Origin of the sequence: Micromonospora mirobrigensis, assembly GCF_900091555.1 — a bacterium.
GTDB lineage: Bacteria > Actinomycetota > Actinomycetes > Mycobacteriales > Micromonosporaceae > Micromonospora > Micromonospora mirobrigensis.
In genome coordinates this window covers 1-54989 of sequence record NZ_FMCX01000011.1, presented here as the reverse complement: position 1 = coordinate 54989, position 54989 = coordinate 1, and the positions used below count along the sequence as shown (strand labels likewise).

The window sequence follows — 54989 nt, the reverse complement described above, 5'->3', positions numbered from 1 at the left end:
CTGGCGGACCGGGCCGGCCGTCGGGGTGGCCCCCCGGTCGACCAGCGGCAGCGAGCGTAGCGCGCGTTCCAGGTGCCACTGCAGGTGCGCCGCGACCAGGCCGCTGCACTCCCGGCGTACGCCGGTCTCGGTGGCGTCGGCGAGCACCCAGTCGCCGCTGGTCAGCGCGGACATCAGGTCGATGGTGGCCGGCGCGGGGTGGGCCGCGCCGGGTGGCCGGCAGTCCGGGCAGACCGCGCCGCCGGCCGGCACGGAGAACGCCCGGTGCCGCCCGGGCGTGCCGCAGACCGCGCACGCGATCAGCGCCGGCGCCCACCCGGCCAGGGCCATCCCGCGCAGCAGGTACGCGTCGAGCACCAGCGTGGTGGCGTGCTCGCCGCGGGCCAGCGACTTCAACGCGCCGAGGGTGAGCTGGAACAGCCGCAGCGACGGCTCCCGCTCGACCGGGGTGAGCCGCTCGGCGGTCTCGGCGATCGCGCTGGCCGCCGTGTAGCGGGGATAGTCGCCGAGGAACCGCTTGCCGTAGAGGTCGATCCCCTCGACCTGGCTGACGCTGTGCAGCGCGCTGCCGGTGTTGCCCTTCGGGTCGCCGGCGAGCTGCACGTCCACGTGCCCGAACGGCTCCAGCCGGGCGCCGAACTTGCTGGTGGTGCGGCGTACCCCACGGGCCACCGCGCGCAGCCGGCCGTGCCGGCGGGTGAGCAGCGTGATGATCCGGTCGGACTCGCCGAGTTTCTGCACGCGCAGCACCACCGCGTCGTCGCGGTAGAGCTGACGGCGGTATCCGGCCATCCGGTCATTCTCCCTCAGGGTACGGAATCAGGGTCCGTTCGGGGTGCGCCGGCGGCGGAACCCGGATGTGCCCCCGGGCCTGGCGGTCGTAGCGTGCTGCCATGTCCTCTCCCCGCACCCGCCACGCGGCCGGCGCCGTCGCCCTGCTGATCCTCCTCGCCGGGTGTGACACCATCGCCTCCCGCCGGCTCGACTTCGACACCACCGAGTCCGCCCGCGTCGACCGGGTCACCGTGCTGCCTGGCGCGGGCGACGTGGTGCTGCACGGCACCGGCCCGGCCGGGCAGGTACGGGTGAAGCGCACCCTGCGCTACCAGGGCGACCAGCCGGGGCAGACCTGGCGGGTCGACGGCGCCGCACTGGTGCTGGACACCGACTGCGGTCCGCGCTGCTCGGTCTCCTACGACGTCACGCTCCCCAAGGGCGTCGAGGTACGCGGCGAGACCGCCTCGGGCAACGTCGAGCTGGCCGGCACCGGCCCGGTTCAGTTCACCGCCCGCTCCGGCGACGTGCGGGTGGCCGGCGCCACCGGAGCGGTCCGGATCGAGGCCAACTCGGGCAACGTCGAGGTGTCCGACGTGACCGGACCGACCCGGCTGCGGGCCAACTCCGGCAACGTCACCGGCACCCGGCTCGCCGGCCCGGTCGACGCCGACGCCGACTCGGGCAACATCACCCTCGACGTGAGCACCCCGGCCGGGGTCCGCGCCCACGCCGCCAGCGGAGACGTGTCGGTGCTGGTGCCGCCGGGCGCCTACCGGGTCCAGGCGCGGGCGGACTCCGGTGACAAGCAGGTCGGGTTCACCGACGACCCGAAGGCCACCGTGCTGCTGGACGTCAGCGCCGACAGCGGCAACGTGACGCTCACCGCCCGCTGAGGTGTCCGACGACGGCGGCCTCGGCGTTGCGCTGGGCGGGCGGCCGGGCCCCCACGAGCACCGGCGCGACCGGTCCGGCCGGCGCGGGGCTGGTCGGCGCGGCCGCGGGGGCGCGCCCGGCCCGACCGCCGGGCACCAGCTCCGGACGGCGTCGGGCCGCGACGTCCTCCACCCAGCCGACCAGCAGGGTGACCACCCCGACCAGGGCGAACACCAGCAGCACCCGGATCGCCAGGCCCACCGGGTCGGTGCGGGACATCCCCACCACGTCGACCAGCGGGGTGAGGGCGATCACGAACGGCATGTGCCAGAGGTAGATGGTCAGCGCACGCCGGTTGACCGCCGTGACCGCCCGGCTGAACAGCGCGTTGCGGTCGACCCAGGCCGCGGCGGCCGGTGCCCGGCCCAGCATCACGAGGATGAACGCGGTGGACCAGAGCGCGTTGCCCAGGTCGATGTCGTTGAGGTCGTAGCCGCGCACGCCCCGGTGGGTGAGGATCCACGCCCCGCCCGCACCGCCCACCAGCAGGACCACCGGCACCAGCACCCGGCTGGCCAGCCGGCGCAGCAGCCCGTCGTGGTGGGCGAAGCCCAGCATCCAGGCGCCGAAGTAGAGCCCGAACTCGCGCAGCACCAGCGGCGCCCCGGGGCGGAGGCCGAACTCGATCGCGGCGAGCAGCGCGTACGGGGCGGCGAGGGTGAGCACCGGCGCTCGGCGGAACAGCCACAGCGCGACCGGCGAGGCCAGCACGAACCAGAGGTAGTCCCGTAGGTACCAGATGACGCTCAGCGCGAGCGCCCCCCAGTGGTTGGCCGGCGGGTCGGCCACCGGGAAAAGCCACAGCAGCACCCGACTGGTGAACGGCAGGCCGGTGAGCAGCATCGCCGGCACGAAGACGGCCGCGACCACCCAGAGCGACGGCAGCAGGCGGCGCAGCCGGCGCCCCACCGCGCGTACGCCGGACCGGTCCAGCGACGCCGCCATCAGCGACCCGGCCAGCGCGAACATGACCGACATGGCCGGGAAGACCAGGGTCAGCACGGCGTAGCCGGTCACGTGGTAGACGACCACTCGGATGATCGCCAGGAAGCGCAGCAGGTCCAAGTATCGGTTTCGCATCGGCCTGGATCTGTCTCCGGGGCAGGGGGCGAGGCGTTCCCTACCCTCCGGCGCGGCGACGACAAACGGCCAACCGAGCCGCCGCACAGTGAACCATCCCATATGCCAGATCGGCCGGATCGTCGGTCGGAGCGCCACGGCGGGCAACCAGCCGGGGAGGCCGTTCCGGCGCCTACAGACTTGAGAGCGTCAACGACTCAGCGGAGCCGGGGGCCCAGGGATCGGCGGCGAGCACCAAGCGTGGGGGTGGGACGCGGGACCAGGGCGCGACGACGCAGGCAGGGCCAGGGACGCAACGATGCGGCGGGACGGCCCTGAGCGCGGCAGACAAGCACCGACCTGCCGCAACTCGCGCCGGTCCAGGCCGCGCCGGCCGTGACCGGCGCGGCCCGGTCCGCGCCGGTCAGAAGCCGAGCTTGCGCAGCTGCTTCGGGTCGCGCTGCCAGTCCTTGGCCACCCGGACGTGCAGGTCCAGGTAGACCCGGCTGCCCAGCAGCTCCTCGATCTGCTTGCGGGCGGTCGTGCCCACGTGCTTGAGCCGGCTCGCCTTGTGACCGAGCACGATCGCCTTCTGGCTGGGCCGCTCGACGTACACGTCAGCGTAGATCTTGATGATCTGGCCCTCGGGGATCATCTCCTCGACCACCACCGCGATGGAGTGCGGCAGCTCGTCCCGGACCCCCTCCAGGGCGGCCTCCCGGATCAGCTCGGCGACCAGCACCTGCTCGGGGTCGTCGGTGAGCATGTCGTCCGGATAGAGCTGCGGCGACGGCGGCAGGTAACCGGTCATCACCTCGACCAGGGTCTCCACCTGGTGGCCGGAGACCGCGCTCACCGGCACCACGTCCGCGAACTCGCCCAGCTCGCTGACCGCCAGCAACTGCTCGGCCAGCCGCTTCTTGTCCACCAGGTCGGTCTTGGTCACCACCGCGATGACGGTCGCCTTCAGCTCCGCCAGCTCGCCGGTGATGAACCGGTCGCCGCGGCCGATCGGCTCGTCGGCCGGGATGCAGAGCCCGATCACGTCGACCTCGCTCCAGGTGGAGCGGACCAGGTCGTTCAGCCGCTCGCCGAGCAGCGTACGGGGGCGGTGCAGTCCGGGGGTGTCGACCAGCACCAGCTGCGACTCGGGACGGTGCAGCACCGCCCGGATCACGTGCCGGGTGGTCTGCGGCTTGTTCGAGGTGATGGCGATCTTCTGCCCGACGATGGCGTTGGTCAACGTCGACTTGCCGGCGTTCGGCCGACCGACGAAACAGGCGAAACCCGCCCGGTACGGGCGTTCCTGGGGCTGAGCTGCGCCGGTCACTCGACCACCGTGCCGAGGACCGTGCCGTCCGGCGCCGCCACGTGGATCGGCGCGTCGGCGGCCAGGTCACGGACCGCCGCGTGCCCCGCCCCGTCCAGCGTCGAAGCCTCGGTGACCACCACGGCCGCCTCCAGCCGGCTCGCCCCGGCGGCGACCGCCGAGGCCACGGCGAGCTGCAACGCGGTCAGCGTCAGCGACGGCAGCGAGACGCTGGCCGCCGCGTACGTCCGGCCGTCCTGGTCACGGACGGCCGCGCCCTCCACGGCGGCCACCCGGCCGCGCGCACCCCGGGCCAGGACGACCAGCTTGCCGTCCTCGGCGCTCAGCTCGGCCGGGTCGGACGGGGTGGGCCGGGCGGCAGGTACGGCAGCGGACTCAGGCATCGGCGGGCAGCCTCTCCTCGGATCGGTTCGGGTGGTTGCGGGACTCGGCGTGCTCGCCGCGCCCCGGGGCGTCCTGCCCCTCGGTCGACTCGGCCCGGCTGACCAGCACCGAGTCGATCCGGTTGCGCCGGCCGGTGGTGCCCTCGGCGATCAGCCGGAGCCCCGCCACCTCGGCCTCGGCCCCGGGGATCGGGACCCGACCGAGCGACTGGGCCAGCAGGCCACCGACCGTCTCCACCTCGTCGGTGGGCAGCTCGGTGTCGAACAGCTCGCCGAGGTTCTCCACCGGCAGGCGCGCGGTGACCCGGACGGAGCCGTCGGGCAGGTGCTCCACCGGCGGGCGTTCGACATCGTACTCGTCGGTGATCTCCCCGACGATCTCCTCCAGGATGTCCTCGATGGTGACCAGGCCACCGGTGCCGCCGTACTCGTCGACGACGATCACCAGGTGGTTGCGGGCGGCCTGCATCTCCGACAGCAGGTCGTCGACCGGCTTCGACTCGGGCACGAAGGTCGCCGGACGCATCAGCTCCGACACCGGCGTCTGGTGGGCGCGCGGATCGCCGCCCCGGGTACGCCGGATCAGGTCCTTGAGATAGAGCACGCCCAGCACGTCGTCGACGCTCTCGCCGATCACCGGGATCCGGGAGAACCCGGAGCGCAGGAAGAGCGCCAACGCCTGGGAGAGGGTCTTGCCCTCCTCTATCCACACCATCTCGGTACGCGGCACCATCACCTCACGGGCGATGGTGTCGCCCAGCGCGAAGACCGAGTGGATCATCTGCCGCTCGCCGTGCTCGACCACGCCGCGCTGCTCGGCCAGGTCGACCAGCTCCCGCAGCTCGATCTGGCTGGCGAACGGCCCCTCCCGGAACCCCTTGCCCGGGGTGACCGCGTTGCCGATCAGGATCAACAGCGAGGCCAGCGGGTTGAGTGCCCGGCCCAGCCAGCGCACCAGCGGCGCCACCGCCCGGCCCACCGCGTACGCGTGCTGCCGGCCGATGGTGCGCGGCGCCACACCGACCACGACGAAGCTGACCACGGTCATCGCGCCGGCGGTGACCAGCGCGGCCCGCCAGCCGGCGCCGAAGCTGTCCACCGCGACCAGCGCGACCAGCGTGGTCGCGGTCAGCTCGGCCAGCAGCCGCAACAGCAGCAGCAGGTTGAGGTGGCGGACCACGTCACCGGCGACCACCTGGAGGGCGCGCGCGCCGCGCGCGCCGTCCCGGGTCAGCTCGGCGGCCCGGGCCGGGGAGACCGCGGCCAGCGCCGCCTCGGTCATCGCGAGCAGGCCGGCGAGGACCACCAGGCCGGCCGCGAAGAAGATCAGTTGCAGGTCGGGAAGGCCGGCGGCCGCGCCGGCCGCGAGTGTCGGGGAGGACATCACCGGGACCGGGTCGACCGCCAACTGGCCAGCAGTTTGGCCTGGAGCCCGAACATCTCGCGCTCCTCCTCCGGCTCGGCGTGGTCGTAGCCGAGCAGGTGCAGCACCCCGTGCACGGTGAGCAGGTGCAGCTCGTCCGCGGCGGAGTGACCGGCGGTGGCCGCCTGCCTGGCCGCCACCTCCGGGCAGAGCACGATGTCGCCGAGCAGGGCCGGCTCGCCACCGGCGGAGGCGGCCTCACCCGGCCCGTGGTCGACGCTGCCCTCGTCCATGGGGAAGGCGAGCACGTCGGTCGGGCCGTCACCACCCATCCAGCGGTGGTTCAGCTCGGTCATGTAGCCGACGTCGACCAGCAGCACGGAGAGCTCGGCGAGGGGGTTGACCCCCATCTCGTCGAGCGCGTGCCGGGCCACGGCGAGCACGGCGTCGGTGTCGACCTCGACACCGGACTCGTTGGCGATCTCGATGGACAACTGTCTTCCTCTGGTGGAATTAACGGCGCCGGCCGGCCCGGCCGCCCTGGGCGGTCCGCCCGGGCACGGCGTGCACGCCCTGCGCCTGCTGGTTCTCCCGCTCGTCCCAGCGGGCGTACGCGTCGACGATCTCGCCGACCAGCCGGTGGCGGACCACGTCCGAGCTGGAGAGCTGGGCGAAGTGCACGTCCTCGACGTTGCCCAGGATCTCCCGAACGACCCGCAGGCCGCTGCTGGTCCCGCCGGGAAGGTCCACCTGGGTGACGTCACCGGTCACCACGATCTTGGAACCGAAGCCCAGCCGGGTGAGGAACATCTTCATCTGCTCGGGCGTGGTGTTCTGCGCCTCGTCCAGAATGATGAACGCGTCGTTCAGGGTCCTGCCCCGCATGTACGCCAGCGGCGCCACCTCGATGGTGCCGGCGGCCATCAGCTTGGGGATGGTCTCCGGGTCGAGCATGTCGTGCAGCGCGTCGTAGAGCGGCCGCAGGTAGGGGTCGATCTTCTCGTTGAGGGTGCCCGGCAGGAAGCCCAGCCGCTCCCCCGCCTCGACCGCCGGCCGGGTCAGGATGATCCGGTTGACCTGCTTGGCCTGGAGCGCCTGGACGGCCTTCGCCATGGCCAGGTAGGTCTTGCCGGTGCCGGCGGGGCCGATGCCGAAGACGATGGTGTTCGCGTCGATCGAGTCGACGTACTTCTTCTGCCCGAGGGTCTTGGGACGGATGGTGCGCCCGCGCCGGGAGAGGATGTTGAGCGTCAGGACCTCGGCGGGCCGCTCGGCGGTGCCCTGTTCGAGCATGCCGACGGTGCGCCGCACCGCGTCAGTGGTCAGGGTCTCGCCTTTCTCGATGAGTTCGATCAGCTCACTGAAGAGCCGCTCGGCGAGGGCGTTGTCCGCGGGCGCACCGGTGATGGTGATCTCGTTGCCGCGGACGTGGACGTCACTGACGACCGAGCGTTCGACGAGTCGCAGGATCTCGTCACCCGCGCCGAGGAGGTTGACCATGATCTTCGGGTCGGGGACCGTGATCCTGGTCTGCACGCGGGGCGGGCCGGGAGGTGGGGTGCCGGTCATAGTTCGGGCCCGTCGGGCCCTGCGCCACCTGCTCTCGATCTCGGTGCCGGGCCCAGCTGGCGCGGCGGACGGACGTTGCTCCCATCGTATCGGGTCAACACCGGACGCACCTTCTCCAATTCCCCCGCCCGCGGGTCAGCCACCGGCACGGAAGTCGTACCCGTCGAAGGTCTCCTGGGCCCGGGTGAACCGGTAGGTCGCCCAGTGCATCCGGACCACCACGCCCCGCTCGTCGCGGGTGAGCCGGAGCAGCTCGCCGACCTCGCGCCCGGAGACGGTGCGGAACACGTCGGGCCGCTCCGGCAGCGGGGCAAAGACCGCCGGCGGCTTGCCGACCGGGTCGTCCGCGCCGCGGGCCCGCAGGGTGCCGTCGTGCCAGGAGAAGACGTACTCGAAACCCTCGCCCCACCAGCGGCCCAGCATGCCGCGCAGCTGCTCCGGCGCGGGCGGACCCGGCCGCCAGGGGGTGATCTCCGCCGGGTCGTGCTCGGCCGCCGCGGCGAGCAGCCGGTGCGGCAGGTCGAAGATCTCCGCGGCGGTGCCGGAGGAGGCGAGCACCGCGGCGCCCATCGCCCCGGCCGTGCCGTCGCCGCCCCGCCGGCCGTAGACGGCGGCCAGGAAGCCCGGCATCGCCCCGTCGTGGCCGACGTGGGTCACCCGGGCGCCCTGCGGCACCAGGATCAACCCGAGGCCGAAGCCGGTGCCCCAGGCCGTCTCGTCGGTCACCGTGAGCGGCCAGCGCATCTCGTCGACGGTGGCCGGGGCCAGCACCGCGCCGGCCGGGTCCAGCCCCGCCGGGTCGGCCAGGAACGCCGCCCACCGGGCCATGTCCGGGGCGGTGCTCCAGAGCTGCGCGGCGGGCCCGACCGCGCCGAAGTCGGTGGGTGGCTCCGGGTGGGCCTCGTCGGAGTACGCGTCGACCAGGAACCCGGTCGCGGCCCGCTCCCCCGGCCGGGCGGCGGTGCCGGTGAGCCCGAGCGGGCGGAGCACCCGGTCGGTCAGCACCTCCGCCCAGGTCCCGCCGCGCAGCCGGCCGACCAGCGCCCCGAGCAGCGCCATGCCCAGGTTGGAGTAGTGGTAGCGGCGGGCCGGCGGCAGCACCCGCTCCACCCGGGCCAGGTCGGCGAGGAGCTGGTCGGCGTCCGGGGCGCGCAGGCTGTCCCAGACGTCGCCGTGCGGCTCGCGCTGCAGGCCGGAGGTGTGCGACAACAGCCGGCGCACCGGCAGCTCGCCGTGCCCGGGCAGGTCCAGGTGCCGGCCGATCGGGTCGTCCAGGTCGAGCAGCCCGTCGTCGCGGCACTGGAGCACGAGCACCGCCGTGAAGGTCTTGGTGACCGAGCCGATCCGGAACACGGTGTCGGCGTCCAGCGGGGTGCCGTTGCCGGTGTCGCCCACCGCGCAGCTCCAGAGCGGGCGGTCGGCCCGGTGCAGGGCCGCCGCGAGGGCGGGCACCCGGGCGTCGGCCTGGACCCGGTGCACCATCCGGTCCAGTCGTTCGTTCACCTCGATCACGACTGCAGTGTAAGGAGGGCCCCCTTGTTGACACACGCCCGTTAATAGGGGGCCCCTGCTATACCGGAGGCGTTAAGAAGGGGCCCCTGCTTACGCCTCAGCGGCAGACCATCGGTCCCAGCGGGGCGCCACCGAGCAGGTGGGCGTGGACGTGGAAGACCTCCTGGCCGCCGTGCGCCCCGGTGTTGAACATCAGCCGGAAGCCGTCGGCGTCCAGCCCCTCCTCCTCGGCGACCATCGCGGCGGTGGCCAGCAGCTCACCGGCCAGCCCCGGGTCGTCCAGGGCGAGCGTCGCCACGTCGGCGTAGTGCTCCTTGGGGATCACCAGCAGGTGGACGGGCGCCTTCGGGTCGACGTCCCGGAAGGCGAGGGTGCGGTCGGTCTCCCGCACGACGGTGGCCGGGATCTCCCCGGCGACGATCCGGCAGAACAGGCAGTCGGTTCCCATCCGGGCAGTGTAAGGAAGGGCCCCCTTTTAACGCCTGGTGTATAGGAAGGGCCCCCTGTTAACACCAGTGACGCCTCCGGCAGGATGGCGGCCATGGCGGGACGGGCGGTACTGGTGACGGGGGCCTCGCGCGGCATCGGCGCGGCAGTGGCGCGGGCGTTCGCGGCGGGCGGGGACCGGGTGGCGATCCACCACCGGGACTCGGCGGAGCTGGCCGAGAAGCTGCGGGCCGAACTGCCCGGCGAGGGGCACGTCGTGGTCCGCGCCGACCTGGCCGACGCCGACGGCGTACGGGCCATGGTGGACGCGGCGGCGCAGGCGCTGGGCGGACTGGACGTGCTGGTCAACAACGCCGGCGTGTACGGCCCGCGGGAACTGCCGCACCCGGTCTTCGGCAACACCTACGAGCAGTGGCGGGAGCAGTGGCGGCTGGTCGTGGAGACCAACCTGACCGGCGCCGCGAACGTCACCTGGTGCGCCGCCCAGCACATGCGGGAGCGGGGCGGCCGGATCGTCAACGTGTCGTCCCGGGGCGCCTTCCGGGGCGAGCCGGAGCAGCCCGCGTACGGGGCGAGCAAGGCCGGCCTGAACGCGCTCGGCCAGTCGCTGGCGCTGGCGCTGGCGCCGTACGGGATCGCGGTGGCGACCGTCGCGCCCGGCTTCGTCGAGACGGACATGACCACGACCCACCTGGCCGGTGAGCGGGGCGCCGCGATCCGGGCGCAGTCGCCGTTCAACCGGGTGGCCCGCCCGGACGAGATCGCCGCGGCCGTGCACTGGCTGGCCAGCCCGCAGGCGGAGTGGGCGTCCGGGACCATCGTGGACCTCAACGGCGCCTCCTACCTGCGCAGCTGAACGCTCGGCGAACTGTCAGGGCCGTCGCCGGGAGGGACGCCCGATCGGGGGTAAGGGTCACCGGCATGACGGAGACCGCGCCGCTGGACCTCACCGCCGACTACCGGGTCGACGACGGGCACGACGACGACCCGGTGCTGTTGCGCCCCGACGGCAGCCCGGTCGACACCTGGCGCGAGGACTACCCGTACGACCGCCGGCTGACCCGGGAGGAGTACGACCAGACCAAGCGGCTGCTCCAGATCGAGCTGCTCAAGCTTCAGGACTGGGTGAAGGAGTCCGGCGAGCGGCTGGTGATCATCTTCGAGGGGCGGGACGCGGCCGGCAAGGGCGGCACGATCAAGCGCTTCATGGAGCACCTGAACCCGCGCGGCGCGAAGGTCGTCGCCCTGGTCAAGCCGAACGAGCGGGAGTCGACCCAGTGGTACTTCCAGCGGTGGCTGGCGCACCTGCCGGCGGCCGGTGAGATCGTGCTCTTCGACCGGTCCTGGTACAACCGGGCCGGCGTGGAGCGGGTGATGGGCTTCTGCTCGCGTACCGAATATCTGGAGTTCCTGCGGCAGGCCCCGGACCTGGAGCGGATGCTGGTCCGCTCCGGTGTCCGGCTGGTCAAGTTCTGGTTCTCGGTGTCCCGCAACGAGCAGCGCACCCGGTTCGCCGTCCGGCAGGTCGACCCGGTACGCCAGTGGAAGCTCTCCCCGATGGACCTGGCCTCGCTGGACCGGTGGGACGACTACACCGAGGCGAAGGAGGCGATGTTCTTCTGGACCGACACGGCCGACGCGCCGTGGACGGTGGTGAAGAGCAACGACAAGAAGCGGGCCCGGCTGGAGGCGATGCGGCACGTGCTGCACCGCTTCCCGTACGCCGGCAAGGACCCGGAGGTGGTCGGCGCCCCGGACCCGCTGATCGTCGGCCCCGCCGGCCTGGACCTGGACCCCGAGGAGCGACCCGTCCCCGTCTTCCCCCGCCCCTGAGGCCGGGTGGGCAGGTCACCAGCGGCGCAGGCGGGTGGCCAGCACGCTGAGGGCGGCGACGCCGGCGGTGGAGGTGCGCAGCACCGACGGGCCGAGCCGGACGGGCCGGGCGCCGGCCTCGCGGAAGGCCGAGAGTTCGGCCGGCGCGATGCCGCCCTCCGGGCCGACCACCAGCGTGATCTCCCCGGCGTCGGGCAGCTCGACGGCGGTCAGCCGCTCCTCGGCCTCCTCGTGCAGCACGAACGCCGCGGCGGACCCGGCCAGCCGGCGTACCACCGTGGTGGTGGACTCGTCGGGCGTCCCGGCCACCACCGGCAGCCACGCCCGGCGGGCCTGCTTGGCAGCCTCCCGGGCGGTCGCGGCCCACTTGTCCCGGGCCCGTACGCCCCGCTCGCCGCGCCACTGCACCACCGAGCGGGACGCCGCCCAGGGCACGATCTCGTCCACCCCGACCTCGGTCATCGCCTGCACGGCCAGCTCGCCCCGGTCCCCCTTGGCGATGCCCTGCACCACCACGACCCGGGGGACGGACGCGTCGACGTACCCCCGGGAGGTGACCCGCAGGTCGAGGGCGCCCCGGCCGACGGCGGTGACCTCGGCGGCGGCCGTGCCGCCCCGCCCGTCGGCGAGCAGCAGCTCCTCGCCGACCCGCAGTCGCGCGACGGTGGCCGCGTGGTGCCCCTCCGGGCCGTCCAGGGTCAGCGTGTCGGCGGTGGGCAGCGCCTCGACCAGGAACAGCGGCGCCGACACCTCAGGCGTGCCCGTTGAAGGCGTCGCGCATCCGGGAGAAGAAGCCGCCCTGCTTGGTCAGCTCGGCGACCTCCTCGCCGCGGGTCTTGGCGAAGTCGCGGAGCATCTTCTCCTGGTCGGCGTCGAGCTTGGTGGGGGTGCGCACGTCCAGGTGGACGTAGAGGTCACCCCGGCCGGTGCCGCGCAGGTGCGGCACGCCCCGCGCGCGCAGCCGCAGCGTGCTGCCCGGCTGGGTGCCGGGCTTGACGTCGACCGGCTCCTCGCTGTCCAGGGTCTTGATGGTCAGCCGGGTGCCGAGCGCCGCGGCCGTCATCGGCACGGTCACCCGGCAGTGCAGGTCGTCGCCCTTGCGGGAGTAGACGTCGTGCGGGCGCTCGTGGATCTCGACGTAGAGGTCACCGGCGGTGCCGCCGCCCGGGCCCACCTCGCCCTGCTGGGCCAGCCGGATCCGCATGCCGTCCTCGACCCCGGCCGGGATCTTGACGGTCAGCGACCGGCGGGTCCGGACCCGGCCGTCCCCGGCGCAGGTCGGGCAGGGGTGCGGGATGGTGGTGCCGTAGCCCTGGCAGACGGTGCACGGGCGGGCCGAGACCACCTGGCCGAGGAAGGTGCGCTGCACCGACTGGACCTCGCCCCGGCCGCCGCACGCCTCGCAGGTGGCCAGGTGCGTGCCGGCCGCCGTGCCGGCGCCGGAGCAGGTGGTGCAGAGCACCGCCGTGTCGACGGTGATCGGCGCCTCGACGCCGAACGCCGTCTCGTGCAGGTCCAGCTCCAGCCGCAGGATCGCGTCGGCCCCCGGCCGGGTACGCGGACGCGGCCCCCGGGCGCCGCCGGCGGCGCCGCCGAAGAAGGCGTCCATGATGTCCTGGAAGCCGACGAACGGGCCGGCTCCGCCCGGGCCACCCGGACCGCCGGCGCCCCCGCCGCCCGGGGCGAGCGGGTCGCCACCGAGGTCGACGATCTGCCGTTTCCGGTCGTCCGAGAGGACCTCGTACGCGGCGTTGATGTCCTTGAACTTCTCCTGTGCCTCCGGGTCCGGATTGACGTCCGGGTGGAACTGCCGCGCCAGCTTGCGGTAGGCGCGCTTGATCTCGTCGTCGGAGGCTTCCCGGCTCACGCCGAGAATGCCGTAGTAGTCCCTGGCCACTGGGTTCGGTGTCCTCATGTTCGTGTCGCGTTGCGCGGTCGTCGGCCGGAGCCGCCCACCGGCCCGGCGTCGGTGATCAGTTCTGGGCCAGCAGCTCGCCCACGTAGCGTGCCACGGCCCTCACCGTGGCGATGGTGCCGGGGTAGTCCATCCGGGTCGGCCCCAACACGCCGAGCCCGCCGAGCGCGGTCGCCCCCGGGCCGTATCCGGTGCTGACCACCGAGGCGGCCCGCAGGTTGTCGATCTCGTTCTCGTCGCCGATCAGCACCCGGGTGGTGGTCGACTCGGCCTCGCCGATGAGCTTGAGCATCACCACCTCCTCCTCCAGCGCCTCGAGGATGGGTCGCAGCGAGCCCTGGAAGTCGAGCAGGCCGCCCCGGGTGAGGTTGGCGGTGCCGGCCAGCGCGATGCGCTCCTCGTGCCGTTCGACGAGGGTCTCCAGCAGCACCGTGGAGAGGGTGGTCATGGCGCCGCGCAGCTGCGGGGTGGCCTCGTCGACCAGCGCCTGCACCAGCGGCGGGGTGTCGGTCAGCGGGCTGCCGACCAGCTTCTCGTTTACCAGCCGGCGCAGGTCGGTGACGTCCTCGGCGGGGATCGGGCCAGGCAGCTCGACCAATCGCTGCTCGACCCGGCCGGTGTCGGCGATCATGACCACCATCAGCCGGGTGGTGGAGATCGGCACCAGCTCCAGGTGGCGCACCTTGGAGCGGGCCAGCGACGGGTACTGCACCACGGCCACCTGGCGGGTGAGCTGGGCCAGCAGCCGGACCGTGCGGTGCACCACGTCGTCCAGGTCGACCGCGCCGACCAGGAACCGCTCGATGGCCCGGCGTTCGGCCGGGCTGAGCGGCTTGACCCGGGAGAGCCGGTCGACGAAGAGCCGGTAGCCGCGGTCGGTGGGCACCCGGCCGGCGCTGGTGTGCGGCTGCCGGATGTAGCCCTCCTCCTCCAGCACCGCCATGTCGTTGCGCACGGTGGCCGGCGAGACGCCCAGTTGGTGCCGCTCGACCAGCGCCTTGCTGCCGACCGGCTCCTGCGTGGCGACGTAGTCCTCGACGATCGCGCGCAGCACGGCGAGCTTGCGGTCGTCGAGACCCATCTCCCCACCTCCTCGCGCGCCCGCCCGGGGCCTGCGGCGCGACCGGGGCGAGCATCCTGGCACTCGACTGTAGCGAGTGCCAGTCTACGTCGGCACCCCCGCCGACGCGATGATCACGACGGGCCGGCGTCCGCCCGCCGCGGGTCGACGGCTGGCCGATCGGCGCGCCGACGCCGACCAGTGTCCCCTGGTGCCCCCTTGTCGACAGCACCTACCGTGACGTCCATGACTGAGCCACCTCGCCCACCGGGATCGGGGGAACCCGGCCCGTACCAGCCGGAACCGATCCCGCCCTCGGCCCCGTTCGGCCCGCCGGCCGGCGACGAGCCCACCGCACCGCTGTCCGGGGCCCCCGGGCAGCCCACGGCCGGCGGCTATCCCCCGCCCGCCGGTGGCTACCCGCCGCCGGGCGGTCACCCCCCGCCGGGCGTCGGCTATCCGACCGGTGGGGCGTACGGGCCGCCGACCGGCTACGCCAACGCCGAGGACAAGACCTGGGCGCTGGTCGCCCACTGGGGCGGCGCCGCCGCGACCTTCTTCACCGCCTGGCTGGGTTTCCTACCGCCGCTGATCGCCATGATGGGCCGTGGGGCGCAGTCCCCGACCGTCCGGGCGCACGCCGTGGAGGCGCTCAACTTCCAGCTCACCTGGCTGGGCGCGTCGGTCGCCCTGTCGATCGTGCTGTGCTGCGGCACGGTGGTCACCCTCGGCCTGGGCAGCGTGCTGTTCTTCCTGCTCGGCGGCCCCTGGCTGGTCGGGGTGATCTTCGGCGTGATCGCCGGGATCAAGGCCGGGGAGGGGCAGCTCTACCGCTACCCGATGTCGATCCGCCTGGTGAAGTGAGTCGACGGCGGGCGCCCCGGCGGTGACCGGGGCCCCGCCGGCTCAGGGCAGCAGGTCGCGGACCACCGCGTCGGCCAGCAGCCGGCCGCGCAGGGTGAGCACGGCCTGCCCGCCGGCGTACCGGTCGGCGTCCAGCAGGCCGGCCGCCCGGGCCCGTTCGGCGCCGGCCCGGCCCGCGTCGTCCAGCGCGGCAAGCGGCAGGCCGGAGGCCAACCGCAGGCGCAGCATCACGTCCTCCATGTGCGCCTCGTCCGGGGTCAGCACCTCGCGGGCCAGGCCGGGCGACTCGCCGGCGGCGAGCCGCTTCGCGTACGCGGTGGGGTGCTTGACGTTCCACCAGCGCACCCCGCCGACGTGGCTGTGCGCCCCCGGGCCGAGGCCCCACCAGTGCGCCCCGGTCCAGTAGAGCAGGTTGTGCCGGCACCGGGCCGCCTCCGAGCGGGCCCAGTTGGAGACCTCGTACCAGGAGAAACCGGCCGCGTGCAGCGCCGCCTCCGCGGCCAGGTAACGGTCCGCCGCCACGTCGTCCGAGGGGTACGGCAGCTCGCCACGGCGCATCCGGGCGGCCAGCCGGGTCCCGTCCTCCACGATCAGGGCGTACGCGCTGACGTGGTCCACCCCGGCCGCGACCACCTGGTCCAGGGAGGTGGCGAAGTCGTCGGCGCTCTCCCCCGGCGTGCCGTAAATCAGGTCCAGGTTCACGTGGTCGAAGCCGGCGTCCCGGGCCTCCAGGGCGGCGGCGGTGGCCCGGCCGGCGCTGTGCCTGCGGTCGAGGATCGCCAGCACACCGGGGGCGGCGGACTGCATGCCCAGCGAGATCCGGGTGTAGCCGGCCGCCCGCAGGGTCTTCAGCGACTCACGCGTGACCGACTCGGGGTTGGCCTCGGTGGTCACCTCGGCGTCGGCGGCCAGCCCCCAGGTGCGGTCGATGCCGTCGAGGATCCGGGCCAGGTCGTCGGCGGGGAGCAGGGTCGGCGTGCCGCCGCCGACGAAGACGGTGTCCACCCGCGGCGGCGGGGTGTCGCCCAGCACCCGGGCGGCCAGCGCCAGCTCGGCGAGCACGGTGTCGGCGTACGACTCGCGGTCGGCGCCACCGCCCAGCTCCGCCGAGGTGTACGTGTTGAAGTCGCAGTAGCCGCAGCGACTGGCGCAGAAGGGCACGTGGACGTAGACGCCGAAACCACGCGCGCCGACGGCACGGGTGGCGGTGGCGGGCAGCGACCCGTCCACGGGGACGGATTCGCCTTCTGGAAGAGCGCCGGGCATGGCCACTAGTGTGCCCGGCATGACCTCCTCCGACGCGCTCGTGCGGGTCTCCACGGCCCGCGGGGTGACCACCCTCACCCTGGACAGCCCGCACAACCGCAACGCGCTCTCCACCCCGCTGATGACCCAGCTGCTGGACGGGCTGACCGCCGCGGTGGCCGACGACACGGTCCGGGTGATCGTGCTGGACCACACCGGGCCGGTCTTCTGCTCCGGCGCGGACCTCAGGGAGACCGCCGCCGCGTACGCCTCGGGCACCGTCCCGGCCGGGAAGCTGGGCGACGTGCTCGCCGCGGTCCGGGAGTGCCCGAAGCCGGTGCTGGCCCGGGTGGCCGGCCCGGCGCGGGCCGGCGGGCTGGGCCTGATCGCGGCGGCCGACCTGGCGGTCTGCGCGCAGGAGGCCACCTTCGCCTTCACCGAGGTCCGGATCGGGGTGATCCCGGCGGTCATCTCCGCCACCGTGCTGCCCCGGCTGCACCCGCGCGCCGCCGCCGAGCTCTATCTGACCGGGGACACCTTCGACGGCCGGCGGGCCGCCGAGGTCGGCCTGGTCACCGCCGCCGTGCCGGCCGCCGAACTGGACGAGGCGGTGGCGCGGTACTGCGCGTCGCTGGTCCGGGGCGCCCCGAGGGCGCTGGCCGGGGCGAAGGAGCTGCTGCGCCGGCCGGCCGCCACCGACCTGCGGGCCGAGATCGCCGACCTGGCCGCCCGCTCCACCGGCTACTTCCTGTCCGAGGAGGGCATGGAGGGGGTGCTGGCCTTCCGGGAGAAGCGCCCCGCGGCCTGGGTGCCCGCCGAGTGAGTTTCTCCGCCGTCGGCCGGGGGAACTCCCCAGCCCGACGGCGCGGACACACAGTGCGACCGGTCGGTCACGGCGAGCGGCTCGGCCGGTCGGACGACCCGAACGGTGGTTTTGGAGACGTACTCTTGTCGAACTGGTGAACGGGAGGTGCGGGTGCGAACTCGGGCAATCGTGGCGGCCGGCGTGGCTCTGGTCGTCGTCGCCGTCGTCGGGGTCTGGGTCGTCGCCCGTCACGTGGTCGACAACCTGCGCCTTCCCGTCGCGGACCGGTCGTGCACCGTACAGGCCGACGGTCGGGTCGTGCTGGACGGCGACCAGATGGCCAACGCGGCGACGATCGCGGCGATCGGCACCCAGCAGCGGCTGCCCGAGCGGGCGGTGGTGGTCGCGCTGGCCGCCGCGTACCAGGAGTCCGGGCTGCGCAACCTCGCCGGCGGCGACCGGGACTCGGTCGGCCTGTTCCAGCAGCGACCCAGCCAGGGCTGGGGCACCCCGACGCAGATCCGCGACCCGAGGTACGCCGCCAAGCGGTTCTACACGGCGCTGGGCAGGGTGCGCGGCTGGGAGCGGATGCGGGTCACCGACGCCGCGCAGGCGGTGCAGCGCTCGGCCTTCCCCGAGGCGTACGAGAAGTGGTCCGACGAGTCGCAGGTGCTGACCCGGGCCCTGCTCGGCGAGGCGACCGGCGCGGTGGCCTGCGCGGTCGGGCCGTACCCGACGATGCGCGGCCAGGCCGCGGCCGTGGCGCTGACCCAGGGGCTCACCCTGGACTGGGGGCTCGGCCTGGGCAGCTCCGCCGCCGCCACCGACCTGACCGGCCTCGCCGTCCCCGCCCCCGACCTGCGTGACGGCTGGCGGTACGCGCACTGGCTGGTCTCGCACGCCCACGACCACGGGGTGAAGCGGGTGCGCTTCGGCGACCTGGAGTGGACCGCGACCGCCGGCAAGTGGAACAAGATCACCGACGACCGGCCGGACGACGCGCGGGTGCTCGCCGAGGTCTTCGCCGACGCCTGACCCGACCGCGGCGCGGTGACGTCAGGGGCGGGTGCCGGCGAGCCGGCGGCGGACCTTGTCCAGCAGCGGTGCGGGCAGCTCGGTCACCTCGGCGAGCCGGGGCAGCAGTTCCGGCTCCAGGCTCGTCGCCCGGAACACCTCGCCGATGGTGACGCTGTGCGCCGGCCGCTCCACCACCTCGACCGGGTCACCGGGGCCGACCTCGCCCTCCCGGAGCACCCGCAGGTACGCCCCCGGCAGGGCCCGCACGGTGAACCGCTTGATCAGGTCCGGCACCCCCCAGAAGCCGGCGAAGGTCGTGCACGGGGTACGCGGCTTGGTCACCTGGAGCAGCGCCGTGCCGACCGCCCACTGCTCGCCGATCACCGCGCCGGTGACGTCCACCGCGTACGTGGTGAGGTTCTCGCCGAACGCGCCGGCCGGGACCGCCCGGCCCAGCTCGGCCGCCCACCAGCCGGCGTCCTCCTCGGCGTAGACGTAGACCGCCTGGTCGGCGCCGCCGTGGTGGGCCCGCTCGGCGATGAAGTCGCCGACCAGCCCGTCGAGGCGGACCATCACCGGCCCGTCGACCGGCCGCTTGTCGATGCCGCTGCGACCGCTGGCGTCGCCCGCCCACTCCGCCTCGGTCACCGTGCCGAGGTTCACCGCTGCCACCCTGCCCGTCATGCCGGTGAGCCTAGTGCGGCGGGTCAGCGGCGGGGAATGCGTCATCTCAGCCCTTGACGGCGCCGGCGACCAGCCCGGAGACCATCCGGCGCTGCACCAGCAGGAAGAACACGATCACCGGCAGGGTGAACAGGGTGGACGCGGCCATCACCGAGCCCCAGGCCGTGTCGTCCCGGCCGAAGAAGAAGGTCATCGCCACCGGCAGGGTGTAGCGGCTCTGGTCGTTGACGAAGGTCAACGCGAAGATCAGCTCGTTCCAGGCGGTGATGAAGGAGAAGATGCTGGTCGCGACCAGGCCGGGCGCCACCAGCGGGAAGAGGATCCGGCGGAAGGTCTGCATCCGGCTGGCGCCGTCGATCGCCGCCGCCTCCTCCAGTTCCTTGGGCACGGCCGCGACGAAGCCACGCAGCATCCAGACCGCGAACGGCAGCGAGAAGCCGAGGTACGTCAGGATCAGGCTGGGCAGCGTGTTGTAGAGGCCGAGCCGCTGGATCATCAGGAACAGCGGGATGACCAGCGCCTCCAGCGGGATCATCTGCACCACCAGCAGCATGATCAGGAAACTGGTCCGCAGCTTGAACCGGAACCTGGCCACCGCCGTCGCGGCGAACAGCGCCACCAGCCCGCTGAGCAGCACGGTGGCCACCGCGACCAGCACGCTGTTGAGAAAGAAGTCGAGGAACGTCACGCCCGGGATCAGGTTGCCGGTGAGGATCTCCCGGTAGTGCTCCAGGGTCGGCTGGGCCGGCACCGGTCGCGGCGTCGACGCGAAGATCTCCCGGTTCGGCTTGAGCGAGGTGGCGACCATCCAGTAGACCGGGAAGGCGGCGAAGAGCGCGACCAGCAGGCCGGCCCCGTTGAGCGCGATCCGCTTCACGCGTCCTCCTCCTGCCGGAGCACCATCCGGACGTAGATGCCGGTGACCAGGAGCAGGATCAGGGTCAGGATGACCGCGATCGCCGCGCCCAGGCCGTACTTGGGCGGGGGCGAGAACGCCTCCGCGTAGGAGTAGATGGAGAGCATGAAGGTCGTCCGGTCCTGGGTGCCGCCGGCCAGCACGAACTGCTGGGTGAAGACCTTGAAGTCCCAGATGGTGGAGAGCACCACCAGGATCCCGAAGACCGGCCGGAGCATCGGGAAGGTCACCGACCAGAAGACCCGCCACGGGCCGGCGCCGTCGACCCGGGCCGCCTCGTGCAGCTCGCTCGGCACGCTCTTCAACCCGGCCAGCACGCTGACCGCGATGAACGGGAACGAGTGCCAGACCACCACCAGGGTGAGGATGGCGAAGAAGAGCAGCGGCGAGTTGAACCAGCCGTACCCGGTCCAGTCGCTGCGCCCGAACAGGGCGGTGGAGAGCCCGTCGGGCAGCTTGTTGAACAACCAGGTCACCAGGCCGCTGGTGTCGTCGAAGATCCACTTCCAGACGATGGTGCCGGTCAACGCCGGGGTCGCCCAGGCCAGCATCACGCAGCTGGCGACGAAGGTGGCCATCCTCTTGCCCAGCCGGTTGAGCAGCAGCCCGACCAGGGTGCCGAGGATCATCGTCAGCACCACGTTCGCGGCGGCGAAGAGCACCGTGTTGCGCAGCACCCTGAGGAAGAACGGGTCACCGAGGATCTGGACGTAGTTGTCCAGCCCGACCCACGGCCACTCGCGCGTACCGCGCAGCTGCCGGACGTTGTTCAGCTTGTAGAACGACATCGCCACCACCTGGCCGAGCGGCCAGAGCAGCAGCACCGCGATGATCGCCAGGCAGGGCAGGAGCAGCAGGTACGGCAGGCGGTCGACGCGGGGCCGCCGCCGCGCGGGGGTCTCCCGCGCGGCGGCCGCCTCCGGAGCCTCGGTCAGGGTGCTCACTTGGCGTTGAGGATGCTTTCCATCTCGGTGGCCGCGTCGGCGGTGGCCTGCTCGACCGTCTTCTGCCCCTTGATGACCGAGCTGTTCATCGCCTGGGTGACCGTCTTGGTCCGGCTGACCTCGACCCACTTCGGGGTGAGCGGGGTCAGCTTGGTCTTCTGCATCGCGGTGGCGAACGAGGCCATCACCTTGTCGTTGGTGTACTCACTGCCGCCGACCAGGTCGCTGTAGACCGGGAAGAAGCCCAGGCTGCTGGCGAACTCCTTGTCCTTCTGCTTGCTCAGCAGCGCGGTGGTGTAGTCCCACGCCAGGTCCTGGCGCTCGCTGTCCTTCCAGATGGCGATGTCGGAGCCACCGGCGAAGGCGGGAGCCGCCTGGCCGTCCGGGCCCGGGATGGGGAACGTGCCCCAGACCTTCTCGATCTCCGGGTTGTCCTTCTTCATCGCGGCGCCCTGCCAGCTACCGGCGAAGGCCATCGCGGCCTTGCCGGTGGCGAACTGGGTCCGGGCGTCGACCTCGTTCCAGCCGGCGGCGGCCGGCGGGGCGACCTTGTGCACGGTGACCAGGTCGGTCCAGAACTTGACCGCCTTCTGCGCCTCCGGCGTGTTGTAGCCGGACTTCCAGGTGTCGCCCTGCTTGGTGGCGATCTCCGCGCCGGCACCCCAGAGGAAGGAGTAGAACGGCAGCTCCGAGTTGCCGGGCAGCGCGATGCCGTAGGTGCCGGGCTTCTTGGCCTGGACGGCCTTGGCGACGGTGACCAGCTCGTCCCAGTTCTTCGGCGGCTGCACGCCGGCCTCGGCGAACCAGTCGGTGCGGTAGTAGATGCCGCGCACGCCGGCGTACCACGGCACGCCGTACTGCTTGCCGTCGAGCTGGGCGTTCTTGACCAGGTCGGGGAGGATGTCCTTGCCCTCGGACCAGCCGTTGAACTTGTCGCTGACGTCGGCGAGCGCCTCCTGGGCGGCCCAGCCCTGCGTCTCGGTGTTGCCCAGCTCGGTGACGTCCGGACCCTCACCGCCGGCGAGCGCCGCCTGGAACTTCTTCGGCGCCTCGAGCCAGGGGATGTACTGGACGACCACGTCGGTGTCCGGGTGCTTCTTGCGGAACTCGGTCTCGACGGTGTCGAGGAACGCGTTCTGCGCGTCCCCGCCCTCGCCCATCATCCAGACCGTCAGCTTGCTGTCGTCGGCGGCCTCGTCCTTGTCCGAGCCCCCACAGCCGGTCAGCACCATCGCGGCCGACGCCACGAAGGCGGTGACCGGGGCCAGCCGCTTCCACCTGTTCACGCCACATCTCCCTCGCGCCGTCCTGGCACTAACCTTCTCCGCCGCACCTTAGTAGGAAAAATTCCTTTACGACAGGGGGTGGACGGGAAGCCACGGCGAGGCGACCGTACCGCAGCTCGCGGGGCCCCCGGCAGATCGGGACGAGTCACCACGGGACCGGCGGTGACGGCGCCGCGGTGTTACCGGACCGGAACCTGAGGTGCCGAACGGCATACCTCCGAACGGCGGCACAACGCGAGCGGGCGCCCGACCCTGAGGTCGGACGCCCGCTGAGGTGCGAGTGGTGTCAGTAGCGCGAGACGCTCCGGCGGCGACCCACACCGGCGACCAGCGCCACGGCGATGGCGGCCAGCACGACCTGGACGAACAGCTCACGCCAGTCGATGCCGGCGGTCTCCGTCGCGATACCCATGGCCCGGGCCAGGACCGTACCGAGCAGCGCGGCGCCGACGCCGATCAGCATGTGCAGCCACATCGGCATGTTCTGCCGGCCCGGAACGACCAGGCGCCCCAGCGCGCCGACGATGAGACCGACGACGAGCGCGGTGATGATGCCCCAGACGGTGAGCTCCATGGTCGCCCTCCTCCTTCTAAGTTTCCGTCACACGTTTTCGTGTGGTTCCTGTCGTGACCGCTTAGTTCCCGACCCGTCGAAAAACCAAACCCGACTTTCGGCCCGGCAGATCCCCAGATCCCCCGATCGGGGACGATCCCGCCACGTCCGCCCAGCTCACGGCCCCCGGTCCAGCCACCGCAACCCCCACCCCCCATTGACGCACGCCATCCTCCCGCCCTCGCCGAGGCACCAACATCCCGATGTTGTCCGCCACGGACCCGGTGGGAGACGACAACATCCCCGATGTAGTCGCCGTGGATCCGGCGGGAGACGACAACATCGCTGATGTTGTCGGCTGCGTGTGGGCACGACGCGAGCGGGCGCCCGACCGTGGTGGTCGGGCGCCCGCTCGAAGTCGCGAGATGTCGCGGAATTACCGGGTGACGTGGTGGCGACGACGACCCACACCGGCCACCAGGGCGACGGCGATGGCGGCCAGCACGACCTGGACGAGCAGCTCACGCCAGTCGATGCCGGCGGTCTCCGTCGCGATACCCATGGCCCGGGCCAGGACCGTACCGAGCAGCGCGGCGCCGACGCCGATCAGCATGTGCAGCCACATCGGCATGTTCTGCCGGCCCGGAACGACCAGGCGGCCCAGCGCGCCGACGATGAGACCGACGACGAGCGCGGTGATGATGCCCCAAACGGTGAGCTCCATGGTCGCTCCTCCTTCTAAAAGATCCCGTACACACGTTTTCGTGTGGTTCCTGTCGTGACCGCTAGATGCCCGAACCGCCGAAAAGCCAAACCGACTCATCCAGCAGGAGAGCGCCGTACGTCGATGGTCGGGGCTGCGTCGATCCGGCAGGACCGCAGGTCGGGAAGGGTGCGAACGATCGATGGACGGCGCGTCAAGGACGGAAAAATTTCTTCGCCGGACCCGGGTTCCGCCCCCGGTACGGCACCGGACGCCCCGCGTTCAGGGGTATCAGCGCCTGCCCGGAGGCCCCTGGGCCGGCGGACGGCGGGCGGGCGTACGCCGAAAAGGCCGGCGCCGGAGGCGGTGCGGGACCGTCGCGGTCCGTCGCACCTCTTGCGGCGCCGGCCCTGGTACGACCGGGAGCGCTACTTCTTGCCGGCGGCCTTGGCGTCGCCCGAGTCGGACGAGAGGGCGGCGATGAAGGCCTCCTGCGGGACCTCCACCCGGCCGACCATCTTCATCCGCTTCTTGCCCTCCTTCTGCTTCTCCAGCAGCTTGCGCTTACGGCTGATGTCACCGCCGTAGCACTTGGCGAGCACGTCCTTGCGGATCGCCCGGATGGTCTCCCGGGCGATCACCCGGCTGCCGATGGCCGCCTGGATCGGCACCTCGAACTGCTGACGCGGGATGAGACTGCGCAGCTTCGCCGCGATCGACGTGCCGTAGTTGTACGCCTTGTCCTTGTGCACGATGGCGCTGAACGCGTCCACCGGCTCGCCGTGCAGCAGGATGTCCACCTTCACCAGATCGGACGCCTGCTCGCCGGAGGGCTCGTAGTCCAGCGAGGCGTAGCCCTTGGTGCGGCTCTTCAACTGGTCGAAGAAGTCGAAGATGATCTCGGCGAGGGGCAGCGTGTAGCGCAACTCCACCCGGTCGGCGGAGAGGTAGTCCATGCCGAGCAGGTTGCCCCGGCGCCCCTGGCAGAGCTCCATCACCGCGCCGACGTAGTCGTTCGGGGTGAGCACGGTCGCCCGCACGACCGGCTCGTACACCTCGGCGATCTTGCCGGTCGGGTACTCGCTGGGGTTGGTCACCACGATCTCCTGGCCGTCCTCGGTGATGGCCCGGTAGACCACGTTCGGCGCGGTGGAGATCAGGTCGAGGTTGTACTCGCGCTCCAGCCGCTCCCGGATGATCTCCAGGTGCAGCAGGCCGAGGAAGCCACAGCGGAAGCCGAAGCCGAGCGCGCCGGAGGTCTCCGGCTCGTAGTCGAGCGCGGCGTCGTTGAGCTTGAGCTTGTCCAGCGCCTCGCGCAGGTTGGGGTAGTCCGAGCCGTCGATCGGGTAGAGGCCGGAGTAGACCATCGGCTTCGGGTCCTTGTAGCCGCCGAGCGCCTCCCTGGCCGGGTTGCCGTTGATGGTGACCGTGTCACCGACCCGGGACTGACGCACGTCCTTAACGCCGGTGATCAGGTAACCCACCTCGCCGACGCCGAGCCCCTCGGCCTTCACCATCTCCGGCGAGATGACGCCGATCTCCAGCAGCTCGTGCACCGCCCCGGTGGACATCATCTTGATCCGGTCCCGGGCGCTGATCCGGCCGTCGATCACCCGGACGTAGGTGACCACGCCGCGGTAGACGTCGTACACCGAGTCGAAGATCATCGCCCGGGCCGGGGAGCCGGCCTCCCCGGTGGGCGGGACGAACTGCCGGACGATCTCGTCGAGCAGGTACGGCACACCCTCGCCGGTCTTGCCGGAGACCCGGATGCAGTCCGCCGGGTCGCCGCCGATCAGGTGGGCCAGCTCCTCGGCGTACTTCTCCGGCTGGGCGGCCGGCAGGTCGATCTTGTTGAGCACCGGGATGATGCGCAGGTCGTTCTCGAGCGCCAGGTAGAGGTTGGCCAGGGTCTGCGCCTCGATCCCCTGGGCGGCGTCGACCAGCAGGATCGCGCCCTCGCAGGCGGCCAGCGAGCGGGACACCTCGTAGGTGAAGTCCACGTGGCCCGGGGTGTCGATCATGTTGAGCACGGCGGCCTCGCCGGCCCGGTCGCCCTCCCGGATCGTCCACGGCATGCGGACGGCCTGGCTCTTGATGGTGATACCGCGCTCGCGCTCGATGTCCATCCGGTCCAGGTACTGCGCGCGCATCTGCCGGGGGTCGACCACACCGGTGAGCTGCAACATCCGGTCGGCCAACGTCGACTTTCCGTGGTCGATGTGGGCGATGATGCCGAAGTTCCTGATGCGCGCCGGGTCGGTGGCACCAGGAGCGTTCGCGCCGGGATCGAGCTTCGGTGGCACAGCGGTCCGTTCTGGTCGGCTGACGTGAGCGGGCCGGCGTGCCGCCGGCCCCCTCTATGCTCCCACGTCGCTCCGGACGCGGTCGGATCACTCCTGGGGTGCGCGGCGGGTCACCCCGGCTCACTCCATCGGCGGCTCGACGAAGAGGGCCGCGAGCTTCGGCAGCCGGCGGCGGGCCTCCTCCTCGTCGTCGAAGTCCCAGAAGTCGTTCAGGTCCGGCTCGGCGGCCGTGAAGGGCTCCGCCGGCAGCTCGGCCGCCGTCGCCTTCCGATACGCGTCCCAGGCCACCGTGAGCATCGGCTCGCACTGGAACTCCTCGCCGCTGAGCGCGGCCGCCCGCACCCGGGGCAGCTCGGCCAGGGAGTCCGGCCGCCCCACCGCCCCGGCGAAGACCGCCCGGCCCTGGGTCATCAACCAGCCCCGGAAGTACGCGAAGCCGTCGGCCGAGACGCCACCGTTGATCAGGTACGCCGCGCCCCAGAGGTCGACCTTGTGCGAGGCGGTCAGCACCCGCCGCTGGTGCTCGGCGTACCCGGCGATCTCCTCCGGGTCGCGCTCGGCGAGCAGCGCGACCGCCCGGGCGGCGACCGCGTCGGCCTCTCCCCCGGCACCGGCCCGGGCGTCGTCGATCAGCTGCCAGAACTCGTCGGTCCTCATGGTCAGGCAGTCTCGCAGAGCGGGCCGACATCCCGAGCGCGGCACGACGCGACCGGCGGCCGGTGCCGCCCGACGCGACCGGTGCGGCAGCATGACGGGCGTGCGCGAGCCCGTCCTGCCCCCGGTGCCCTACCACGCGACCGCCGCCCGGCCCCACTGGTCGGAGCTGCCGGCGCAGCTGCGCGCCGCCGTGGCCGGCCGGCTGGGCGGCCCGGTGGTGGCGGCCCGGACCGCCGGGGCGGGCTTCACCCGGGGCTTCGCCGGCCTGCTGGAGACCGCCGACGGCGGCCGGATCTTCGTCAAGGCCGCCGACCTGACCCGGCAACGGCACCTCGCCGACTGGTACCACCGGGAGGCGCTGGTGCTGGCCCGGCTCCCCGCCGGCCTGCCGGTCCCCCGGCCGCGCTGGGCGCTCGACGCCGCCGGCTGGTACGCGGTCGCCCTGGACGCCGTCGACGGTGAGCTGCCCCGGCTGCCCTGGAACCCGACCGAGCTGACCGCCACCCTCGCCGGGTACGCCGAGGTGGCCGCCGCGCTCGCCGACCCACCGCCGGAGCTGGTCGCCCTCGGGGCGCCGCACCTGGCCGACCTGGCCCGCACGGACATCCTGCGCTGGGGCGAGGTGGCCGCCGGCCGGGAGCCTGCGCCTCCACTACCCCCGTGGGCCGCCGAGCGGCTGCCCGACCTGGCCGCGCTGGAGGCCCGGCTGCCGGCGTACGCGGCCGCCGCGGGCGGGCTGATCCACGGCGACCTGCGGCTGGACAACGTGTTGATCGACCCGGTCGGCCGGGCCTGGTTCTGCGACTGGAACTGGCTCTGCCACGGGCCGGCCTGGTTCGACCTGGTCGGCCTGCTGATCACCGCGTACGCGAGCGGCCTCGACGCCGACGTGGCCTACGCCACCCACCCCGCCGCGGCGGACGCGCCGCCGGACGCGCTCGACGTGACCCTGGCCGCGCTGGCCGGATACCTTCTCACCAGCGCCACCGACGGCCCCTCCACCGCCTCCCCGCACCTGCGCGGACACCAGCGGTTCAGCGGTGGACAGGCACTCCACTGGCTGGCCGCCCGGCGCGGGTGGGCGTGAGCGTTTTGGCTCGTCCGGGCCGACCTGGTAACCTGGCTCTTCGCGCAGCGATGACGCATGCTCGTCGCGCGCGGAAGCAGACCAAACCGAGCTATCAAGACGAGGCTGTCGCGTGGCGAACATCAAGTCCCAGATCAAGCGCAACCGGCAGAACGAGAAGCGCCGGCTGCGTAACAAGTCGGTCAAGTCGTCGCTGAAGACCGCCATCCGCAAGTTCCAGGAGGCTGCGGAGGCCGGTGACACCGAGAAGGCGACCGTCCTCATGCAGGACGCCGCCCGCAAGCTGGACAAGGCCGCCAGCAAGGGCGTCATCCACGCCAACCAGGCGGCCAACCGGAAGTCGGCCATCGCCAAGCGCGTGGCGTCGTTCTCCGCCTGACCGGCCGAGCTCAGACCTGAACCGGAAGCCCCGGGGTGAGACCCCCGGGGCTTCCGGTCGTCTGTGTTTCACCGGGCGGGTCGATCGCACCACCCGGCCGTCGGGGCCGCGGCGGCCGCTCCGCCGGACGGTGGCGTGGGATGCCGGGAACTCGGCTCTGGTGCGGCTCGGTCAGCGGCGGAGGTCGCGTCGGTCGGTGAGGTCGTGGGTGGTGGGCAGCTCGCGTACCGGTCCGGCCGCGTGCAACGTCGGACGGCTCGTCACCACCACGCCGGGGACCGTCCAGTCCACCCGCGCCCGCCCCACCACCGGCTCCATCTGCCGCCGGAACCGGTCGCGCTCCTGGTCCGGCACGAGCGCCGCGGAACGGACCACCACCTCGGCCACCATGTCGTTGAGCTTGACCATCAGCGCCACGGCGGCCGGCAGCACCAGCACGGCCCACCAGCTGACCAGCTCGGCGAGGGCCAGCAGAGCGGCCAGCGCGACGGCGCCCTCGAAGAAGAGGAAGCAGAGCACCCCGCCCGGGTTGACGAAACGCAGCCCGAGCAGCCGGGCGTAGAGCGGCCGGAACCGCTCCTCGTCCGTCGGGATCGTCGCCCACGCCGTCCGCGGCGCCCCGGTCACCGGCCGCCGCCCTGACGTGCGGCGGCGACGGAGAAGACGGCCTTCTCCAGGGCGTACGCCCGGTCGTCGGCCCCGCCCTTGACGGCCGCGTTGCACTCGGCGGCCGCCCGCATCGCCTCGACCAGGCCCTCCGGCGTCCAGCCCCGGGCGCGCTGCTGGGCGTTCTTGACCTTCCACGCGGGCATCCCCAGCGTGCCGGCGAGCTGGTACGGGTCACCCCGACCGGCGGCGGCGACCCGGGCCACCGTGCGCACCCCGTCGGCCAGGGCGTCGGCGATCGGCACCGGGTCGACACCGACGTGCAGCGCCCACCGCAACGCCTCCAGCGCCCCGGCGACGTCCCCGACCATCGTGGCGTCGGCGACCGTGAAACCGGTCACCTCCACCCGACCGCGGTAGTAGCGGGCGACGGTGTCCGCGCCGATCCGCCCGTCGGTGTCGGCGAGCAGCTGGGAGCAGGCCGCGGCGAGCTCCCGCAGGTCCGTACCGACCGCGGCGATCATCGCCTCGGCGGCGTCGTCGGTGCACCTGCCGCCGCCCCGGCGGATCTCGTCGCGGACGAACGCCACCCGCTCCCGGTGCCCCTTGAGCTTGGCGGCGGGCACCACGGTGGCCCCGGCGCCGCGCAGGCCGTCGGCGAAGGCCCTGCCCTTGGCCCCGCCGACGTGCAGGGCGACCAGTTGCACGTCCGGGTCGGGGTTCTTCGCGTACGCCAGCAGCGCGGTGACCAGGTCCTTGCGGGCGTCCTGGGCGGAACGCAGCACCAGGACCCGGCGGCCGCCGAAGAGTGACGGGCTGAGCATCTCGGCGATCTCGCCCACGGTGAGCGCGCCCGCCTGGTACTCGCGCACGTCCACCTCGGGGTCGACCCGGCGGGCCGTGGCCACGGCTTCGGAGACCGCGCGCGTGGCGAGCAGCTCCTCGTCACCCAGGACGAGCAGAATGGGAGGGAGGCTGGCGGCGGTCACGCCGCCCATACTCGCACGGCTTTCGGCCGGATCGTGCCTGCTCATCGGCCGCTCGGGCGGCACAGCCCGCACACAACGCAAAACCCGACATTCACCACAGTTTCCGCCTTCCAGGCAAGTCACTCGAAGTCGCCGCAGCGGACCGCCCCGGGCCGGGGAGCCTTGTCGGGCCGCGCCGGATCGGGCGGCCCGGCCGGGTCGGGCCTCACCGCCGGCGGCCCGCCGGGATGCCCCGTTTCGCGACCGCCAGCCCACCTCTGCCGGTGAGCACCGCGAGGTCCCCGTCGGTGTCGGTACGGAGCACCCGTACCCCGCCGCGGGCGAGGCGGTCCAGGATCTCCGGGCTCGGATGGCCGTACATGTTGCCCACCCCGACCTGCACCAGCGCCACGGCCGGCCGGACCGCGTCCAGGAAGGCCGGGTCCTGGTACGCGCTCGCATGAGCGCGTCGACTACCGGATAAAGCAAGCGGGCCCGGCAGGTGCTGTAACACCTGGACTCCGGGCCCTCGACGGACAGTGGAGGTCCGCCGCCCATGAGTGTAGCTGTGAAGGCTGCCCTGCTCGCCACCCGTGACCTCGGGAAGAACGAGCGCGCCGTAGCTATCGCCATCGCTGCCCACGCCAACAACGAGGGCAACGCTTGGCCCTCCGTCGCCACCCTCGCCGAGTACGCCGGCTGCTCTGAGCGGACCGTACAGCGGGCCCTCGCCAAGCTGGTGCAGCTCGGCCGCCTGGTGGTCGCCAAGGTCACCGGTATCGCCACCCGGGTCTACCGGCTGGTGACTGGCCAGGGGGTGACGAACGCTCCCCAGGGGGTGACGAATCAGCCGGTGGGGGTGACGAATCAGCCCGCCGGGGGTGACAGCCAGGGTGACACCCGAAGTGGTGAAGACCAAGGGAAGTTGAAGACGGGCGCAAGCGCCCGCGACTGGCGTCGATTCCTTCCCAAGAACAAGAGCAACAACCCTGGCACCAACGGCTACCCGTACCCCGAGCGCAAGGGCGCTGCCCTCCCGATGACCGCCGGTGGCGACCGCTGCACCAAGCCGGGACACGTTGGCCAGCCTGCCGGCCGGTGCATCCCCTGCCGCTCTGAGGCTCTGGCGGGTGCTCGATGAACGGCACCGCTGCCTACGCGCTCGGCCTGATCCTCATCGGCGGCCCGGTCTCGATGCTCGCCCCGTTCGTCATCGCTCGCCGGCTGGTTGAGCGGCACACCGCTCCCGCCGATGCCCCCTCCACCCTCGCCGCAGGAGAAGCAGTGCAGATCATCCAGGCGCGCACCGGAGCGCCATGCACGGTCGTTCCCAACCGTCGCGTAATCGTCGTCGACCCCGCTCTCACCCGCGAGGCTGCCGCCCGGCTGATCCGGACCGCGCTGCCGCAGGCCAGCACCGACGAGATCGCGCAGTGGGTCGGAGGGATCGCCCGATGAGCACCGCCACCGTCACCAGCGCCTACCCGCGCCCCGTCGCCGACCTGCTTCCCGCCGTTCGGGACCTGGCCGACAGACTCGGCGAGATCCCCTCACGCAACCAGATCATGCGCGAGTTCAAGGTGGGTGCGCCCAAGGCTCAGGCTGTCCGCCTGGCCCTGGTCGCCGAGCCCATCACCCTGCCGGACGAGACCGAGGCCGGGCCCACCTCGGACCCGTGGGAGTACGCCGAGCCTGCCCCGGTCCCGCCGGCCCTGCCGGTCGACACTGCCCCGGTTCCGCTGATCCTCCCCGCCGAGAAGGTCGCTGAGCCGTTCGCCGAGGTCGACCAGGTTGGACACCCGGCGGACGAGGTTGAGCCCGTCACCGTGGCGAGCGAGTCTCGCCGGCTGGCTTCCTGGCCGGTGATCCTGATCGCGCTGCCCGCGTTCGTGGCCATCTGGTCCGGGTGGGTCGGGCTCGGCGGACTGACCGGGTTCGGGGTGGTCCACCCCCTGCCCGGGATCGCTGACGAGTTCAGCATCAACACGGCCATCACGCTGCCGATCGGCGTGGAGGTCTACGCCGCCTACGCCCTGCGAGCCTGGCTGTCGGGCCTGGTTCCGCCCCGGGCTCGCCGGTTCGCCAAGTGGTCCGCCATCGGGTCTCTGCTGGTGGGTGCTCTCGGCCAGGTGGCCTATCACCTCCTGGTCGCCGCCGGCATCACCTCGGCCCCGTGGTGGATCACCACCCTGGTTGCCTGCCTGCCGGTCGCCGTGCTCGGCATGGCCGCTGCCCTTGCCCACCTGTCGCACGAGGAGGGCTGACCGATGACCGAGCTTGAGCGGGCTCTCCGCAAGCTGCGGCGCAAGCACACCGTGTCGCGGGTGGCCTACCGGTACGTCTCCGGTAGGCCGCTCAGCGGCAAGCAGGGTTACCCGTACCGCCACCGGGGACCGGGTCGGTTGGCCGGCTGGCAGCGTCAGGCATACCGCCTTGGTGTGCCGGCTGCCGCCGGCCTGGCCGTGGCCTTCCCTGACGCCTCGCTGACTGCGGCCAGCGGCGCGGCTCTGGCTGCCGCCTGGCGCGGCCGGCAACGGCTGGTACGCCGCCGATTCAACCGCGAGTACGTCGCGCCGACCCTGACCGCTCTCGCCCCGGCGATGGGCTTGCAGACCGGCGTGCGCCTGCACGTTGATCCCTCGTTGGGCAACCTCACGCCCCGACTGGCCAAGCCGCTCAGCCCTGCCGAGAAGGCGGTAAGGGCCTGGTACGGCGAGCACGTCGAGCCGGTGATCCGGTGGCTTCCTGAGCGTGCGCAGCGGGCGGCGTGGGCGGTGCAGCGTAAGGCGGAGCCGGTCACGTCCCGGCTGGCTGTGTTCCGCCGGCCGGTCGACGGCGACCAGGGCCCGCGTATCGAGCTGGAGGCGGACACCCCGTACCTGACTAAGGAGCAACGGCAGCTTGTCTCCTCCATCATCGGGAGCAAGATCCCGGTCTCTGACCTGGTCGAGACCTGGCACCAGGTAGGTCCGCGGGTAACCGCTACGTGGACGGTGCGTAAGCGTCCGCCGGCTCGGGTCGGCGTCGACCAGGTCGCCGAGCATCTGCCCCGTCTGGCCGAGTGGGAGTTCTACATCGGGCAGGGTGCAGGCGACCGGCCCGTGATCCTGTCTCTGCGCGACGACTCCCCGCACATCGCGGTGAGCGCCGGATCGGGTGCGGGCAAGAGCGTGCTTGCCGAGCTGGTCGCGGTGCAGGTGCTCAACCGGGGTGGCCGGGTGGTGATCCTCGACCGCAAGGGCTCGCACCGGTGGGCGCTCGGCCTGGCCGGCGTCGACTACTGCACCAAGCCGGCGCAGATGCATGACGCCCTGGTGCGCCTGGCCACGCTCGCCGACGAGCGGAACACCCTGGCCATGCACGAGGCCGAAGACTGGGACCCCGGTCCCCGCGTGCTGGTCATCTGCGAGGAGTTGAACGCCACCATCGGGCAGCTCGTCAACTTCTGGGCCGAGGCACGCGGCAAGGGAGACCCGAAGCGCTCCCCCGCCGTCTCGGCCCTGGCCGACCTGCTCTTCATGGGACGAAGCGCCAAGGTCAACGTGCTGGCCATCGCGCAGATGCTCACCGCTCGCGCCATCGGCGGACCCGAGGCACGAGAGAACTTCGGCATCCGGTGCCTGGCCCGATACACGGCCAACAACTGGAAGATGTTGGTACCCGAGGCAGCCATGCCCCGGGTATCCCGCACCCTCGGCCGGTGGCAGATAGTCATCGGTGGGCAGGCGACTGAGACTCAGGTCGCCTACCTCACCGCCGCTGAGGCTCGGCAGCTTGCATGTCCCCGGTCCCCGGAGACATCCCAGGTCAGCGACCTATCAAGCCCTGCCGGGGACTTCCTGACACTGCGCCAAGCGGTAGACGTCGGAGTGCTCCCCTGGTCCTACGAAGCGGCCAAGAAGCGGCTACAGCGCCGAGTCGGCGAGGTTCCCGAGACGCGCGGTAAGCAGGGGAACGCTGACCTGTACGCCCGGCAAGATCTCGTGACGTGGGCCGGGGTCCAAGCTGGGAGCTAGAGGTGAGATCTACCCCTCGGACCATAAATCCAAGACCTGCTGTTGCAGATTTACGAGCCCAGGTAACCTGCAACGGTAGATGGTGTACAGCGACGGTAGACAACTCGTCTAGCGTCACTGAACGAGGAAGACCCCCGCCCCTCTGGTGCCACCCACGAGGCGAGGGCCTTCCCGGCTGATGTGGGCCTAGCTGACGGTTGTCAGTTGGGCCCGCATCCGTTTCCGGCCAGCGTCACCGCCAGGCCGACGGCGTAGGTGAGCACCTTGAGTGTCAGTGCCACCCACTCCCCGACAGTCCGCCACCGGTTGGCGTTGGTCTGCCGGTCTCGCATCGGGCCCGAAGGCCCCTTGCCGCGCTTCTTCACTCGCCGTTCCTCCCCGAGATCTGGGCCGGGGGACCGTCCCCCGCGCGTCGAGGCGATCCGTGCCCGACTTCATCTCGGAGACCAGGTTCGGTCTGTTGTTTGCGCTGGAGACACCATACCGGCTCTGTCCTGTGTGTCTGGGCGTCGTACGACCTGCGTGCCAGAACACTTGTTCGACGGCATATCCGCATGGCTGGTCCTAGTTCCGCCATCACTGAGGCCGGAACGTCCCACCCACGCCCCGGGACAACTTCTTGTGCAGCCCGGAGGGCTCGATCAGGAGGGTGTGCACCGCCAGATCGATGTCGAAGATGCCGGCGGAAGCCTGTACGAGAAGTGCAGGTACGGGATCAGCTCGCAGCTGAAGATGAGCGGAAACGGTGCATGGCGCATCGCTTGCCGATGAAGTCAGCGGCGGGCATTAGCCAAGGAACAACGACGCCCCGGCACCGAGCCTCGGTGACCGGGGGGCGCTCGCCAGGCGTCTACGCCTGATCTTCATCCCCAGCCAGGTGAGGCCGATGCTCCCTGATCCATGCTTCAACCTCAGACTTCAACCAGACGGCACCCATGCCGAGTCGGTCGTACGGCTGCGGGAAGTCTGGCCGGTCGATGATCTGCCGCGTCCGCTGCCTGCTGACACCGAGTCGGGTGGCGATCTCGCCTGCTCCGTAGAGGTGACGTGGCACGGCGGCAGGTTAGCCATGGTGCAACTGGTCAAACCGCATCTTGTCTAGGAGCACCTTGCGCCTTGACAAGGGGTGATCGGGCGGTGACTCTCGATTGCATGCCGCCACGCAACGCTCTCCCCGTCCTAAACCGGTCAGCCCGCTCGGTCCGTCCGCATCACCCGATGCGGCCAACCTGGCTGTGCCGGGTGTGCGCCGCCCCCTGGCCGTGTCAGCCGGCGCGGCTCTTGCTTGGGATGGAGTTCCGGGGTGACCGGGCAGGGTTGGCGGTCTATATGGCCAGCATGCTGTTCGATGCGACGGGCGACCTGCTCAGGCTCAACCCCAACCCCGGGCCGCAGCCTGATGAGATGTTCGCTCGATTCGTCGCTTGGACCGGGCCTGCGGCTCGCTGACGGGCGAGGGGCTCCACTCGCTGAGCCCACCGGAGAGAGCCCGATCACGGCTGCTTATAAGGGGTGCTCATCTGCGGGGATACGTAGGTAGAGGCTTCGACCCCGACCGTGAGCCCAGTCACGATGGTCGTCAAGACCCGCCCGATCGCGCGGATACATAGGCAGGAGGGCTCACTTCCTGCCGGTGAGCCCAGTCACGATCGCCGGTAAGACCCGACCGCTTACGGGGACCTGTAGGTAGAAGGTGTGCTCGCTGCCGGTGACCTCAGTCACGGCATGTCACCGTCCGGCCCTAAGCGGAGGGATTCATAGGTAGGGGCTGCACCCCTCACCGGTGAGCCCAGTCACGATCGCCGCCAAGACTCGCCTGATCACGGGGATCTGTAGGTAGAGGCTTCATCCGCCAGGCCAACGGGCCTGGCTCTTCTTCTTGCCCCTGAGCCGGTATGTCAGGGCCTATCACCCACCCAACCAAGGGGCAGCCGATCAACGGCTGCCCCTTCTTCATGCCCGGATGCGGGCGGAACGGAGGCGGCCAGCAGTGCACGTCATCGACGGCAGGAAGTACCTAGACACCAACGAGACCGCAGAGCGCTTAGGGCTCAGCGCACGCACCCTGATCAACCAGCGGACCGAGCGCCGCTCCCCCATGCGCTACGTCAAGTACCTCGGCAGGGTGCTCTACCCGCTGAGTGAGGTTGAGCGGTACGCCGGGACGGTGGGCCGTTGAGCGAGGAGCTGCGGCGGATCGCCGAGCGGATCGCAGCGGAAGCGCCACCCCTCACTCCCGAGCAGCGAGCCAAGCTGCGCGGACTCTTCACCGGCAAGTAACGAACCACCGAGGAGACATCACCCGTGGATATCGAGATCACCCCCCAAGCCATGGCGGTAGCCGGCATCACCCCTGAGGTCTGGCAGCGCGTCTGCGACCTGACCGGCGACGGCGAGAGCGCTCGGCGCTACCGGGGCGGCTGGGCCCTGCGCCGGCTGCACGCAGCCGAGCACGACGGCGACCAGGAGGTGAGCCAGTGAGCGACGCCATGATCAACCGAGCCCTTGCCATCGCCGATGCCATGGAAGCCGCGCGCGCCGAGCATGCGGAGTGCGTGCGAGCCGCGCGCGAGGCTGAGCGCATCGAGCGCGACCAGGAGCCCGACGAGTCGCCGGATCTCTCCGGCGGGATGGACCCGATGGGCACCGACGATGCCGGTTCCCGCGAGCTTGCCCTGTGGTACCGGAGCATCAGCGGCGCAGCGAGCAGGAGGTGGAGTCAGTGAGTAGGCGACGGAAGCGGCCGACCGGCCGACCGGGGCAGCGGCGAAGTGCGGGCCCGCTGGTGCGAGTGACCGAGGACCAGCTATCCCGTGATCTCGGGGTGCCGGTGACCGAGGTTGAGGAGCACCTACAGACGGCGATCCGGGCCGGCTGGATCGGCCGCCTCGGACCGGGCGTGTTCGTGCTGACCATCCCCGAGGGGGTGCGGCTCGATGAGCGGTAAGCCGGCTCCACACAAGGTGGTATGGGAGAAGGCAGTACTGCGCGGAAGCGGCCTGCCCCTGCCTGCGATCGGCGTGGTGATGGCGCTCGCCTCCTACGGCGATGCTGACGGCAGCAACGTCCGGCCGACGCAGGAGCGGCTTGCCGATGATCTCGGCTGCAACGTGCGGACGGTGCGCAAGTGGCTCGACCTGGCCGAGGAATCCGGCTGGATCAAGAAGACGCGCGAGGGCCGCTCAGGGCTTGCGAGTCTGTACCTGCTGACCATCCCCAACCGGAACGAACGTGCCGGTTCAAGCGAGGGTGCCGGTGAGCCCAGGCGGAGCGTTCGTTCCGGTTCAAGCACGGCCGGACGGGAGATCAGCCGGAACGATCGTTCCGGTTCAACCGGGCTGGACCTGCCAACCGGAACGATCGCGCAGGCCAACCGGAACGAACGTTCCGGCTGCAACCGGAACGAACGCTCCCCCTACCAACACATCACCAACTCAACTACCAACACATCTACTGCTCTACAGGTAGAAGCGAAGCTGCCTGCCTTGTTCGCCAGGCCGAGCCAGTTCCCTGACAACTTCGAGGACTTCATCCCCTCCGAGGATGAAGATCCCTGGGCAGTGGCGATGCAGGCGACGCCGTAGGCCATCGCCACCCGGCACCCTGCTTCGCACTGCGCCGCTGCGGTACGTACCTCTTCGTCAGGTTGCTGGCAGCGGCGAGGAGATGGGGCCCCGGAGGGGCCATCACCAGCAAGGCCAGTAGATGCCGGCCGGAGGCCGGCTCTCACAGCACACCAAGACCAGTAGTAGCCGGCCGGTGGCCGGCTCTCTTCGTATGCCCATCAAGGAGTCATCAACCAGTGGGAACCCTCTCCCGCGCCGACGCTCTCAAGGCTCAGCAACTCGCCGAACAGCGTTACGCCCTAGCCTTCGACACCAAGTTTTCCGCCGCTGCGGATCTCGCCCGCTTGCAGGCGGCGGAGGCCGCCCCTGATCTCATCGCCGCTGCGGTCGAGAGCCTGAGCCGGGCAACGGCTCTGGTCACCGATGCCCGAGCTGCGCTCGACCAGGCCAGCAACGTTCACCGCGTCGCCTGGCGGGGTGCCCGCCCGTGAGCGTCGATCCCATCCTGCCGCCGCTGATCGCTGAAGTGCTCAGGGCTCGCTATCCCGGCATCGACGTCCAGGCGGTCGCGCCTGGGCAAGAGATCCTGCCCCCGGAGTCTCGGCCGGCGATCCGCGTACGCGGACAGCGGGGACCCAGGACGCAAGATGGCGTCATCGCCAGTCGCCTCCTGGTCGTGGCCTTCGGCGAGCGCGAGCCACTGACCCTCTCCCCGGTCGACCTCACTGACGCCGCGTCCGCCATGGTGCTGCCTCCGTTGATGACCGCGCTGCCTGGCGTCGATCTGAGGCTGCGGGAGCGCCGCGCACCAGAGGTGCGGCACAACCGGGGCCGCAAGTTGACCCTCCATCACTGGTGCGCTTCGGCCTCGCTGACGGCCTGAGAAGCCCTCAGAGCACCTGTCGCATTCCACCCCACCCCTACCACCACCTCGCCCTGATCGGCCGCCTGTGGCGCTCTCAGGGCTTGCAACGCATCACGGGCGGCCAGCCGGCCGCCCATCGTCGTATCTGGAAGAAGGTTCATCACCCGTGGCTACCGCCAAGAAGAACACCACCCCCACCCCCGCTGACGCCCTGGCCGAGGCTCACGCCCTGGTCGCTCAGCGGGAGGCCGAGCACGAGCAGGCCGAGAACTCTGCCGCCGAGCTGTTCGCCCGGCTCGACGGTGGCGACGCCTCCGTGACCGGGCTCGACATCGCCACCGCTGAAGCGGAGATCAAGCGCACGGAGCACCTGCTCCGCGTGGCGCGCGGCCGGGTGCCGGCGGCGGAGCGGGCTCTCAAGCTGTACGAGGGTCAGACCAACCCGGTACTCGCCGAGTACCTGCGCGGGATCATCGAAGAGAACCGGTTCAACTTCGGTCTCTTCGGCGTCCCGATCGAGGTTGTGCCGCAGCGGCCGGAGAAGGTGACCGCCCCGGCGGCGTACCTGTACCAGACCGAGGGTGCGGACATGGATTACGAGACGGGCCGGCAGACCGGCTCGGTGTGCCTGCTTGTCGCCGTACCGTCCGAAGGGCTCGACACGATCCGCGAGGCGTGCACCACTGGGATCTACAAGCTCGTGCACTTCGCCGGCCACGCCGAGTTGCGGGACAGCCTGGCCATGGGTTCGGACCACTTCGTCCTGTCGCTGTTCATGAAGGATCTCAAGCCGACCATGCCCGTGATCAGTGAGCGCTCGACCGCCTCGGGCTACGCCCTGGCCGGACAGGTCGCCAGCCTTGCCGCCATCAGGAGCAAGCGATACGTCATCAACCCCCGCACCGACCAGTGGGCCAACATCTACACCATCCGGTCCCACGCCCACGCTGGCGCGGTGCTCTCGCTGACGCGCGACGGAGACATGGTGCGGCGCAAGGTTCAGGTGTCCTTCACCGTTCACGGGATCGACCGCAACATCGACCCCAGCGATCTGGGCCGCTTCGTTGACGGCGCGGTCGAGGACATCAGCGGTGTCTTCTCGGACGGGCTCGGCCGGGTCGAGTCGGCCAAGGTGACCGACCGGGAGTCGACCAAGGTTGGCACCGATGGCCACATGCGGCCCGCGCTGGCCGTCACGGTCGAGCTGGTCCTGATCAGCAAGGCCGCTGGCTGACTGAGGCGACCGGGCAGGGTGCTCTGCGGAGTGCCCTGCCCCATCGCGCTGACCCATGACGATAAGACTCCAGAAGCATCCGCATGCCTGCCGGCTACGGCACTGCACCAAGCCAAGCCGCTCACGCGGCCTCTGCAACGCGCACTACGCCCGATGGCAACGCAACGGCCACCTCGCGCTGATCGTGGGCCAAGAGCCACACGCGGCCGAACCGTGCGTCTGGTGCGGCCTTCCCGTGCCGATCAAGAGCGGCCGAGCATCCCTCTACTGCCGCGAAGCCTGCCGCCACGCCTACAAGCGGCTGAAGCAGCGCGACAAGGCCGTAGGCGCCACCCCTCAACCCGACTAAAGCTGTTCAACGACAGGCGCTCTCCGTGGCTCTCAACGGGCTACGGAGAGCGCCCTAGCTCTGTATGGAGACCAACGCGAGTGAGCGAGACCATCGAGCAACACAACCCCGGGCGCGAGTGCCGACACTGCGGCGGACCGATCCCGCCCAAGCCGGCCGGCAAGCGCGGACCGGCACCCGACTACTGCGGACGAACCTGCCGCAGCAAGGCCAAGCATCGGCGGACGTACGTCCCGACGCCTCGGGCTACGACCAGGCCGAGCCAGCAGACGCACAGGCCGGGTAGCCGCTACGGCGGGCTGAGCCTGGTCGAGCGCGTCGAGGGCAGCGGCGAGCCTCGGGCCCTGTTCCGCTGCGACTGCGGCAACGTCAAGGCGTTGCAGATCAACAACGTCAGCCAAGGCATCACCACCAACTGCGCCGACCGGGTCAACCACCCTGACCCCCGGCGCAAGGACCGGCTGACCTACGACGGCGCACACAACCGCGTGAAGGGCCAGCGAGGCAGCGCCTCGGGCTACCTCTGCCGTTGCGGCAACCAGGCCGAGCAGTGGGCCTACAGCCATGCCGACTTCAGGCAGCGGGCCGACACCGAGGGCCGCGAGACCGGCAGGCCATACAGCACCAACCCTGACCACTACTTGCCGATGTGCCGTGGCTGCCACGCCCGGTACGACAGCACGCATCGCCGGCTGATCGGCGACAGCCTCTCGCCGGTAGGCGTCGCCTACTGGATCATGATCCACCGAGCCGAGGAAGTGACCGGGTGAGGAATCCCGACGACTACAGCCGTGAGCGCGACCAGGTCCGGGCCGAGCGGAACGCTGCGCCCGTGTTCGTCCTCCGGGGCGAGGGCCAAGTGCTCATCCCTCCAGCCGATCCCGAGTGGCACCAGGTCGCACGCGACATGTGGTTAGCCCTGATGGACTCCCCGCAAGCCGGCATCATGACCGGCGTTGACTGGGCGTACGCCCGGTTCTGCTTCGGCGAGCTGAGCGCTTACCTCAACGGCGACTACGCGAGCCGGGGCCGCACCAAGGGCAAGAGCGCCGTAGCGCTGGACACCGTAGATCGGCTGCTGCGCGGCGTGATCATCCCACCGGCTGACCGGCTGCGCCTGCGCGTGGCCATCGAGCCGCCACCCCCGCCGGCTCCGCATGCGCTGACCCTCGACGAGATCGACGCCGCCATCTCCGAGGCGGAAGGCGAGGCGAACCGGTGAACGAACTCGCCTACAAGGTGCTCCGCGACCATGCGGAGGGTTGGTTCAAGCGTGCGCAAGGGCCGAACCTCAACGATGCCGAGAGGGCCGGGTATCTGGCCATGGCTCGCGGCTTCGTGGAGTGGGCCCGGCAGATGCGCGAGCGGAGCGGCTGAGCCGGTCCTGATGGGCCCTAGGCGCACCCGCCTAGGGCCCCCGCGAGGGGTGGAGTTCTAAAGTTCCCTGGGGCTGCGCGCGATCTCCGCTGCTATCACCTGGCGGTCCGGCTTCCCGTTCGCAAGGGGTCATGCCCCCAGGGCTGCCGGTCACCGTCGATTCGGCTGGGCGGGCACTGCTCCGCCGTCGTCATCCGGGTCGTCAACAGGGCGCGTCATGATGTCGAACCCAGACTTGACCAGTGCCTCGACCGCCGCACCCCACTTGTCGATTCCGGCAGTGTGAGACAGCCTGTTGATCTCTTTAACTTGGTACACGTTGTACTGGATGTTGCCGATGACGTTGCTTGCCCGGTCCAACTCTCCCCGGGTTAGCTCCATCTGCTCTTCAACCGTCGCCTTCACACGGCTCTTCTCGGCCTCGGACTGGGCCAACTTCTCACCACTCCTCACCAAGTCGGCGCGCAGTTCTTCGCTCTCCTGCTGCGCCTTGGCGAGGGCTTCCTGAGCCCGCGCTAGCTCAGTTTCCATCCGGCTCATCAGTGCCTCCGCAATCTGCACTGACTTTTCGGCGATGTTGACCCTCTTCTCACCGCGACCGAGCAGGTGGCCAACCAGCGCCGGAAGCAAGGCACCTACCCCCAGCGCAGTGAGAAGACTGATGCCCATAGTGATCTTCTCAGCCGTTGTCACTCTGCCTGCCTTGGTGAAGGTTCGACGTTGATGCGGGGGTCAGGCTATCAACGACGGTGCTCAACCTCTTCCTGCCAGCGCGACGGCCGTACCCTCACTGCGCGGCTATCCCCTCCATCGGAACTCGACGGTGGCCGGGTCGATCTCTTCGCCCCTACGGGGGCGACCCGCCTTGACCGGGTGCAACACCACCTCGACCAAGGCATCGAGGGCTGAGCGCTGCAACGGCATGTCGTCCAGCGTGAGCCAGCGCTGCCCGGCACCAGGACCAGCGAGACCCGCCAGCACGTGACTGCCGCCGCCCTCGGTCAGCCGAGCCTCAACCTCCGTTAGCCGGTCAAGTGCCTTGCGGTTGGCGCGGGCGAACTGGTCGCGCGTCATGTCCCCATCGGCGAGAGCGTCGGCGAGCACATCGAGCCGGGCTCGCAACTCCCCCGCCTCACGTCGCAGCGAGACCAGGTCGGCACCATCCGCCTTCCCGGCGTCGACCAGGTCCGCAGCGTCACTCCGGTCAAGCCGGGCAGCGATCACCCCCCGCACGAAGGCATCAACGGGATCGGCTCGCCGGCTCATGTGGCAGCGCTTGCACTTGTAGATCCGATGCCCCTGCTGGCCATCCTTCCGAGGGTTGGTGTAGTTGACCCCCATCACTGGCTCACCGCTGCGCTGGCCGTCCGTCAGGTCCCCGCATCGGCCGCAGCGGAACAGGTTGCTCCCGAGGTGGCGGACGGCGGAGAAGTTGCCGACGTTGGTGAGCCGGCCAGGGTCGCGCAGCACGGCAACCGATGCTCGCCACACGTCCTCTGTGATCAGTGCTTCCCAGGTACCCGGGACCAGCTTCCGGCTCTCGACCGGCGGACGGGATCGAGCGGATTGCTTGGACCCGAGTGGGGGCATCTCGGCGTACGCCCGGAGGCCGGCGTATAGCGGGTTGAGCAGCATCACCCGCACGTTGTTGTGCCGCCACTCGTTCCCGAGGGTGGTTCGGGCACCTGCCCCGTTGAGCATGCGGGTAACGGAGTTGAGCGAGGCACCCGAGGTGATCAGGGTGAACGCTTGGCGGACCAACTCGCCCTCGGTTGGGTGCTCGACCAGGGTGCCGCCGGTCCGCTCGTATCCGAACGGGCGTGGGCCCGTCATCCACGGCTTGCCCTTCTCCGCTGCCTGCCGGTTGGCACGCCGTTGCCGGTCCGACTTGACCTCGACCTCCGCCCATGCCATCTCGCCAAGCATGCCGGCGACCATCCGGCCGTTGGGGGTAGCCATGTCGATGCCGGGACCGCGTACCGGGGCGATGGACACGCTGTGCTGCCGGCATGCCTCGACTACCCGTAGGCGGTCAGCCGGGCTGCGGTAGAGGCGGTCAGTGTTCCAGCAGACGATCACGTCGATGTCGCGCCGCTCAACGGCAGCCATCAGTGCCTCGAAACCTGGCCGGCGCCGGCCCGTGGTGGCGGACGTGTCGTTGTCGGTGTAGGTCTCGACCAGGGTCCAGCCCTTGACATCGATCAGTGCTCGGCCGTCCTCGCCGTGGCGCTCCACTCCCTCTGCCTCGCCAGTTCGATCCTTCGATATCCGCAGGTAGAGTGCCGCGCGCATAGCTTCCCGCTCCGCTGGTCGACCGATGAAGAGAAGTACGGTAACATGTGTCAGTACGCGCTGCCGTGGTGGGCCACCTTCAGCACGTCGGCCCGGAACGCGCCCGGCGGGGCCCGCTCCAGCAGCGCCTGCTGCTCCTCGGTCTCCGCGTCGCCGGGCAGCAGGATGCTCACCCCGGCCACCGTGGCCCGCATGACGATCGAGTTGTTGTTGGGGTCGGAACGGGTGCCGTGCAGGGCGTACGGCGGGCCCAGCACCGCCAGCTCGACCCCGCCGGCGCGGTACCGCTGCCCGGGCAGGGCCGGCCGCAGCAGCGTGCCGCCCCGGGCCGCCACCGCGGCGACCAGGGCGTGCCCGGTGACGGGCTCCCACCACCGAGGCACCAGCACGGTCGCCACCCGCCGACCGTTGAACACCCCGGCCACCCCACCGATGTGGTCCACGTGGAAGTGGCTGAACACCAGCAACGGGACCTCCCGTACGCCGAGGCGGCGCAGGCAGCCGTCGACCGCGCCCGGCTCCGGTCCGGCGTCGACCACCACCGCCCGCCCCGGCCCGGCCGGGAGCACCAGCGCGTCACCCTGCCCGACCGAGCAGGCCACCACCACCCAGTTCGACGGTGGCCAGCCACCGGCGACCAGGCGTACCGGCAGGGCGCCCAGCACCGCCGCCACGGCGACCACCGCCACCACCCGGCGGACGACCGGCCGGCGGGCGGCCACCAGCAACGCCACGGTCAGCGCGGCGAGCAGCAACGCACCGGGCGTCCCCTCCGGCCAGGGCAGGTTGCCGGCCGGCAGTTGGGCACCGTGCCGGGCCACCGTCACCAGCCACCACGCCGGCCAGCTCGCCAGCCAGGCGGCGAACTCCGCCCCGGCCGGCCAGACCGGGGAGGCCACCGCGGCCACCACACCGAGGATCGTCGCCGGTGCGATGGCGGGCACCACGAGCAGGTTTGCCGGCACGGCCACCAGGCTCACCGTCCCCGAGATGCCGGCCACCACCGGACCGCAGGCCAGTTGGGCCGCCGCCGGCACGGCCAGCGCCTCCGCCAGCCCGACCGGTACGCCCCGACGGCGCAGGCCGTCCCGCCAACCCGGGGCGAGCAGGAGCAGACCGGCCGTGGCCAGCACGGAGAGCGCGAAGCCCGGATCACCGGCCAGGTCCGGGTCGGCGACCACCAGGACGGTCACGGCGGCGGCCAGCGCGGGCAGCGCCGCCCGGGGTCGCCCGACCGCTAGGGCGGCCAACCCGATCGCGCCCATCGTGGCGGCGCGGACGACGCTCGGCGAGGGCCGGACCAGGATCACGAAACCCACCAGCGCGACGCCGCAGAGTGCGGTGGCGAGCCGGGGGCCGGCCCGGGCCCAGCGGGCCAGCAGCAGCACCGCACCCAGGATGATCGCGACGTTGCTGCCGGAGACGGCATTCAGGTGCGTCATCCCGGTGGCCTGGAAGTCCTCCGCGACGGTGGGCGGGAGTCGGCTGACGTCCCCCACCACCAGGCCCGGGAGCAGGCCGCCACGCTCCTCGGGCAGCGGTGCGCAGGCCCGTTGCAGGCCGGCCCGCAGCGCCCCGGCGGCGCGCTGGGGCCAGGACGGCCGGCCCTGCGCGGCCGGTGGGCCGGTCGCGGTCAGCACCAGGGCGGTGAGGTCGCCACCGCGCGGAGCCCCGGTCCGCCCGTGCGCGGTGAGCCGCTGGCCGGGCAGGAGTCCTCGCCAGCCGGGGTGGGTGGCGAGGACCAGCACCCGTACCGACGCCGTGACCCGCCGACCATCCGGGGTGGTGACCGCGCGTAGCTCCGCCGGGACCAGCAGGGTGGCCGGGCGTCCGGTGCCACCCCGCAGCGGACGCGGATCGTCCCGGACCACCAGCTCCGCGGTGACGCCGGTCCGCTCCTGGGCCAGGGCCCGGATCGGAGCGGCATCCCGGGCGGTCAGCCGGGTGGCGGTCACCCCGGCGCCGAGTGCCACGCCGAGCAGGACGGCGAGCGCTGTCCAGCCGTAGCGGCGGACGGTCTCCCGGGGCCGGCCCAGGACGCCGAGCAGGTGGCCGGCGGCCAGGGCGGCGAGCGCGGCGGCGGCACCGGCCAGCAGCGCCGCGGTCACGGCGGCCAGATGCAGCGCGGCGAGGGCCGCCAGCCAGGCCGCCACGGCGAGCCCCGCCAGCCGTAGGTCCGGTGCGTCCGCCCGGGCCGACTCCGGACCGGTCTCCGCCGGCGCCGGTCGCCGGCCACTTCCGCCGCTCACACCGTCACCAGGTCCTTGAGCTGCTCGTACCGGGCGTCGCCGATGCCCTCGACCTGGCGCAGGTCACCGACCGACCGGAACCCGCCCAGCCGGTCGCGCTCGGTGATGATCCGTTGGGCCAGCACCGGCCCGACCCCGGGCAGGGTGTCGAGCTCGGCCAGGGTGGCGGTGTTCAGGTTGACCCGTCCGCCGGTCCCGGGCCCGACTCCGCCCGCAGCCGGGCTGGCCGGGCCGGCCTGTCCGGGTGGGGCAGGTTGTCCGGGCGGGGCAGGTTGTCCCGGTGGGGCGGAGACACCGACCAGGATCAGCTCGCCGTCGCTCACCTTCCGGGCCGGATTGAGCAGTGCCACGTCCACCCCGGGCAGCGCGCCGCCGGCGGCGTCGAGGGCGTCACCGACCCGGGCGCCGGCCGGCACCCGGACCAGGCCGGGGCGGCGAACCTTTCCGGCCACCGCCACCACCAGCTCGGTGGCAGCGGGGGTTGCCTCCGGTGCGCCGTGGCCCGGAGCGGTGGCGGGCTCCGCACCGGTGGAGGCGGCCACGGCCACCGACGGGCGGACCGGTTCGGCCTGCGGCCGGGACCACCACGCCCAGAACGCCGCGCCGAGCACCACCAGGACGGCGACCACCGCCAGTGCCCGCACCCCGCGCCGCCCCGGGTCGAAGGCGCCCGGCCCCGGCAGGCGGGACCGTACCGCGCCCGGCGCGTCATCCCCCACCGGAGCCGACAGCCGGGACCGGACGGCACCCGCTGGAGCGTCGCCGTCCGTCGGACCCGGCAGTCGGGACGGGACGGCACCCGACACGTCGTCCTCCCCCGGACCAGGCAGCCGGGACCGGACGGCACCCGGCAGGGCGTTCCGACCCGATCGCATCGCGGATTCCGGCCCGGCGGCGGGAAACGGCCCCACGGGTGGCGCCGCGGCGGATGGATGGGCACCGTGCGGGACGGGCGGCTTCGGGGGGTCGGCGAGATCCTCCGCCCGCTCCCCGGTCACCTGGAACAGCCGTCGCCGCACCCGCGCCTCCTCGTCGTCTGACACGACGCGACGCTAGGGCGGCCCCGGCCGCCGCTGCCCGTCCGACGCCCTCCCCTGTGGACGGGGCGGTCACCTGTGGACAAGGGCCTGATCATGGCCGGATCTGCTACGGGCGCGCGGCAGCACCACGGGCACAACCGCAGGCGGAGCGCCGGCCGGACGGTCAGCGCGCCTCGGGGTCGAGGCCGAGCACCGCCCGCCCCCCGTCCACGGGCAGGGTCACCCCGTTGACGAAGCTCGCCTCCGTCGACAGCAGGTAGGCAACCGCCGCGGCCACCTCGTCCGCCCCGGCGATCCGGCCCAGCGGATGCAGCCGCGCCAACTCACCGGAGATCCGCTCCGCCTCGGCGGGGTCCTGCCCGGCGAGGAAGGCGGCGTGCCGCTCGGTGTGCACCGAGCCGAGCGCCACCGCGTTCACCCGGATGCCGCGCGACCCGTACTCGACGGCGAGGGCCCGGGTCAGACCCTCCACGGCGGCCTTGGCCGTGGCGTACGGCAGGGCGCCGGGGACCGGCCGGACGGCCTGGTGGGAGGAGACGTTGACGATGGCGCCACCGGTGCCGGCGGCGAGGAACCGGCGTACCGCCGTGGCGGCGCCGGTCACCACGGGGCGTAGGTTCGCCTCGATCAGGGCGAACACCTCGGCGGCCGGGGCGGTGTGCACGGAGGCGTCGCGGAACACGGCGGCGTTGTTGACCCAGCCGGCCAGCGGGGCGGCCCGCTCGGCCCGGTCGGCGGCGGCCGCGGCGACCTGCTCGTCGGCGGCGTCGCCGAGCACCGCCACGATCCGGCCCCCGGCGGGGTGCGCCGGCACCCAGTCCACCGCGACCGGGTCCCGTTCGATCACGACCACGGTGCCGCCGGCCGCGAGCAGGCGTTCCACCACGGCGCGGCCCACTCCCCGACCGCCGCCGGTCACCACATGGGACATCGGTCCGCCTCTCAGCAGCGGGGTGTTAACAAGGGGCCCTTCCTATACCGAATGCGTTAACAGGGGGCCCCTGCTTGCACCTCAGCGGCGGTGGACGACGACGCAGGCGAGGCCGGGGCCGGCATGTGCGGCCACCACCGCGCCCGCCTCGGTGACGTACGTGTCGACCAGCCGGTCGCCGAGCCGCTCGGTCAGCACCTGACGCAGCTGCTGGGCCCGCTCGGGCGCCGCGAGGTGGTGCACGGCCAGGTCGACCGCCCCGTCGCCGGCCGCCTCGACCGCGAGGTCGACCAACCGGGCCACCCCCCGGCTGGCGGTGCGCACCTTGTCCTTGAGCACGATCGCGCCGTCCGGCATGTGCATGATCGGCTTGACCGACAGGGCGGTGCCGAGCAGCGCCGAGGCGGCGTTGATCCGGCCGCCCCGGCGCAGGAACTCCAGGGTGTCGACGTAGAAGTAGATGGTGGTGCGGTCGACGGCGGCCAGCGCCGCGTCGCGTACGCCGGCCAGGTCGGACCCGGCCTCGGCGGCGGCGGCCGCGGCGAGCACCGGGAAGCCGAGCCCCATGCCGGTGGAGCGGCTGTCCACCACCTCGACCCGCCCGTCGAGTTCGGCGGCGGCCAGCCGGGCCGCCTCGACGGTGCCGGAGAGTTCGGCCGACAGGTGCACCGACACCACGCCGTCGGCCCCGGCGTCGAGCAGCTCGCGGTAGGTGTCGGCGAACTGCTCGGGAGCGGGACGGGAGGTGCTCACCGAGACCCGCCGGCCACCGAGCGCCTGGGTGGCGTCGGTCGGGGTGGTCTCCACCCCTTCCAGCCCTTCCGCGCCGTTGAGCACGACGGTCAGCGGGACGACGGTCAGCCGGTGCGTCCGCACCAGCTCGGGCGGCAGGTAGGCGGTGGAGTCGGTGACGACCGCGACGGGCATGCCCGGCACGCTAGCCGATCCGGACCGCGTACGCCCGGGCCGGACGGCTCAGACCGCCTCGGTCGGCGTGCCGCGGGTGATCTGGCCGACATTGTGGGCCCGCAGCTGCCAGCCCCGGGTGTCGTCGTGCCGCAGCTCGGTCCAGTGGCAGTTGGCCAGCGAACCGACGGCGCGCAGCACCGCATGCTCCCAGCCGAGCAGGTGACCGACGCCCTGCCGGGCCGCACCACCGTGGGTGGCCAGCACGATCGTGCCACCGGGGGTGGCGTCCGCGGCGTCCTGGAGCGCGCCGGCGACCCGCTTGCCGAGGTCGTCCAGGGTCTCCAGCCCGGCGCCCGGGTCGGGGTGACCGGCCCGCCACCGGGCGAACTCGTCGGGGAACCGCTCGGCGGCCTCGGTGAGGTGCAGCCCCTGCCACTGCCCGAAGTGCCGCTCCCGCAGCCGGGCGTCGCTGTGGACCGGCAGGCCGGTCAGCGCGGCGAGCGCGGCGGCGGTGTCGGCGGCGCGGCGCAGGTCACTGGCGACGATGGCGTCGGGGCGCAGCGCCGCGAGCAACGGGGCGGCGGCCCGGGCCTGCTCCCGACCGAGGTCGTTGAGGGGTACGTCGGTCTGGCCCTGCACCCGGCTGGTGGCGTTCCACTCGGTGTTGCCGTGCCGCCAGACGATCAGCCGGGTCATTCCGCGCTGGTGGTGCCGGCGGCCGAGTCGGCCAGGTCCCGGTCGACGAACGGGATCTGCGGGCAGTCCTTCCAGAGCCGGTCGAGGGCGTAGAACTCGCGCTCCTCGGTGTGCTGCACGTGGACCACGATGTCGACGTAGTCGAGCAGCACCCAGCGACCGCCCCGCTCGCCCTCGCGGCGGATCGGCTTGGCCTTCTCGGGCAGCTCGAGGAGGCGCTCCTCGATGGCGTCGACGATGGCCAGCACCTGACGCTCGTTGGGTGCGGAGGCGACCAGGAAGGCGTCCGTGATCGCGAGCTGGTCACCCACGTCGATGATGACGATGTCCTGCGCCTTCTTGTCGGCCGCGGCCTGGGCGGCGGCCATCGCCAGCTCGTGAGCGCGTTCGGAAACTGTCACCGTTCTCCTTCGATCAACCGTGCGACCCTCCAAGCGTCTCACACCCGGCGTTGTCACGACTTGTCAGTTCTGGCTGGTTACCAGGGCGAAAGGGGTCATAACGCCCCTACTTCTCCCTGGTAGAGCCGCCGTTTGGCGATGTACTGCACCACACCGTCGGGCACGAGATACCAGACCGGCTCGCCCCGGGCCACCCGCGCGCGGCAGTCGGTCGACGAGATGGCCATCGCCGGCACCTGCACCAGGCTCACCGTGTCCGCGGGCAGGTGCTTGTCGGTCAGCTCGAAACCCGGCCGGGTCACGCCGACGAAGTGGGCCAGCTCGAGGACCTCGTCCAGGTCCTTCCAGGAGAGGATCCGCTCCAGCGCGTCGGCCCCGGTGATGAAGAAGAGCTGCGCCTTCGGGCCGTGTTCGGCGTGCAGGTCGCGCAGGGTGTCGACGGTGTAGGTGGGACCACCCCGGTCGATGTCGACCCGGCTGACCTGGAAGCGCGGGTTGGAGGCGGTCGCGATCACCGTCATCAGGTAGCGGTCCTCGGCCGGACTGACCGGTTCGTCCGCCTTCTGCCACGGCTGACCGGTCGGGACGAAGACGACCTCGTCCAGACCGAACCGGTCGGCCACCTCGCTGGCCGCCACCAGGTGGCCGTGGTGGATCGGGTCGAACGTGCCACCCATGATGCCGATCCGCCGGATGTCTTCCTCCACCCCGCGATCCTAGGCCGGCACCCCACGGGCGGCGCGGGGACGGGCCACCGTCGCCCGCCCCGCGCCACCACCGACCGGGGCGCTCAGGCGCCCGCCCTCGCCATCACGGCCGCTCAGGCGCCCGCCGCGGCGACCGCCGTCCGGGCCACCAGGGCCCGGCGCAGGTCGTCGTCCAGGTCGACGACCCGCCGACGCAGCCCCGGCGTCAGGTCGTCGCGTTCCAGCAGCGCCGCGGCCAGTTCCCGGGTGGGCTGCGCCACGGCGTAGCGGGGGAAGGCCAGGGCCGCCACCCGGTCAGCCACCCACTGGGTACGCAGCCGCGCCGCGGCCGGCATGTCGGCGAAGTACCGCTCGACGTATCCGGCGGTCAACCCGACCTGCTCCGGCTGCCAGAACCCCTCGGCGGTCGCCTCCACCATCCGGTTCGACAGCTCGGTGTTGCTCACGACGATCTCCCAGGCGACCCGCTTGGCCTCGGCGTCGGGCCGGGCGGCCCGGCAACCGGCGGCACGTTCGGCCCCGGTGGCGCTCTGGTCGGCGGCGGCCTCGGCGGCGATCTCCGGTTCACCGGCTGCGCCGAGCACCACGAGCCGGCGCAGCAGCGCCCAGCGCAGCTCGGTGTCGACCGCCAGCCCCTCCGGTACGCCCTCGCCGGCCAGCCAGCCGGCGAGCAGCCCGGTGTCGGTGGTCGCGCCGATCAGTCCCCGGGCCGCGGCGAGTTGCAGGGAGCCGCCCGCCGGGGCGCCCGCCAGCAGCGTCCCGCACGCCCCGGCGATCCGCAGCAGGGCCGCCTCCCGGGCCAGCGGCTCCAGGTAGCGGTCGACGAGGTCGCGGCCGATGGTGAGCACGTCCTCGGTGATGATCACCTCGGTCTCGGCGGGCAGCGCCGCGCCGACCAGCTCGACCAGGCCGGACACCGGTCGTTCCCCGTCCGTCGCCGCGTCCAGCGCCTCCCGCCAGAGCAGCGCGCGGGCCAGCGGGTCGGCGAGACCGGGCAGCAGCGTCGGCACCATCGCCGCCGACGCGGGGTCGAGGCGGATCTTGGCGAAGGTCAGGTCACCGTCGTTGGGCAGCAGCAGCGCGTCCGCCGGCAACCCGGCCAGCTCCGGCAGGACGGTCCGGCCGCCGTCGGCGTCCGGGTCGAGATCGACCTCCAGCCGGTGCGCCTCGCCGGTCGGGGAGTACCGGCCGACGCCGATGCGGTGCGGGCGCAGCACCGGGTGGCCGGGCACCGCCGTCTGTCGTACCGCCACCTCCGTCCAGCGGCCGTCAGCGTCCACCGTCGCCTCGGTGCGCAGCGTGTTGACCTGGGGGCGGCGCAGCCAGCGCTGCGCCCAGTCGGTGAGCTCCCGGCCGCTTGCGCCGGCCAGGCTCTCCAGCAGGTCGGCCAGGGTGGCGTTGCCGAACCGGTGCTTGGCGAAGTGCGCGTTCAGTCCCGCGAGGAAGGCGTCGTCGCCGAGCCAGGCGACCAGCTGGCGCAGCACGCTGGCGCCCTTGGCGTACGAGATGCCGTCGAAGTTGAGCAGGCCCTCGGCGGCGTCGGCGACCTCCTCGGGGGCGACCGGGTGGGTGGACGGACGCTGGTCGGCGGCGTATCCCCAGCCCTTGCGGCGCAGCGCGAAGGTGGTCCAGGCCTGCCCGAAGCGGGTCGCCTCGGCGGTGACCCGGGTGCCCAGGTACTCCGCGAAGGACTCGTTGAGCCACAGGTCGTCCCACCAGCGCATGGTGACCAGGTCGCCGAACCACTGGTGGGCCATCTCGTGGGCGATGGTGGTGGCGCGCAGCTCGCGCTGGGTGTCGGTGACCGCGGACCGGAACAGGTAGTCGTCGCGGAAGGTGACCAGGCCCGGGTTCTCCATCGCACCGGCGTTGAACTCCGGCACGAACGCCTGGTCGTACTTGCCGAACGGGTAGCGCTCGGCGAAGAGCTGGTGGAAGCGGTCGAAGCACTGCCCGGTGACGGTGCGGATCTCGTCGAGGTCGGCGTCCAGGTGCGGGGCGAGCGACCGACGGCAGTAGAACCCGAGCGGGATGCCGTCGTGGATGTCCCGCCGGACGTGCCACGGGCCGGCGATCAGCGAGACGAAGTAGGTGGCCAGCGGTCGCGTGGGGGCGAACTCCCACCGCCCGGGGCGCGGGGTGTCGGCCACCGCGCCGTTGGCGGCCACCGTCCACTCCGGTGGCGCGGTGACGGAGAGCGTGACCGGCGCCTTGAGGTCGGGCTGGTCGAAGGCGGCGAAGATGCCCTGCGCCTCGTCCAGGAACGACATGGCGTAGAGGTAGGTCTCGCCGTCGGCCGGGTCGACGAACCGGTGCAGCCCCTCCCCCGTGTTCGAGTACGCCATCTCGGCCTCGACGGTGAGGGTGTTCTCCGCGGCGAGCCCGGTCAGCGGCAGCCGGTTGCCGGCCAGCGCGGCCGGGTCCAGCCGCTGCCCGTTCAGGCTCACCGACTCCAGTACCGCCGGTCTGAGCTCGACGAACGTCTCCGCGCCGGGGGTGGCCCGGAACCGGATGGTGGTGGTGGAGCGGAACCGCTCGCCGGGACCGGTCAGGTCCAGGTCCACCTGGTAGGACTCGACGGTAATCAACGCGCCACGCGCGGTTGCCTCTACACGGGTCAGGCTCGGCATCCGCTTATCCTGCCCGATGGGGAACGGAGGCGTTCCCGGACGACGCGTGGTGATGGAGGAACGACAATGGGTGCGCACCCCAAGGGCGACTTCGACCTGTCCCGGGCGGTCTGGCAGCGGGCCGAGGGAGACTCCTCCGACAGCGCCGTGGAGGTGGCCTTCGTCGACGACCTGATCGGCATGCGCAACTCCGCCGAGCCGGAGGGGCCGGTGCTGGTCTTCACCCAGGCCGAGTGGGACGCCTTCGTCGCCGGTGCGCAGGACGGCGAGTTCGACCTGGACTGAGCGGCCCGGCCGGGGCGGGTCACCCGTCCCCCTCGCCCCAGCCCAGCCCGCCCGGGCCGGCGGCGTGATGGAAGCCCGGATGCCCGGCCACGTCGGCGCAGCGCTCGCCGTCGGGGCCGACGGCGCCGCAGAAGAGCCGCTCGGCGCGGTGCCAGGCGTCGGCCGGGGAGAGCGCCGCCGCGCCCAGGGCCAGCTCCGGACGGAGCAGGCCGAGCGCCTCGGCGTACGCGACGGCCAGCTCCCGTGCCTGCTCCGGCCCGTCGGCCTCGAAGCCCAGGTGGGCGGTGAAGTGCCGGCGCGGCCGGGGCGTACGCCGGGCGGGGCCGACCAGCGGCGGGTCGGCGGCCGACGATCCGGTGCCGGCGGGCCGGGCGGCGCCGAGCGCCTCCACCACCCGCCGGGTCCGCCAGTACGGTGACCCGTTCTCCCGCATCGACCCCTCGCTCTCCTCGTGACCCGCGGGCCGGCGGCGCCGGCTGCGGAGTCGAGCCAACCAGCTCGCCGGCGTCCTGGGAGGGGCCCGCGCGGGCCCCTCCCCCGCGCGGCGCCGCCGGACGGACGGGATTCAGCGGCCCCGACCTGGGTAGATATGGCCGATCCGGCCGGCCCCGGCCGACCGTCGCCCGCGTCAGGAGAGCCGATGCCGACCCCCGCCGACCGCAGCCCGGACAGTTCCCTGGCCTTCCTGCGCGAGGGGTACCGGTTCATCGGCACCCGCTGCGACCGGTACGGCAGCGACATCTTCACCACCCGGCTGCTGCTCACGCCGACGATCTGCCTGCGCGGCCGGCCGGCGGCGGAGCTCTTCTACGACCCGGAGCGGTTCGTCCGGGCCGGCGCGATGCCGAAGCGGGCGCAGCGGACGCTCACCGGCGTCGGCGGCGTGCAGGGGCTCGACGGTCCGGCGCACGCGGACCGCAAGGCGATGTTCATGTCGCTGATGACCCCGACGGCGGTACGCCGGCTCGGCCAGCTCTTCGCCGACGAGTGGCGGGCCCGGATCGCGGTCTGGGAGGGGTCCGGCGTGGTGGGCCTCTACGACGAGGTGGGCCGGATCCTGACCCGGGCGGTCTGCGCCTGGGCCGGGGTGCCGCTGGCCGAACGGGACGTGGTCCGGCGTACCGACGAGCTGCACGCGATGATCGACGGCCCGGCCGCGCTCGGCCCCCGGCACTGGCGTGGGCTGCTCGCCCGCCGCCGGGGCGAACGCTGGGCCGGGGAGCTGGTACGCCGGGTCCGGTCGGGCGCCCTGCCGGTGCCGGCGGACGCGGCGTTGCGGGTGATCGCCGAGCACCGCGACGCCCGCGGTCGGCAGTTGCCCCGCCGGATCGCCGCGGTGGAGCTGCTGAACGTGCTGCGGCCGACGGTGGCCGTGGACCGGTACGTGGTCTTCGCCGCGCTGGCCCTGCACGACCACCCGCTGTGGCGGCAACGGGTCCGCGCCGGCGACGACGTCACCGAGTGCTTCGTGCAGGAGGTACGCCGGATCTACCCGTTCTTCCCGGTTGCCGCCGCCCGGGTCCGGCGCTCCTTCGACTGGCAGGGGCACCACTTCCCCCGGGGCCGGCGGGTCCTGCTCGACCTCTACGGCACCGACCACCACCCGGACGTCTGGTCGGAGCCGGAGCGGTTCCATCCGGAACGCTTCACCGGCTGGCGCGACGACGCGTACGGCTTCGTGCCGCAGGGCGGCGGGGAGCACCTGGGCGGGCACCGCTGCGCCGGCGAGTGGCTCACCATCGAGCTGATGAAGCAGGCGGTCACCCTGCTCACCACGGCGATGCGCTACGAGGTGCCGCCGCAGGACCTGGCGCTGGACCTGGGCCGGATGCCCACCCTGCCGCCGAGCGGCTTCCAGATCACCGACGTGCGGCGCACCGCCTGACCGGCCCTTCCGGCCGGGCGGTGCGCCGGTGATGCTCCTATGGATGTCAAGGGGTGTTGAGGGCGGTGAAGTCGGTGAGGAGGGCGGCGTGGACCTCGCGGACGACGTATCGCTTGAGGCACCGCATGATCTCTTTCTTGCCGAGGCCCTGTTTGGTGCGTTTCTCAACGTAGGCGCGGGTTCGGGGGTCGTAGCGCATCCGGCTGAGCACGATCGTGTGCAGGGCGTTGTTCGCGGCTCGGTCGCCGCCGCGGTTGAGGCGGTGCCGGTCGATGCGTCCGCTGCTGGCGGGGATCGGGGCGGCGCCGCAGAGGTGGGCCAGGGCCGCTTCGGAACGTAGCCGGTCGGGATTGTCG

Annotated in this window: 60 protein-coding genes and 2 pseudogenes (1 of these 62 running past the window's edge); 25 read left to right on the top strand and 37 right to left on the bottom strand. The window is 72.1% G+C overall.

Features of this window, described 5'->3' with window-relative positions:
• Positions 1-792: the 5' portion of a DNA repair protein RecO gene (gene recO / locus GA0070564_RS26450; protein WP_245670279.1), read on the bottom strand. It extends 75 nt beyond the left edge of the window; only the first 792 of its 867 coding nucleotides appear in the window; the start codon lies at positions 790-792; its stop codon lies beyond the left edge, outside the window.
• Between the two features lie 101 nt (positions 793-893).
• On the opposite strand from recO, the gene GA0070564_RS26445 reads away from it, so the two are divergent.
• The gene (locus tag GA0070564_RS26445; protein WP_091614968.1) at positions 894-1670 is read left to right on the top strand and encodes a DUF4097 family beta strand repeat-containing protein; all 777 of its coding nucleotides are present in this window, start codon (positions 894-896) and stop codon (positions 1668-1670) included.
• Here the strand turns inward: GA0070564_RS26445 and GA0070564_RS26440 are convergent.
• From GA0070564_RS26440 to GA0070564_RS26405, 8 genes are all read right to left on the bottom strand, one after another.
• Positions 1657-2790: an acyltransferase family protein gene (locus tag GA0070564_RS26440; protein WP_091614965.1), complete on the bottom strand. Its 1134-nt coding sequence runs from the start codon at positions 2788-2790 to the stop codon at positions 1657-1659. The two genes, GA0070564_RS26445 and GA0070564_RS26440, sit on opposite strands and share 14 nt — an antisense overlap.
• 403 nt (positions 2791-3193) lie before the next feature.
• Positions 3194-4099, bottom strand: coding sequence for a GTPase Era (era, locus tag GA0070564_RS26435; RefSeq protein WP_091614962.1), 906 nt, complete (start codon positions 4097-4099; stop codon positions 3194-3196).
• The gene (locus GA0070564_RS26430; RefSeq protein ID WP_088972703.1) at positions 4096-4482 is read right to left on the bottom strand and encodes a cytidine deaminase; all 387 of its coding nucleotides are present in this window, start codon (positions 4480-4482) and stop codon (positions 4096-4098) included. The genes era and GA0070564_RS26430 overlap by 4 nt, the downstream gene beginning before the upstream one ends.
• Positions 4475-5890, bottom strand: coding sequence for a hemolysin family protein (locus GA0070564_RS26425; protein WP_091614958.1), 1416 nt, complete (start codon positions 5888-5890; stop codon positions 4475-4477). The genes GA0070564_RS26430 and GA0070564_RS26425 overlap by 8 nt, the downstream gene beginning before the upstream one ends.
• Entirely contained in the window at positions 5866-6339 is a 474-nt protein-coding gene (gene ybeY, locus GA0070564_RS26420) for an rRNA maturation RNase YbeY (protein WP_091614955.1), read from the bottom strand. The genes GA0070564_RS26425 and ybeY overlap by 25 nt, the downstream gene beginning before the upstream one ends.
• 19 nt (positions 6340-6358) lie before the next feature.
• A complete protein-coding gene (locus GA0070564_RS26415) occupies positions 6359-7414 on the bottom strand; it encodes a PhoH family protein (RefSeq protein WP_091614952.1) in 1056 nt (351 codons plus the stop codon).
• Positions 7415-7549: 135 nt separating this feature from the next.
• Positions 7550-8896: a serine hydrolase domain-containing protein gene (locus GA0070564_RS26410; protein WP_425412546.1), complete on the bottom strand. Its 1347-nt coding sequence runs from the start codon at positions 8894-8896 to the stop codon at positions 7550-7552.
• A 127-nt stretch (positions 8897-9023) separates the two neighbouring features.
• Positions 9024-9374 carry a histidine triad nucleotide-binding protein gene (locus tag GA0070564_RS26405; protein WP_091614946.1) on the bottom strand — a complete coding sequence of 117 codons (351 nt, stop codon included), beginning with the start codon at positions 9372-9374 and terminating at the stop codon, positions 9024-9026.
• A 93-nt stretch (positions 9375-9467) separates the two neighbouring features.
• On the opposite strand from GA0070564_RS26405, the gene GA0070564_RS26400 reads away from it, so the two are divergent.
• A complete protein-coding gene (locus GA0070564_RS26400; protein WP_091614943.1) occupies positions 9468-10229 on the top strand; it encodes an SDR family NAD(P)-dependent oxidoreductase in 762 nt (253 codons plus the stop codon).
• 65 nt (positions 10230-10294) lie between these two features.
• The gene (ppk2, locus tag GA0070564_RS26395) at positions 10295-11206 is read left to right on the top strand and encodes a polyphosphate kinase 2 (RefSeq protein ID WP_091614939.1); all 912 of its coding nucleotides are present in this window, start codon (positions 10295-10297) and stop codon (positions 11204-11206) included.
• A 15-nt stretch (positions 11207-11221) separates the two neighbouring features.
• On the opposite strand, the gene GA0070564_RS26390 is transcribed toward ppk2, so the two are convergent.
• From GA0070564_RS26390 to hrcA, 3 genes are all read right to left on the bottom strand, one after another.
• Positions 11222-11956 (bottom strand): 16S rRNA (uracil(1498)-N(3))-methyltransferase, encoded by a 735-nt coding sequence (locus tag GA0070564_RS26390; RefSeq protein WP_091614934.1) that lies wholly within the window; start codon positions 11954-11956, stop codon positions 11222-11224.
• A gap of 1 nt (position 11957) precedes the next feature.
• The gene (gene dnaJ / locus GA0070564_RS26385) at positions 11958-13103 is read right to left on the bottom strand and encodes a molecular chaperone DnaJ (protein WP_176730851.1); all 1146 of its coding nucleotides are present in this window, start codon (positions 13101-13103) and stop codon (positions 11958-11960) included.
• Between the two features lie 76 nt (positions 13104-13179).
• Positions 13180-14202 carry a heat-inducible transcriptional repressor HrcA gene (gene hrcA / locus GA0070564_RS26380; protein WP_091614928.1) on the bottom strand — a complete coding sequence of 341 codons (1023 nt, stop codon included), beginning with the start codon at positions 14200-14202 and terminating at the stop codon, positions 13180-13182.
• 225 nt (positions 14203-14427) lie between these two features.
• Between hrcA and GA0070564_RS26375 the strand changes: the two genes are divergently transcribed.
• Complete coding sequence (locus GA0070564_RS26375; RefSeq protein ID WP_091614925.1) at positions 14428-15045, top strand: DUF4870 domain-containing protein; 618 nt, start codon at positions 14428-14430, stop codon at positions 15043-15045.
• A gap of 42 nt (positions 15046-15087) precedes the next feature.
• On the opposite strand, the gene hemW is transcribed toward GA0070564_RS26375, so the two are convergent.
• The gene (hemW, locus tag GA0070564_RS26370) at positions 15088-16311 is read right to left on the bottom strand and encodes a radical SAM family heme chaperone HemW (RefSeq protein ID WP_176730850.1); all 1224 of its coding nucleotides are present in this window, start codon (positions 16309-16311) and stop codon (positions 15088-15090) included.
• A gap of 19 nt (positions 16312-16330) precedes the next feature.
• Here hemW and GA0070564_RS26365 point away from each other — a divergent pair, with 19 nt between their 5' ends.
• Positions 16331-17113 carry an enoyl-CoA hydratase-related protein gene (locus GA0070564_RS26365; RefSeq protein ID WP_091614914.1) on the top strand — a complete coding sequence of 261 codons (783 nt, stop codon included), beginning with the start codon at positions 16331-16333 and terminating at the stop codon, positions 17111-17113.
• 147 nt (positions 17114-17260) lie between these two features.
• The gene (locus tag GA0070564_RS26360; protein ID WP_091614910.1) at positions 17261-18130 is read left to right on the top strand and encodes a hypothetical protein; all 870 of its coding nucleotides are present in this window, start codon (positions 17261-17263) and stop codon (positions 18128-18130) included.
• 21 nt (positions 18131-18151) lie between these two features.
• Here the strand turns inward: GA0070564_RS26360 and GA0070564_RS26355 are convergent, their stop codons facing one another.
• The 8 genes from GA0070564_RS26355 to GA0070564_RS26320 form a co-directional block, all read right to left on the bottom strand.
• Complete coding sequence (locus GA0070564_RS26355) at positions 18152-18796, bottom strand: MOSC domain-containing protein (protein WP_091614906.1); 645 nt, start codon at positions 18794-18796, stop codon at positions 18152-18154.
• Positions 18797-18842: 46 nt separating this feature from the next.
• A complete protein-coding gene (locus tag GA0070564_RS26350) occupies positions 18843-19673 on the bottom strand; it encodes a carbohydrate ABC transporter permease (RefSeq protein ID WP_091614903.1) in 831 nt (276 codons plus the stop codon).
• Positions 19670-20656: a carbohydrate ABC transporter permease gene (locus tag GA0070564_RS26345; RefSeq protein ID WP_091614900.1), complete on the bottom strand. Its 987-nt coding sequence runs from the start codon at positions 20654-20656 to the stop codon at positions 19670-19672. The genes GA0070564_RS26350 and GA0070564_RS26345 overlap by 4 nt, the downstream gene beginning before the upstream one ends.
• The gene (locus GA0070564_RS26340; protein WP_091614896.1) at positions 20653-21942 is read right to left on the bottom strand and encodes a sugar ABC transporter substrate-binding protein; all 1290 of its coding nucleotides are present in this window, start codon (positions 21940-21942) and stop codon (positions 20653-20655) included. The genes GA0070564_RS26345 and GA0070564_RS26340 overlap by 4 nt, the downstream gene beginning before the upstream one ends.
• Positions 21943-22228: 286 nt before the next feature.
• Positions 22229-22516: a GlsB/YeaQ/YmgE family stress response membrane protein gene (locus tag GA0070564_RS26335; RefSeq protein ID WP_088972722.1), complete on the bottom strand. Its 288-nt coding sequence runs from the start codon at positions 22514-22516 to the stop codon at positions 22229-22231.
• Between the two features lie 415 nt (positions 22517-22931).
• Complete coding sequence (locus tag GA0070564_RS26330) at positions 22932-23219, bottom strand: GlsB/YeaQ/YmgE family stress response membrane protein (protein WP_091614893.1); 288 nt, start codon at positions 23217-23219, stop codon at positions 22932-22934.
• Between the two features lie 407 nt (positions 23220-23626).
• Positions 23627-25504 carry a translation elongation factor 4 gene (gene lepA, locus GA0070564_RS26325; protein WP_091614889.1) on the bottom strand — a complete coding sequence of 626 codons (1878 nt, stop codon included), beginning with the start codon at positions 25502-25504 and terminating at the stop codon, positions 23627-23629.
• A gap of 120 nt (positions 25505-25624) precedes the next feature.
• Positions 25625-26161: a DUF4240 domain-containing protein gene (locus tag GA0070564_RS26320; protein WP_091614885.1), complete on the bottom strand. Its 537-nt coding sequence runs from the start codon at positions 26159-26161 to the stop codon at positions 25625-25627.
• Between the two features lie 91 nt (positions 26162-26252).
• Between GA0070564_RS26320 and GA0070564_RS26315 the strand changes: the two genes are divergently transcribed.
• Both GA0070564_RS26315 and rpsT read left to right on the top strand, forming a co-directional pair.
• Positions 26253-27248: a phosphotransferase family protein gene (locus GA0070564_RS26315; RefSeq protein WP_091614881.1), complete on the top strand. Its 996-nt coding sequence runs from the start codon at positions 26253-26255 to the stop codon at positions 27246-27248.
• Between the two features lie 112 nt (positions 27249-27360).
• Positions 27361-27627, top strand: coding sequence for a 30S ribosomal protein S20 (rpsT, locus tag GA0070564_RS26310; protein WP_088972727.1), 267 nt, complete (start codon positions 27361-27363; stop codon positions 27625-27627).
• Between the two features lie 171 nt (positions 27628-27798).
• Here rpsT and GA0070564_RS26305 read toward each other — a convergent pair whose 3' ends face one another.
• From GA0070564_RS26305 to GA0070564_RS26295, 3 genes and pseudogenes are all read right to left on the bottom strand, one after another.
• Positions 27799-28254 (bottom strand): hypothetical protein, encoded by a 456-nt coding sequence (locus tag GA0070564_RS26305; RefSeq protein WP_091614877.1) that lies wholly within the window; start codon positions 28252-28254, stop codon positions 27799-27801.
• Entirely contained in the window at positions 28251-29231 is a 981-nt protein-coding gene (gene holA, locus GA0070564_RS26300) for a DNA polymerase III subunit delta (RefSeq protein ID WP_091614873.1), read from the bottom strand. The genes GA0070564_RS26305 and holA overlap by 4 nt, the downstream gene beginning before the upstream one ends.
• Before the next feature lie 196 nt (positions 29232-29427).
• Positions 29428-29664 (bottom strand): annotated as a pseudogene (locus GA0070564_RS26295) (hypothetical protein); the annotation flags it as partial.
• Between the two features lie 93 nt (positions 29665-29757).
• On the opposite strand from GA0070564_RS26295, the gene GA0070564_RS30290 reads away from it, so the two are divergent.
• The 4 genes from GA0070564_RS30290 to GA0070564_RS26275 are packed head-to-tail and all read left to right on the top strand — an operon-like array spanning position 29758 to position 33217.
• Positions 29758-30342 (top strand): helix-turn-helix domain-containing protein, encoded by a 585-nt coding sequence (locus tag GA0070564_RS30290; RefSeq protein ID WP_091614869.1) that lies wholly within the window; start codon positions 29758-29760, stop codon positions 30340-30342.
• Complete coding sequence (locus tag GA0070564_RS26285; RefSeq protein ID WP_091614866.1) at positions 30339-30659, top strand: hypothetical protein; 321 nt, start codon at positions 30339-30341, stop codon at positions 30657-30659. The genes GA0070564_RS30290 and GA0070564_RS26285 overlap by 4 nt, the downstream gene beginning before the upstream one ends.
• Positions 30656-31465, top strand: a complete 810-nt coding sequence (locus GA0070564_RS26280) for an ABC transporter permease (protein ID WP_091614862.1) — start codon at positions 30656-30658, stop codon at positions 31463-31465. Before GA0070564_RS26285 ends, GA0070564_RS26280 begins: the two co-directional genes overlap by 4 nt.
• Before the next feature lie 3 nt (positions 31466-31468).
• Positions 31469-33217 (top strand): type IV secretory system conjugative DNA transfer family protein, encoded by a 1749-nt coding sequence (locus GA0070564_RS26275; RefSeq protein ID WP_091614857.1) that lies wholly within the window; start codon positions 31469-31471, stop codon positions 33215-33217.
• A 200-nt stretch (positions 33218-33417) separates the two neighbouring features.
• Here GA0070564_RS26275 and GA0070564_RS30285 read toward each other — a convergent pair whose 3' ends face one another.
• Positions 33418-33549 carry a hypothetical protein gene (locus tag GA0070564_RS30285; RefSeq protein ID WP_281182196.1) on the bottom strand — a complete coding sequence of 44 codons (132 nt, stop codon included), beginning with the start codon at positions 33547-33549 and terminating at the stop codon, positions 33418-33420.
• 1658 nt (positions 33550-35207) lie between these two features.
• Here GA0070564_RS30285 and GA0070564_RS26260 point away from each other — a divergent pair.
• From GA0070564_RS26260 to GA0070564_RS29525, 11 genes are all read left to right on the top strand, one after another.
• The gene (locus GA0070564_RS26260; RefSeq protein WP_091614845.1) at positions 35208-35396 is read left to right on the top strand and encodes a helix-turn-helix domain-containing protein; all 189 of its coding nucleotides are present in this window, start codon (positions 35208-35210) and stop codon (positions 35394-35396) included.
• A 125-nt stretch (positions 35397-35521) separates the two neighbouring features.
• Complete coding sequence (locus tag GA0070564_RS29535; protein WP_176730847.1) at positions 35522-35698, top strand: hypothetical protein; 177 nt, start codon at positions 35522-35524, stop codon at positions 35696-35698.
• Complete coding sequence (locus tag GA0070564_RS26255; RefSeq protein ID WP_091614842.1) at positions 35695-35943, top strand: hypothetical protein; 249 nt, start codon at positions 35695-35697, stop codon at positions 35941-35943. Before GA0070564_RS29535 ends, GA0070564_RS26255 begins: the two co-directional genes overlap by 4 nt.
• A gap of 65 nt (positions 35944-36008) precedes the next feature.
• Positions 36009-36164 (top strand): hypothetical protein, encoded by a 156-nt coding sequence (locus GA0070564_RS29530; protein WP_176730846.1) that lies wholly within the window; start codon positions 36009-36011, stop codon positions 36162-36164.
• Positions 36154-36801 (top strand): helix-turn-helix domain-containing protein, encoded by a 648-nt coding sequence (locus GA0070564_RS26250; protein ID WP_091614839.1) that lies wholly within the window; start codon positions 36154-36156, stop codon positions 36799-36801. Before GA0070564_RS29530 ends, GA0070564_RS26250 begins: the two co-directional genes overlap by 11 nt.
• A gap of 218 nt (positions 36802-37019) precedes the next feature.
• The gene (locus tag GA0070564_RS26245) at positions 37020-37274 is read left to right on the top strand and encodes a hypothetical protein (RefSeq protein ID WP_091614835.1); all 255 of its coding nucleotides are present in this window, start codon (positions 37020-37022) and stop codon (positions 37272-37274) included.
• Complete coding sequence (locus GA0070564_RS26240) at positions 37271-37666, top strand: hypothetical protein (protein WP_091614831.1); 396 nt, start codon at positions 37271-37273, stop codon at positions 37664-37666. Before GA0070564_RS26245 ends, GA0070564_RS26240 begins: the two co-directional genes overlap by 4 nt.
• Positions 37667-37814: 148 nt before the next feature.
• Positions 37815-38882, top strand: coding sequence for a hypothetical protein (locus tag GA0070564_RS26235; protein WP_091614828.1), 1068 nt, complete (start codon positions 37815-37817; stop codon positions 38880-38882).
• 429 nt (positions 38883-39311) lie between these two features.
• Positions 39312-40001, top strand: coding sequence for a hypothetical protein (locus GA0070564_RS29080; protein WP_141714874.1), 690 nt, complete (start codon positions 39312-39314; stop codon positions 39999-40001).
• Positions 39998-40453: a phage terminase small subunit gene (locus GA0070564_RS26225; RefSeq protein ID WP_091614821.1), complete on the top strand. Its 456-nt coding sequence runs from the start codon at positions 39998-40000 to the stop codon at positions 40451-40453. The genes GA0070564_RS29080 and GA0070564_RS26225 overlap by 4 nt, the downstream gene beginning before the upstream one ends.
• A complete protein-coding gene (locus tag GA0070564_RS29525) occupies positions 40450-40608 on the top strand; it encodes a hypothetical protein (RefSeq protein WP_176730845.1) in 159 nt (52 codons plus the stop codon). The genes GA0070564_RS26225 and GA0070564_RS29525 overlap by 4 nt, the downstream gene beginning before the upstream one ends.
• Before the next feature lie 150 nt (positions 40609-40758).
• Here the strand turns inward: GA0070564_RS29525 and GA0070564_RS26220 are convergent, their stop codons facing one another.
• The 10 genes and pseudogenes from GA0070564_RS26220 to pepN all read right to left on the bottom strand — a co-directional run bounded on the left by GA0070564_RS26220 (position 40759) and on the right by pepN (position 52463).
• A complete protein-coding gene (locus tag GA0070564_RS26220; RefSeq protein WP_141714873.1) occupies positions 40759-41277 on the bottom strand; it encodes a hypothetical protein in 519 nt (172 codons plus the stop codon).
• A gap of 129 nt (positions 41278-41406) precedes the next feature.
• Positions 41407-42900, bottom strand: a complete 1494-nt coding sequence (locus tag GA0070564_RS26215) for a recombinase family protein (protein ID WP_091614812.1) — start codon at positions 42898-42900, stop codon at positions 41407-41409.
• 53 nt (positions 42901-42953) lie between these two features.
• Positions 42954-45149: pseudogene (locus tag GA0070564_RS26210) on the bottom strand (ComEC/Rec2 family competence protein); the annotation flags it as partial.
• On the bottom strand, positions 45146-46192 hold the full coding sequence (locus GA0070564_RS26205) for a ComEA family DNA-binding protein (protein ID WP_425412541.1): 1047 nt from the start codon (positions 46190-46192) through the stop codon (positions 45146-45148). The gene GA0070564_RS26205 and the pseudogene GA0070564_RS26210, both read right to left, overlap by 4 nt.
• Positions 46193-46352: 160 nt before the next feature.
• Positions 46353-47120, bottom strand: a complete 768-nt coding sequence (locus GA0070564_RS26200; protein WP_091614799.1) for an SDR family NAD(P)-dependent oxidoreductase — start codon at positions 47118-47120, stop codon at positions 46353-46355.
• 81 nt (positions 47121-47201) lie between these two features.
• Positions 47202-48047: a DegV family protein gene (locus GA0070564_RS26195; protein ID WP_091614796.1), complete on the bottom strand. Its 846-nt coding sequence runs from the start codon at positions 48045-48047 to the stop codon at positions 47202-47204.
• 48 nt (positions 48048-48095) lie between these two features.
• Positions 48096-48725 (bottom strand): histidine phosphatase family protein, encoded by a 630-nt coding sequence (locus GA0070564_RS26190; protein WP_091614793.1) that lies wholly within the window; start codon positions 48723-48725, stop codon positions 48096-48098.
• Positions 48722-49126 carry a ribosome silencing factor gene (gene rsfS / locus GA0070564_RS26185; RefSeq protein WP_088972733.1) on the bottom strand — a complete coding sequence of 135 codons (405 nt, stop codon included), beginning with the start codon at positions 49124-49126 and terminating at the stop codon, positions 48722-48724. Before rsfS ends, GA0070564_RS26190 begins: the two co-directional genes overlap by 4 nt.
• A 95-nt stretch (positions 49127-49221) precedes the next feature.
• Positions 49222-49833, bottom strand: a complete 612-nt coding sequence (gene nadD, locus GA0070564_RS26180; RefSeq protein WP_091614789.1) for a nicotinate-nucleotide adenylyltransferase — start codon at positions 49831-49833, stop codon at positions 49222-49224.
• 113 nt (positions 49834-49946) lie between these two features.
• Complete coding sequence (gene pepN / locus GA0070564_RS26175) at positions 49947-52463, bottom strand: aminopeptidase N (protein WP_091614785.1); 2517 nt, start codon at positions 52461-52463, stop codon at positions 49947-49949.
• A gap of 66 nt (positions 52464-52529) precedes the next feature.
• On the opposite strand from pepN, the gene GA0070564_RS26170 reads away from it, so the two are divergent.
• Complete coding sequence (locus GA0070564_RS26170) at positions 52530-52748, top strand: DUF397 domain-containing protein (RefSeq protein ID WP_091614781.1); 219 nt, start codon at positions 52530-52532, stop codon at positions 52746-52748.
• A 19-nt stretch (positions 52749-52767) separates the two neighbouring features.
• Here GA0070564_RS26170 and GA0070564_RS26165 read toward each other — a convergent pair whose 3' ends face one another.
• Positions 52768-53181 carry a hypothetical protein gene (locus tag GA0070564_RS26165; protein WP_091614778.1) on the bottom strand — a complete coding sequence of 138 codons (414 nt, stop codon included), beginning with the start codon at positions 53179-53181 and terminating at the stop codon, positions 52768-52770.
• 207 nt (positions 53182-53388) lie between these two features.
• Here GA0070564_RS26165 and GA0070564_RS26160 point away from each other — a divergent pair, with 207 nt between their 5' ends.
• The gene (locus GA0070564_RS26160) at positions 53389-54633 is read left to right on the top strand and encodes a cytochrome P450 (protein WP_091614773.1); all 1245 of its coding nucleotides are present in this window, start codon (positions 53389-53391) and stop codon (positions 54631-54633) included.
• 46 nt (positions 54634-54679) lie between these two features.
• Here GA0070564_RS26160 and GA0070564_RS26155 read toward each other — a convergent pair.
• On the bottom strand, positions 54680-54989 hold a 310-nt coding region (locus GA0070564_RS26155; RefSeq protein ID WP_141714872.1), incomplete at its 5' end, for a transposase.

Excerpts from the sequence above, each read along its gene's own strand:
- GA0070564_RS26400 (WP_091614943.1), top strand. The coding sequence starts at position 9,468 with ATGGCGGGACGGGCGGTACTGGTGACGGGGGCCTCGCGCGGCATCGGC.
- GA0070564_RS26280 (WP_091614862.1), top strand. The coding sequence starts at position 30,656 with ATGAGCACCGCCACCGTCACCAGCGCCTACCCGCGCCCCGTCGCCGAC.
- GA0070564_RS26200 (WP_091614799.1), bottom strand. The coding sequence starts at position 47,120 with ATGTCCCATGTGGTGACCGGCGGCGGTCGGGGAGTGGGCCGCGCCGTG.
- holA (WP_091614873.1), bottom strand. The coding sequence starts at position 29,231 with ATGGGCGGCGTGACCGCCGCCAGCCTCCCTCCCATTCTGCTCGTCCTG.
- GA0070564_RS30290 (WP_091614869.1), top strand. The coding sequence starts at position 29,758 with ATGAGTGTAGCTGTGAAGGCTGCCCTGCTCGCCACCCGTGACCTCGGG.
- GA0070564_RS26410 (WP_425412546.1), bottom strand. The coding sequence starts at position 8,896 with ATGGTGCACCGGGTCCAGGCCGACGCCCGGGTGCCCGCCCTCGCGGCG.
- GA0070564_RS26440 (WP_091614965.1), bottom strand. The coding sequence starts at position 2,790 with ATGCGAAACCGATACTTGGACCTGCTGCGCTTCCTGGCGATCATCCGA.
- GA0070564_RS26165 (WP_091614778.1), bottom strand. The coding sequence starts at position 53,181 with ATGCGGGAGAACGGGTCACCGTACTGGCGGACCCGGCGGGTGGTGGAG.
- GA0070564_RS26170 (WP_091614781.1), top strand. The coding sequence starts at position 52,530 with ATGGGTGCGCACCCCAAGGGCGACTTCGACCTGTCCCGGGCGGTCTGG.
- GA0070564_RS26365 (WP_091614914.1), top strand. The coding sequence starts at position 16,331 with ATGACCTCCTCCGACGCGCTCGTGCGGGTCTCCACGGCCCGCGGGGTG.
- GA0070564_RS26355 (WP_091614906.1), bottom strand. The coding sequence starts at position 18,796 with ATGACGGGCAGGGTGGCAGCGGTGAACCTCGGCACGGTGACCGAGGCG.
- GA0070564_RS26315 (WP_091614881.1), top strand. The coding sequence starts at position 26,253 with ATGACGGGCGTGCGCGAGCCCGTCCTGCCCCCGGTGCCCTACCACGCG.
- GA0070564_RS26190 (WP_091614793.1), bottom strand. The coding sequence starts at position 48,725 with ATGACCCGGCTGATCGTCTGGCGGCACGGCAACACCGAGTGGAACGCC.
- GA0070564_RS26215 (WP_091614812.1), bottom strand. The coding sequence starts at position 42,900 with ATGCGCGCGGCACTCTACCTGCGGATATCGAAGGATCGAACTGGCGAG.
- GA0070564_RS26335 (WP_088972722.1), bottom strand. The coding sequence starts at position 22,516 with ATGGAGCTCACCGTCTGGGGCATCATCACCGCGCTCGTCGTCGGTCTC.
- ppk2 (WP_091614939.1), top strand. The coding sequence starts at position 10,295 with ATGACGGAGACCGCGCCGCTGGACCTCACCGCCGACTACCGGGTCGAC.
- GA0070564_RS26285 (WP_091614866.1), top strand. The coding sequence starts at position 30,339 with ATGAACGGCACCGCTGCCTACGCGCTCGGCCTGATCCTCATCGGCGGC.
- GA0070564_RS26250 (WP_091614839.1), top strand. The coding sequence starts at position 36,154 with ATGAGCGGTAAGCCGGCTCCACACAAGGTGGTATGGGAGAAGGCAGTA.
- GA0070564_RS26275 (WP_091614857.1), top strand. The coding sequence starts at position 31,469 with ATGACCGAGCTTGAGCGGGCTCTCCGCAAGCTGCGGCGCAAGCACACC.
- GA0070564_RS26375 (WP_091614925.1), top strand. The coding sequence starts at position 14,428 with ATGACTGAGCCACCTCGCCCACCGGGATCGGGGGAACCCGGCCCGTAC.
- hrcA (WP_091614928.1), bottom strand. The coding sequence starts at position 14,202 with ATGGGTCTCGACGACCGCAAGCTCGCCGTGCTGCGCGCGATCGTCGAG.
- GA0070564_RS30285 (WP_281182196.1), bottom strand. The coding sequence starts at position 33,549 with ATGCGAGACCGGCAGACCAACGCCAACCGGTGGCGGACTGTCGGGGAG.
- GA0070564_RS26320 (WP_091614885.1), bottom strand. The coding sequence starts at position 26,161 with ATGAGGACCGACGAGTTCTGGCAGCTGATCGACGACGCCCGGGCCGGT.
- GA0070564_RS26430 (WP_088972703.1), bottom strand. The coding sequence starts at position 4,482 with ATGCCTGAGTCCGCTGCCGTACCTGCCGCCCGGCCCACCCCGTCCGAC.
- GA0070564_RS26160 (WP_091614773.1), top strand. The coding sequence starts at position 53,389 with ATGCCGACCCCCGCCGACCGCAGCCCGGACAGTTCCCTGGCCTTCCTG.
- GA0070564_RS26415 (WP_091614952.1), bottom strand. The coding sequence starts at position 7,414 with ATGACCGGCACCCCACCTCCCGGCCCGCCCCGCGTGCAGACCAGGATC.
- GA0070564_RS26330 (WP_091614893.1), bottom strand. The coding sequence starts at position 23,219 with ATGGAGCTCACCGTTTGGGGCATCATCACCGCGCTCGTCGTCGGTCTC.
- GA0070564_RS26405 (WP_091614946.1), bottom strand. The coding sequence starts at position 9,374 with ATGGGAACCGACTGCCTGTTCTGCCGGATCGTCGCCGGGGAGATCCCG.
- GA0070564_RS26445 (WP_091614968.1), top strand. The coding sequence starts at position 894 with ATGTCCTCTCCCCGCACCCGCCACGCGGCCGGCGCCGTCGCCCTGCTG.
- GA0070564_RS26195 (WP_091614796.1), bottom strand. The coding sequence starts at position 48,047 with ATGCCCGTCGCGGTCGTCACCGACTCCACCGCCTACCTGCCGCCCGAG.
- hemW (WP_176730850.1), bottom strand. The coding sequence starts at position 16,311 with ATGCCCGGCGCTCTTCCAGAAGGCGAATCCGTCCCCGTGGACGGGTCG.
- pepN (WP_091614785.1), bottom strand. The coding sequence starts at position 52,463 with ATGCCGAGCCTGACCCGTGTAGAGGCAACCGCGCGTGGCGCGTTGATT.
- GA0070564_RS26220 (WP_141714873.1), bottom strand. The coding sequence starts at position 41,277 with ATGGGCATCAGTCTTCTCACTGCGCTGGGGGTAGGTGCCTTGCTTCCG.